Source organism: Azospirillum oleiclasticum, assembly GCF_013423485.1.
GTDB lineage: Bacteria > Pseudomonadota > Alphaproteobacteria > Azospirillales > Azospirillaceae > Azospirillum > Azospirillum oleiclasticum.
In genome coordinates, this window is sequence record NZ_JABFFR010000042.1 from 1 (window position 1) to 55712 (window position 55712).

56 protein-coding genes, 1 tRNA gene and 1 pseudogene (1 of these 58 running past the window's edge) are annotated in these 55712 nt (G+C 70.3%); 37 read left to right on the plus strand and 21 right to left on the minus strand.

Translation table 11 applies throughout. The annotated features are described in order from the left end of the window. Positions 1 to 255 (minus strand): annotated as a pseudogene (locus HL658_RS30815) (divergent polysaccharide deacetylase family protein); the annotation flags it as partial. Beyond that, the gene (cueR, locus tag HL658_RS30820; RefSeq protein ID WP_180286367.1) at positions 255 to 680 is read right to left on the minus strand and encodes a Cu(I)-responsive transcriptional regulator; all 426 of its coding nucleotides are present in this window, start codon (positions 678 to 680) and stop codon (positions 255 to 257) included. The gene cueR and the pseudogene HL658_RS30815, both read right to left, overlap by 1 nt. A gap of 214 nt (positions 681 to 894) precedes the next feature. On the opposite strand from cueR, the gene HL658_RS30825 reads away from it, so the two are divergent. The 7 genes from HL658_RS30825 to lexA all read left to right on the plus strand — a co-directional run bounded on the left by HL658_RS30825 (position 895) and on the right by lexA (position 6318). After that, positions 895 to 1485, plus strand: a complete 591-nt coding sequence (locus HL658_RS30825) for an anthranilate synthase component II (protein WP_180286366.1) — start codon at positions 895 to 897, stop codon at positions 1483 to 1485. After that, positions 1482 to 2531, plus strand: a complete 1050-nt coding sequence (gene trpD, locus HL658_RS30830; protein WP_180286365.1) for an anthranilate phosphoribosyltransferase — start codon at positions 1482 to 1484, stop codon at positions 2529 to 2531. Before HL658_RS30825 ends, trpD begins: the two co-directional genes overlap by 4 nt. After that, positions 2528 to 3325, plus strand: coding sequence for an indole-3-glycerol phosphate synthase TrpC (gene trpC, locus HL658_RS30835; protein ID WP_180286364.1), 798 nt, complete (start codon positions 2528 to 2530; stop codon positions 3323 to 3325). Before trpD ends, trpC begins: the two co-directional genes overlap by 4 nt. Beyond that, on the plus strand, positions 3322 to 3783 hold the full coding sequence (locus tag HL658_RS30840) for a GNAT family N-acetyltransferase (protein ID WP_180286363.1): 462 nt from the start codon (positions 3322 to 3324) through the stop codon (positions 3781 to 3783). Before trpC ends, HL658_RS30840 begins: the two co-directional genes overlap by 4 nt. Continuing rightward, entirely contained in the window at positions 3780 to 4265 is a 486-nt protein-coding gene (gene moaC / locus HL658_RS30845; RefSeq protein ID WP_180286362.1) for a cyclic pyranopterin monophosphate synthase MoaC, read from the plus strand. The genes HL658_RS30840 and moaC overlap by 4 nt, the downstream gene beginning before the upstream one ends. Further along, positions 4262 to 5488 (plus strand): molybdopterin molybdotransferase MoeA, encoded by a 1227-nt coding sequence (locus HL658_RS30850; RefSeq protein ID WP_180286361.1) that lies wholly within the window; start codon positions 4262 to 4264, stop codon positions 5486 to 5488. The genes moaC and HL658_RS30850 overlap by 4 nt, the downstream gene beginning before the upstream one ends. A 125-nt stretch (positions 5489 to 5613) precedes the next feature. Beyond that, positions 5614 to 6318 carry a transcriptional repressor LexA gene (gene lexA, locus HL658_RS30855; RefSeq protein WP_180286360.1) on the plus strand — a complete coding sequence of 235 codons (705 nt, stop codon included), beginning with the start codon at positions 5614 to 5616 and terminating at the stop codon, positions 6316 to 6318. 4 nt (positions 6319 to 6322) lie between these two features. On the opposite strand, the gene HL658_RS30860 is transcribed toward lexA, so the two are convergent. Beyond that, on the minus strand, positions 6323 to 8476 hold the full coding sequence (locus HL658_RS30860) for a ComEC/Rec2 family competence protein (protein WP_180286359.1): 2154 nt from the start codon (positions 8474 to 8476) through the stop codon (positions 6323 to 6325). Positions 8477 to 8577: 101 nt separating this feature from the next. On the opposite strand from HL658_RS30860, the gene gltX reads away from it, so the two are divergent. The 3 genes from gltX (at position 8578) to HL658_RS30875 (ending at position 11609) form a co-directional block, all read left to right on the plus strand. Next, positions 8578 to 9978: a glutamate--tRNA ligase gene (gene gltX / locus HL658_RS30865; protein ID WP_180286358.1), complete on the plus strand. Its 1401-nt coding sequence runs from the start codon at positions 8578 to 8580 to the stop codon at positions 9976 to 9978. Between the two features lie 109 nt (positions 9979 to 10087). Further along, entirely contained in the window at positions 10088 to 11407 is a 1320-nt protein-coding gene (gltA, locus tag HL658_RS30870) for a citrate synthase (protein WP_180286357.1), read from the plus strand. Beyond that, on the plus strand, positions 11400 to 11609 hold the full coding sequence (locus HL658_RS30875) for a hypothetical protein (protein WP_180286356.1): 210 nt from the start codon (positions 11400 to 11402) through the stop codon (positions 11607 to 11609). Before gltA ends, HL658_RS30875 begins: the two co-directional genes overlap by 8 nt. Here the strand turns inward: HL658_RS30875 and HL658_RS30880 are convergent. Continuing rightward, positions 11606 to 12214 (minus strand): glutathione S-transferase family protein, encoded by a 609-nt coding sequence (locus HL658_RS30880; RefSeq protein ID WP_180286355.1) that lies wholly within the window; start codon positions 12212 to 12214, stop codon positions 11606 to 11608. The genes HL658_RS30875 and HL658_RS30880 overlap by 4 nt on opposite strands. Before the next feature lie 218 nt (positions 12215 to 12432). Here HL658_RS30880 and HL658_RS30885 point away from each other — a divergent pair, with 218 nt between their 5' ends. Genes HL658_RS30885 through cysW form a run of 3 tightly spaced genes read left to right on the plus strand, consistent with a single transcriptional unit; the run spans position 12433 to position 15168 of the window. After that, entirely contained in the window at positions 12433 to 13449 is a 1017-nt protein-coding gene (locus HL658_RS30885; protein WP_211109897.1) for a sulfate ABC transporter substrate-binding protein, read from the plus strand. A gap of 46 nt (positions 13450 to 13495) precedes the next feature. Then, positions 13496 to 14308 (plus strand): sulfate ABC transporter permease subunit CysT, encoded by an 813-nt coding sequence (cysT, locus tag HL658_RS30890; protein WP_343055392.1) that lies wholly within the window; start codon positions 13496 to 13498, stop codon positions 14306 to 14308. After that, positions 14305 to 15168 carry a sulfate ABC transporter permease subunit CysW gene (cysW, locus tag HL658_RS30895; protein ID WP_180286354.1) on the plus strand — a complete coding sequence of 288 codons (864 nt, stop codon included), beginning with the start codon at positions 14305 to 14307 and terminating at the stop codon, positions 15166 to 15168. Before cysT ends, cysW begins: the two co-directional genes overlap by 4 nt. Before the next feature lie 64 nt (positions 15169 to 15232). On the opposite strand, the gene HL658_RS30900 is transcribed toward cysW, so the two are convergent. From HL658_RS30900 to HL658_RS30925, 6 genes are all read right to left on the minus strand, one after another. Further along, positions 15233 to 16315: a hypothetical protein gene (locus HL658_RS30900; protein WP_180286353.1), complete on the minus strand. Its 1083-nt coding sequence runs from the start codon at positions 16313 to 16315 to the stop codon at positions 15233 to 15235. 248 nt (positions 16316 to 16563) lie between these two features. Continuing rightward, a tRNA-Lys gene (locus HL658_RS30905) sits at positions 16564 to 16639 on the minus strand. A 96-nt stretch (positions 16640 to 16735) separates the two neighbouring features. Further along, positions 16736 to 17284, minus strand: a complete 549-nt coding sequence (gene coaD, locus HL658_RS30910) for a pantetheine-phosphate adenylyltransferase (RefSeq protein WP_180286352.1) — start codon at positions 17282 to 17284, stop codon at positions 16736 to 16738. Positions 17285 to 17340: 56 nt separating this feature from the next. Then, positions 17341 to 20127 (minus strand): DNA gyrase subunit A, encoded by a 2787-nt coding sequence (gene gyrA, locus HL658_RS30915; RefSeq protein WP_180286351.1) that lies wholly within the window; start codon positions 20125 to 20127, stop codon positions 17341 to 17343. A gap of 165 nt (positions 20128 to 20292) precedes the next feature. After that, positions 20293 to 21564, minus strand: a complete 1272-nt coding sequence (locus tag HL658_RS30920) for an MATE family efflux transporter (protein ID WP_343055393.1) — start codon at positions 21562 to 21564, stop codon at positions 20293 to 20295. Positions 21565 to 21830: 266 nt separating this feature from the next. After that, positions 21831 to 22118, minus strand: a complete 288-nt coding sequence (locus HL658_RS30925) for a ribbon-helix-helix domain-containing protein (RefSeq protein WP_180286349.1) — start codon at positions 22116 to 22118, stop codon at positions 21831 to 21833. Positions 22119 to 22334: 216 nt separating this feature from the next. Between HL658_RS30925 and HL658_RS30930 the strand changes: the two genes are divergently transcribed. From HL658_RS30930 to HL658_RS30965, 8 genes are all read left to right on the plus strand, one after another. Further along, positions 22335 to 22532, plus strand: coding sequence for a hypothetical protein (locus HL658_RS30930; RefSeq protein ID WP_180286348.1), 198 nt, complete (start codon positions 22335 to 22337; stop codon positions 22530 to 22532). A gap of 139 nt (positions 22533 to 22671) precedes the next feature. After that, on the plus strand, positions 22672 to 23943 hold the full coding sequence (locus HL658_RS30935; protein ID WP_180286347.1) for a YcaO-like family protein: 1272 nt from the start codon (positions 22672 to 22674) through the stop codon (positions 23941 to 23943). Then, positions 23940 to 24680: a TfuA-like protein gene (locus tag HL658_RS30940; protein WP_180286346.1), complete on the plus strand. Its 741-nt coding sequence runs from the start codon at positions 23940 to 23942 to the stop codon at positions 24678 to 24680. The genes HL658_RS30935 and HL658_RS30940 overlap by 4 nt, the downstream gene beginning before the upstream one ends. 116 nt (positions 24681 to 24796) lie before the next feature. Then, entirely contained in the window at positions 24797 to 25501 is a 705-nt protein-coding gene (locus HL658_RS30945) for a Crp/Fnr family transcriptional regulator (protein ID WP_180286345.1), read from the plus strand. Positions 25502 to 25669: 168 nt separating this feature from the next. Beyond that, positions 25670 to 26005 carry a ribbon-helix-helix domain-containing protein gene (locus HL658_RS30950; RefSeq protein WP_343055394.1) on the plus strand — a complete coding sequence of 112 codons (336 nt, stop codon included), beginning with the start codon at positions 25670 to 25672 and terminating at the stop codon, positions 26003 to 26005. Between the two features lie 224 nt (positions 26006 to 26229). Further along, positions 26230 to 26631, plus strand: coding sequence for a response regulator (locus HL658_RS30955; protein WP_246338083.1), 402 nt, complete (start codon positions 26230 to 26232; stop codon positions 26629 to 26631). A 448-nt stretch (positions 26632 to 27079) separates the two neighbouring features. After that, positions 27080 to 28633, plus strand: coding sequence for an adenylate/guanylate cyclase domain-containing protein (locus tag HL658_RS30960; protein ID WP_180286343.1), 1554 nt, complete (start codon positions 27080 to 27082; stop codon positions 28631 to 28633). A 59-nt stretch (positions 28634 to 28692) separates the two neighbouring features. Further along, positions 28693 to 29676, plus strand: coding sequence for a cation diffusion facilitator family transporter (locus HL658_RS30965; RefSeq protein WP_180286342.1), 984 nt, complete (start codon positions 28693 to 28695; stop codon positions 29674 to 29676). A 55-nt stretch (positions 29677 to 29731) separates the two neighbouring features. On the opposite strand, the gene HL658_RS30970 is transcribed toward HL658_RS30965, so the two are convergent. The 4 genes from HL658_RS30970 to HL658_RS30985 all read right to left on the minus strand — a co-directional run bounded on the left by HL658_RS30970 (position 29732) and on the right by HL658_RS30985 (position 34496). Beyond that, the gene (locus HL658_RS30970) at positions 29732 to 30760 is read right to left on the minus strand and encodes a BMP family ABC transporter substrate-binding protein (RefSeq protein ID WP_180286372.1); all 1029 of its coding nucleotides are present in this window, start codon (positions 30758 to 30760) and stop codon (positions 29732 to 29734) included. A 128-nt stretch (positions 30761 to 30888) separates the two neighbouring features. Beyond that, positions 30889 to 31821, minus strand: a complete 933-nt coding sequence (locus HL658_RS30975; RefSeq protein ID WP_180286341.1) for an ABC transporter permease — start codon at positions 31819 to 31821, stop codon at positions 30889 to 30891. Further along, the gene (locus HL658_RS30980; protein WP_180286340.1) at positions 31818 to 32924 is read right to left on the minus strand and encodes an ABC transporter permease; all 1107 of its coding nucleotides are present in this window, start codon (positions 32922 to 32924) and stop codon (positions 31818 to 31820) included. The genes HL658_RS30975 and HL658_RS30980 overlap by 4 nt, the downstream gene beginning before the upstream one ends. A gap of 21 nt (positions 32925 to 32945) precedes the next feature. Then, complete coding sequence (locus tag HL658_RS30985) at positions 32946 to 34496, minus strand: ABC transporter ATP-binding protein (RefSeq protein ID WP_343055395.1); 1551 nt, start codon at positions 34494 to 34496, stop codon at positions 32946 to 32948. Positions 34497 to 34750: 254 nt separating this feature from the next. Between HL658_RS30985 and ygfZ the strand changes: the two genes are divergently transcribed. Next, entirely contained in the window at positions 34751 to 35653 is a 903-nt protein-coding gene (ygfZ, locus tag HL658_RS30990) for a CAF17-like 4Fe-4S cluster assembly/insertion protein YgfZ (RefSeq protein ID WP_180286338.1), read from the plus strand. A 125-nt stretch (positions 35654 to 35778) separates the two neighbouring features. Beyond that, entirely contained in the window at positions 35779 to 36369 is a 591-nt protein-coding gene (locus HL658_RS30995) for a PRC-barrel domain-containing protein (RefSeq protein WP_180286337.1), read from the plus strand. A 93-nt stretch (positions 36370 to 36462) separates the two neighbouring features. Here the strand turns inward: HL658_RS30995 and HL658_RS31000 are convergent, their stop codons facing one another. Further along, on the minus strand, positions 36463 to 37440 hold the full coding sequence (locus HL658_RS31000; RefSeq protein WP_180286336.1) for a phosphoribosylaminoimidazolesuccinocarboxamide synthase: 978 nt from the start codon (positions 37438 to 37440) through the stop codon (positions 36463 to 36465). Between the two features lie 173 nt (positions 37441 to 37613). Between HL658_RS31000 and HL658_RS31005 the strand changes: the two genes are divergently transcribed. Continuing rightward, entirely contained in the window at positions 37614 to 37787 is a 174-nt protein-coding gene (locus tag HL658_RS31005; protein WP_180286335.1) for a hypothetical protein, read from the plus strand. Further along, on the plus strand, positions 37784 to 38149 hold the full coding sequence (locus HL658_RS31010; RefSeq protein WP_180286334.1) for a hypothetical protein: 366 nt from the start codon (positions 37784 to 37786) through the stop codon (positions 38147 to 38149). The genes HL658_RS31005 and HL658_RS31010 overlap by 4 nt, the downstream gene beginning before the upstream one ends. Positions 38150 to 38161: 12 nt before the next feature. On the opposite strand, the gene gabD is transcribed toward HL658_RS31010, so the two are convergent. Beyond that, the gene (gene gabD / locus HL658_RS31015) at positions 38162 to 39655 is read right to left on the minus strand and encodes an NADP-dependent succinate-semialdehyde dehydrogenase (protein ID WP_180286333.1); all 1494 of its coding nucleotides are present in this window, start codon (positions 39653 to 39655) and stop codon (positions 38162 to 38164) included. 140 nt (positions 39656 to 39795) lie between these two features. Continuing rightward, on the minus strand, positions 39796 to 40188 hold the full coding sequence (locus HL658_RS31020; RefSeq protein ID WP_180286332.1) for a RidA family protein: 393 nt from the start codon (positions 40186 to 40188) through the stop codon (positions 39796 to 39798). Positions 40189 to 40335: 147 nt separating this feature from the next. On the opposite strand from HL658_RS31020, the gene HL658_RS31025 reads away from it, so the two are divergent. Then, entirely contained in the window at positions 40336 to 40932 is a 597-nt protein-coding gene (locus HL658_RS31025; protein ID WP_180286331.1) for a TetR family transcriptional regulator, read from the plus strand. A 24-nt stretch (positions 40933 to 40956) separates the two neighbouring features. On the opposite strand, the gene panC is transcribed toward HL658_RS31025, so the two are convergent. Then, on the minus strand, positions 40957 to 41823 hold the full coding sequence (gene panC / locus HL658_RS31030; RefSeq protein ID WP_180286330.1) for a pantoate--beta-alanine ligase: 867 nt from the start codon (positions 41821 to 41823) through the stop codon (positions 40957 to 40959). Positions 41824 to 41927: 104 nt separating this feature from the next. Beyond that, positions 41928 to 42089: a sugar tyrosine-protein kinase gene (locus HL658_RS31035; protein WP_180286329.1), complete on the minus strand. Its 162-nt coding sequence runs from the start codon at positions 42087 to 42089 to the stop codon at positions 41928 to 41930. 227 nt (positions 42090 to 42316) lie between these two features. On the opposite strand from HL658_RS31035, the gene HL658_RS31040 reads away from it, so the two are divergent. The 7 genes from HL658_RS31040 (at position 42317) to HL658_RS31070 (ending at position 48236) form a co-directional block, all read left to right on the plus strand. Continuing rightward, entirely contained in the window at positions 42317 to 43321 is a 1005-nt protein-coding gene (locus HL658_RS31040) for a TRAP transporter substrate-binding protein (protein WP_180286328.1), read from the plus strand. Positions 43322 to 43470: 149 nt separating this feature from the next. Beyond that, positions 43471 to 43980 (plus strand): TRAP transporter small permease, encoded by a 510-nt coding sequence (locus HL658_RS31045; RefSeq protein WP_180286327.1) that lies wholly within the window; start codon positions 43471 to 43473, stop codon positions 43978 to 43980. 3 nt (positions 43981 to 43983) lie between these two features. Further along, a complete protein-coding gene (locus HL658_RS31050; RefSeq protein ID WP_180286326.1) occupies positions 43984 to 45285 on the plus strand; it encodes a TRAP transporter large permease in 1302 nt (433 codons plus the stop codon). After that, positions 45282 to 46034, plus strand: a complete 753-nt coding sequence (gene pxpB / locus HL658_RS31055) for a 5-oxoprolinase subunit PxpB (protein ID WP_343055396.1) — start codon at positions 45282 to 45284, stop codon at positions 46032 to 46034. The genes HL658_RS31050 and pxpB overlap by 4 nt, the downstream gene beginning before the upstream one ends. Next, complete coding sequence (locus tag HL658_RS31060; protein WP_180286325.1) at positions 46031 to 47119, plus strand: 5-oxoprolinase subunit C family protein; 1089 nt, start codon at positions 46031 to 46033, stop codon at positions 47117 to 47119. The genes pxpB and HL658_RS31060 overlap by 4 nt, the downstream gene beginning before the upstream one ends. Further along, positions 47116 to 47895, plus strand: coding sequence for a LamB/YcsF family protein (locus HL658_RS31065; RefSeq protein WP_180286324.1), 780 nt, complete (start codon positions 47116 to 47118; stop codon positions 47893 to 47895). The genes HL658_RS31060 and HL658_RS31065 overlap by 4 nt, the downstream gene beginning before the upstream one ends. Before the next feature lie 104 nt (positions 47896 to 47999). Beyond that, entirely contained in the window at positions 48000 to 48236 is a 237-nt protein-coding gene (locus HL658_RS31070; protein ID WP_180286323.1) for an antitoxin, read from the plus strand. A 67-nt stretch (positions 48237 to 48303) separates the two neighbouring features. Here the strand turns inward: HL658_RS31070 and HL658_RS31075 are convergent, their stop codons facing one another. Continuing rightward, a complete protein-coding gene (locus tag HL658_RS31075; RefSeq protein WP_180286322.1) occupies positions 48304 to 49227 on the minus strand; it encodes a XamI family restriction endonuclease in 924 nt (307 codons plus the stop codon). Then, positions 49196 to 50764 (minus strand): Eco57I restriction-modification methylase domain-containing protein, encoded by a 1569-nt coding sequence (locus tag HL658_RS31080; protein ID WP_180286321.1) that lies wholly within the window; start codon positions 50762 to 50764, stop codon positions 49196 to 49198. Before HL658_RS31080 ends, HL658_RS31075 begins: the two co-directional genes overlap by 32 nt. A 230-nt stretch (positions 50765 to 50994) precedes the next feature. On the opposite strand from HL658_RS31080, the gene HL658_RS31085 reads away from it, so the two are divergent. From HL658_RS31085 to HL658_RS31100, 4 genes are all read left to right on the plus strand, one after another. Beyond that, positions 50995 to 51810 carry a hypothetical protein gene (locus tag HL658_RS31085; protein WP_180286320.1) on the plus strand — a complete coding sequence of 272 codons (816 nt, stop codon included), beginning with the start codon at positions 50995 to 50997 and terminating at the stop codon, positions 51808 to 51810. Positions 51811 to 51886: 76 nt separating this feature from the next. Then, positions 51887 to 53386 (plus strand): leucyl aminopeptidase, encoded by a 1500-nt coding sequence (locus HL658_RS31090; protein WP_180286319.1) that lies wholly within the window; start codon positions 51887 to 51889, stop codon positions 53384 to 53386. A 25-nt stretch (positions 53387 to 53411) separates the two neighbouring features. Then, the gene (locus HL658_RS31095; protein ID WP_180286318.1) at positions 53412 to 53861 is read left to right on the plus strand and encodes a DNA polymerase III subunit chi; all 450 of its coding nucleotides are present in this window, start codon (positions 53412 to 53414) and stop codon (positions 53859 to 53861) included. A 63-nt stretch (positions 53862 to 53924) separates the two neighbouring features. After that, positions 53925 to 55712, plus strand: the 5' portion of a protein-coding gene (locus HL658_RS31100; protein ID WP_180286317.1) for a PAS domain-containing hybrid sensor histidine kinase/response regulator. The gene runs 243 nt beyond the window's last position; only the first 1788 of its 2031 coding nucleotides appear in the window; the start codon lies at positions 53925 to 53927; its stop codon lies off the right edge, out of view.

Consider the following 55712-nt stretch of genomic DNA (forward strand, 5'->3'; position numbering starts at 1 on the left):
GGCGGGCGGCGGCGGGGCCGGCGGCGGAACCGCTGCCGCTGCCGGAGCCGCCTCGCGCGCCGCCGGCTTCGGAGCAGGGGCCGCGGCGGGGGCCACCGGCACGCTGGCCGCGACCGGCGCCGGCTCCGCCGGTTCCCGCGACAGCGTCGACGCCACCCAGCCGATGCCGAAGGCCGCCATCACGGCGGCCAACGCCAGCAGGAAGGGGTTGGCGAGCAGGCGGCGCGGCGGCGGCGCCTTGGCGCGGCGCGCCATCAGGCGGTTCCCCCGCCGCAGCAGTCACCGCCGGTCGACGGATCGGCCAGCCCTTCGAGGATCGGGCAGTCGGGCCGGTCGTCGCCGTGGCAGCGCTCGACCAGCGTCGCCAGCGTCCGGCGGATGCTCTGCAACTCCGCGACTTTGGCGTCGATGGCGTGGATGTGGCCTTCCGCCAGGGCGCGCACGTCGGCGCTCGCGCGGTGCCGGTCGTTCCACAGCGCCAGCAGGCTGGCGACATCCTTCACCGGAAAGCCCAGCGAGCGTGCCCGGTGCACGAAGCGCAGCGTCTCCACGTCGCGCCGATCGTACACGCGGTAGCCGGCCGCCGTCCGCCCGGCCGACGGGATCAGCCCCACGCTCTCGTAATAGCGGATGGTCTTGGCGGCCACGCCCGAGCGCTTGGCCGCTTCCCCGATGTTCATCGCCCGCATCCCGCCCCAATGGCCCACCACACTGCCCCGCGCCGGAGCCTCGCACCGGCGCCCCCGGCTTGCAACGCATCATGCGCCACGACGTTGCACCTTCCCACCACGGGAAGGTCAAGCCCTTCGCTTGTCTCCGAAGCGCTGGCAATCCGCGGATCGGGCGGCTAGGGTACGGCTTTCGGAACGGGGCCGGAACGCGCCGGGTGACGCCATGATTCTGCTCATCGACAACTACGACAGCTTCACCTACAACCTCGTCCATTATCTGGGCGAGCTGGGCGCCGAGGTGTGGGTGCGCCGCAACGACGCTCTGACGGCGGAAGAGGCGCTGGCGCTGCGCCCCGACGGCATCGTGCTGTCCCCCGGCCCCTGCGATCCCGACAAGGCCGGCGTCTGCCTGCCCCTGATCGCCGCCGCCGCCAAGGCCTCCGTGCCGCTGCTCGGCGTCTGCCTCGGCCATCAGGCGATCGGCCAGTCCTTCGGCGGCCGCGTCATCCGCGCGCCGGAACCGATGCACGGCAAGGTGGACGCCATGCACCACGCCGGCCGCGGCCTGTTCCAGGGCGTGCCCAGCCCCCTCACCGCGACCCGCTACCACAGCCTGATCGTCGAACGCTCCACCCTGCCCGATTGCCTGGAGGTGACGGCGGAGACGGCGGACGGGCTGATCATGGCGATGCAGCACCGGACCCTGCCGATTCACGGCGTGCAGTTCCACCCCGAAAGCATCGCCAGCGAGCACGGTCACGACCTGCTGCGCAATTTCCTCGCCACCACCCGCCCGCTGGAGCACGCGGCATGAGCGCCACGGCTTCGGGCGACATCGGCGACATGAAGGCGATCATCGGCCGCGTCGCGGCCGGTGCCACGCTGACGGAGGCGCAGGCCTCCGCCGCCTTCGACATCATCATGTCCGGCAACGCCACCCCGTCGCAGATGGGCGGCTTCCTGATGGCGCTGCGCGTGCGCGGAGAGACGGTGGAGGAGATCGCCGGTGCCGCGCGCGTGATGCGCGCCAAGGCCGTGCCCATCGACTCGCCCCCCGGCACCATCGACACCTGCGGCACCGGCGGTGACGGGGCCGGCACCTTCAACATCTCCACCGCCGCGGCACTGGTGGCCGCCGCCTGCGGCGTGCCGGTCGCCAAGCACGGCAACCGCGCCATGTCGTCCAAGTCGGGTGCGGCGGACGTGCTGGCCGCACTCGGCGTCAACCTCGACTGCGACATGGCGCTGGTGCGCAAGGCGCTGTGGGAGGCCAGGATCGGCTTCCTGATGGCGCCGCGGCACCACCTCGCCATGCGCAACGTCGGCCCGACGCGGGTGGAGCTGGGCACCCGCACCATCTTCAACCTGCTGGGGCCGCTGTCCAACCCGGCCGGCGCGAAGCGCCAGCTCCTCGGCGTCTTCGACGCCAAATGGGTGGAGCCGCTGGCCCATGTGCTGAAGCGGCTGGGGTCGGAATCGGCCTGGGTCGTGCACGGCTCCGACGGGCTGGACGAGATCACCACCACCGGCCCCTCCACCGTCGCCCAGCTCCGCGACGGCGAGGTCACGGTGTTCGAGGTGACGCCGGAGGAGGCGGGGATCTTCCGCGCCCATCCCGAGCATCTGAAGGGCGGCGACGCCCACACCAACGCCGAGGCGATCCGCGCCCTGTTCGACGGCGCCCACGGGGCTTACCGCGACATCGTGGTGCTGAACGCCGCCGCCGCACTGGTCGTCGCCGGCACCGCCCGCGACTTGAAGGACGGCGCCGAGGCCGCCCGCCACGCGCTCGACGGCGGCGGCGCCCGCACCGTGCTGCGGGCGCTGGTGGACATCAGCAACGAGGGCACGCCGGCATGAGCGACGTCCTCACCCGCATCTGCGACGACACCCGCGCCGAGGTCGCCCGCCGGAAGGCGGTGCGGCCCTTCGCGGCGGTGGATGCCGACGCCCGGGCCGCCGGCCCGACCCGTGGCTTCGCCGCCGCACTCGCCGCCACCCACGCCGCCGGGCGCCACGCGCTGATTGCGGAGATCAAGAAAGCAAGCCCGTCCAAGGGCCTGATCCGGGCCGATTTCGACCCGCCGGAGCTGGCCCGCGCCTATCTGGCGGGCGGGGCGACCTGCCTGTCCGTGCTGACCGACCAGCCCTATTTCCAGGGCCGCGACGAGTATCTGCTGGCCGCCCGCGCCGCGGTGCCGCTTCCCGTGCTGCGCAAGGATTTCATGGTAGACCCTTGGCAGATCGCGGAATCCCGCGCGCTGGGGGCGGACTGCATCCTGATCATCATGGCCGCCGTCGATGACGCGCTGGCCGCCGAACTCGCCGCCGCCGCCCGCGACTACGGCATGGACGCGCTGGTCGAGGTGCACGACGCCGCGGAACTCGACCGGGGCCTGCGCGTCGACGCCCCGCTTATCGGCGTCAACAACCGCAATCTCAAGACCTTGGCCGTGGATCTTCGGACGACGGTGGAGCTGGCGCCGCGGGTCCCGTCCGACCGCCTCCTGGTCGCTGAAAGCGGCCTGAACAGCCCCGCCGACCTCGCCCGTATGACCGCGGTCGGCGCCCGCGCCTTCCTCATCGGCGAATCCCTGATGCGGCAAGCCGACGTGACCGCGGCGACGCGGGCGATCCTGGGAGTGCCTGCATGACGGGTGCAACCATCACCCTCGCAGACCCGCATCTTCCCGAAGCCGTGGCGCTGATCGAGGAACTCGATCGGTATCTGGACGGGTTGTACCCGGCGGAAGCCAACTTCCTGGCCGACATCGATGCCTTGGCCGGCACCAACATGCGATTCCTGCTGGCGCGGAAGGACGGCGAAGCCGTCGGTTGCGTGGCCCTTCGCGTCGACCCGGACGGCTATGGGGAGATCAAGCGGATGTATGTGCGGCCGGATCAGCGCGGCAACGGGCTTGGCCGGCACCTCCTGGCGCGGTTGGAGGCGGAGGCGCACGCAGCCGGGTTGCGCGCCATCAGGCTGGAGACGGGTCATCGGCAACCCGAGGCGGTGTCACTTTACCGGAGATACGGATTCACCGACCGCGGTCCGTTCGCCGACTACCCGGATATCCCGAGCAGCCTGTTTCTTGAAAAGGCGCTCCCATGACCACCGGCTTCACCCACTTCGATTCCGAAGGCCGCGCCGTGATGGTGGACGTCTCCGCCAAGGAGGCGACGGAGCGGACGGCGACCGCGCGCGGGTCCGTGCTCATGCGGCCGGAAACGGTGCGGCTGATCATCGACGGCGGAGTGAAGAAGGGCGACGTGCTGTCGGTGGCGCGGCTCGCCGGCATCATGGGGGCCAAGCGCACGCCGGACCTGATCCCGCTCTGCCACCCGCTGGCCCTCACCTCGGTGAAGGTCGACCTGTCGGTGGACGAGGCGCGCAACGCCGTGGACATCACCGCCACCTGCAAGCTGAAGGGCCGCACCGGCGTGGAGATGGAGGCGCTGACCGCCGTCGGGGTCGCGGCCCTCACCGTCTACGACATGTGCAAGGCGGTCGACCGCGGGATGACCATCACCGATATGCGGCTGGTCCACAAGGCCGGCGGCAAAAGCGGCGACTGGGGCGCCCCGGCGGAATGACCGTGGACGCCCTGCCGGTCGAGGAGGCGCTGGCGCGCATCCTGGACGGGCTGCGGCCCCTGCCGGCGGAGATCGTGCCCCTCACCGACGGGCTCGGCCGCGTCCTGGCCGAGCCGGTGGTCGCCCGCCTGACCCAGCCACCCTTCGCCAACGCCGCCATGGACGGCTGGGCGGTGCGATCCGCCGATCTTGCCAGCGCGTCTGAAGATCGCCCAGTAAGGCTGCGCCGCATCGGCGAGTCGGCCGCCGGCAACGCGTATGCCGGCACGGTCGGGCCGCAGGAGACCGTGCGCATCTTCACCGGCGCGCCGATGCCTGACGGCGCCGACGCGGTGGTGATGCAGGAGGACGCGCGCGACCTGGGCGACGCGGTCGAGCTGGTTCACCCGGTGCAGGCCGGGCGATTCGTGCGGCCGGCCGGGCTGGATTTCCAGGCGGGGACGGTCCTCCTCCCCGCCGGGCGGCGGCTGACGGCGCGCGATGTCGGGCTGGCGGCGGCGGCCGGCTGGCCCTGGCTCAGGGTGCGCCGCCGCCCGCGCGTCGCCATCCTGCCGACCGGCGACGAGGTGGCCCTGCCGGGGGAGCCGCTGGGGCCGCACCAGATCGTCAGCTCCAACGCCATCGCGCTGGCCGCCATGGTCGCCACCCAGGGCGGCATCGCGGTCAATCTGGGGATCGCGGCGGACGAGGCCGGCCGGCTGTCGGATCTCGCCGCCGGAGCCGCGGGGGCCGATCTGCTGGTGACCAGCGGCGGGGCCGCGGCCGGCGCGCACGACCATGTGCGCGGGCTGCTCGACGGGCCGCCCGTTGTGTCGCGCGTGGCGATGCGTCCCGGCGGGGGTCTGGTTTTTGGATGGACAGGAGGCGTGCCGCTGCTGGGGCTGCCCGGAAACCCGGTCTCCACCGGAATCGCCGCCGTGCTGTTCCTGATCCCGATCCTGCGCGCCTTGCAGGGGCTGCCGCCGGGACCCGTCGTCGGCACCGCGACCCTCGGCGCCCCGCTGCGCGCCAACCCCGGCCGGCGCGACCACATCCGCGCCCGGCTGGAGGTCGCCCTGTCCGGTTCCGCCGTCGCCACCCCGCTCGACCGCCAGGACAACGCCCAGATGTCCGGCTTCGCCGCCGCCGATGCGCTGATCGTCCGCCCCGCAGGCGCGCCCGCGGGCAAGGCCGGCGCGGTGGTGGAAATCATCGCCTTGTCCGGCGGCTGTCTGGACCTCTGACGTGTACTCCTTTATGGTTACGGACTGGTAATATCCTCTTGACGCCGCGGGTGAACCAAACTAGAACAGGTGCATAGGTTTATCCTTTGTTCCCGCTTTGGTGCGGTTATGGGCCGGAGGCGATGATGCTGACGCGCAAGCAACACGAGCTGTTGCTTTTCATCAATGAGCGCCTGGGCCAGGGCGGCGTCTCGCCGTCCTTCGACGAGATGAAGGACGCGCTGGGCCTGCGCTCCAAGTCCGGCATCCACCGTCTGATCACCGGGCTGGAGGAGCGCGGCTTCATCCGCCGCCTGCCCCACCGCGCCCGCGCGCTGGAGGTGGTGCGCCTGCCCGAGGGGCTGGAAGGCACCCGCCCCCGCCCGCCGCGCACCAAGTTCCAGCCCAACGTCATCAAGGGCGACTTCTCCGGCGCTCTGCCAGGCCGCGAGGTGGCGAACACGGCGGAGACGATCCAGCTCCCGCTGTACGGACGCATCGCCGCCGGCACGCCGATCGAGGCGTTGCGCGACCACTCCAACATGATCGACGTGCCGGCCAGCATGCTGTCGCCGGGCGACCACTACGCGCTCCAGGTGGCCGGTGATTCGATGGTCGAGGCCGGCATCCTCGACGGCGACACGGTGGTCATCCAGCGCTGCGAGACCGCCGACAACGGCAGCATCGTCGTGGCGCTGGTGGAGGACCACGAGGTGACCCTGAAGCGCCTGCGCCGCAAGGGCCACACCATCGCGCTGGAGCCGGCGAACGCCGCCTACGAGACCCGCATCTTCGGTGCCGACCGCGTGAAGGTGCAGGGCCGCCTCGTCGGGCTGATGCGGAAATACTGATCGGTCAGAACCCCGTCCAGGGCCGGTCGCCGCGCGTCGAGCGGACGGTGACCACCCGCAGCCCGTCCGCGGTCAGGTGCAGCGCGTGCGCCCCCTCCCGTCGCAAGGCGCGGGAGTCCACCACCACGGGGGCGCGGCAGCGCCGCACGGCGGTGGCGGCGATCACCGCCACCGCACCGGTGCAATCCTCTTCCATCGCCTGGGAGTCGCGCAGGATCGCCACGGTCCGGCCGTCCTTGCGGTAGAGGCAGCCGAGCGTGTCACAGGACAGCCGCCCGTCCGCCGACCGCCCCACCCGCGGCCAGGGCGGACCCGCCTCGCGCACCCCGTCCCGGCGCAGCCAGGTCTGCGCTGCGTGGCGCTCGGCGCGGGCCGACGACAGGGCGAGCGAGCCGTCGGCGGCGCGCACCGCCATCAGGTCACCGTCGTCGCTGACCAGCAGATCCGGCCGCTCCACCCACAGGGCGGACATCAGCCCGGCGGCGATCAGCGGCAGCCCGGCCAGCCGCCAGCGCTCCCGCCACAGGCACAGCCACAGGCCGCCGACGGTCACCAGCACCAGCCCCGCCACCGGCATCGCCGGCACCAGCGCGGTGGCGCCCGGCCAGCCGGCCGTGGTGCGCGCCACCCACAGGATGGCGGTGACGCCCCACCCCATGGCGACCAGCGCCGGCTCCTCCCAGCCCAGCGGCATCAGGGCGTAGGCGATCAGGCTCCACGGCATCACCCAGAAGGAGGTGACCGGCACCGCGGCCATGTTCGCCACCACGCCGTAGAAGGCGACGGTCTGGAAATGGAAGAGCGAGAAGGGCGTGGTCGCCAGGGTGGCGACCACGCTGGTCAGCGCCACCCCGCCCAGATACAGCGCCGCCCGCCCCGGCAGGTTCAGTCCGGCGCGCCAGCCGGCGATGCGCGGGCTCATCACCTCATAGGCGGCGATCAGCGCCACCACCGCCCCGAACGACATCTGGAAGCTGGGGCCGAGCATGGCGTCGGGGGCCACCAGGATCACCACGGCGGCGGCGAAGGCGACCAGCCGCATGCTGAAGGGGTCGCGGTCGACCAGCACCGCGATCAGCGCCAGCCCCGTCATCAGCACCGACCGCAGGGTCGGCACCGGCGCCCCCACCACCAGCGTGTAACCGACCGCGGCGAGAAGCCCGCAGACCGCGGCGATCTTCTTGATCGGCCAGCGCAGGGCCACCGGCTCGACCAGCGCCAGCAGCGCCCGCACCACCATGAACACGATCCCGGCGACCAGCCCGATGTGCAGCCCGGAGATCGACAGCAGATGCGCCAGCCCGCTGTCCCGCATCGCCTGCATGGCCGGTTCCGGAATCCCCGTCTGCTCGCCGTTGAGCAGCGCCGTGGTGATGCCGGCCTCGGCCGGGTCCGCCACCGCCTGCGCCACCCGCTCCGCGATGTGCCCCCGCAGCTGTTCCATGGTCGCGGAGACGGCCGTCCAGCCGGTCTTCGCCGGCGGCGCCACCGTGTCGGGCGGGCCCAGCGCGTAGCCGACCCCGCCGATCCCCTCGAAGAAGGCGTGGCGCTGGAAGTCGTAGGCGCCGGGGGCCGGCGGGCGCGGCGGCGGGTGCAGGATGGCGCGCAGGCGCACGGTCTCTCCCGGCACCGGCCGGCCATGCCGCGCCGCCAGCCGCACCCTTACCCGCTCCGGCGTCGCCGCCGCGGCCAGCCGTTCGATCACCGGTGCCGCCAGCACCAGCCGGACGCCGTCCTCCATCCTCTCGACCGCCGCCACCCGGCCGGTCACCATCACCGGCCCGACCTCGCGCGCCAGCATGGGGGCAGCGACCGACGCTGTGCGCGCCTGCCCCGCGGCGAAGCCCGCCGCCAGGAAGGTCGCGCCCAGCAGCAGCCAGAACGGCCCGGGCCTGTTCCGGACGACAACGGCGAGCAGCCCCAGCACCGCCGCCGCCGCGGCCCCGCTCCAGCCCGGCGGCTCCACCGGCAGCGCGAAATATGCGGCGTTCCCCGCCCCCATGACGACCGGCAGCCACAGCCCCCATCGCCCGCGCTCCGCCGCCAGCCGGTCCGCCAGCCAGCCAGCCAGCCGGGCAAGCGCCGCGCGCGGCCAGCCCGGCGGCGCGGGCGGGGCCGCCACCGTCGATTCGCCGTCGTCGAACAGGCTCTCCGTCACCGCATGGCCGCCCCGGCGATCCGGGCATTCGCACCCGATGCCCGGTTCGTGTTACATGAATGGTCCATCCTAGCAGCGCGCTCTTGGGAATTGTGCCACCGATGACCGTCGTCACCCGTTTCGCCCCCTCGCCCACCGGCTTCCTCCACATCGGCGGTGCGCGCACGGCCTTGTTCAACTGGCTGTACGCCCGCCGGCACGGTGGCACCTTCCTGCTGCGCATCGAGGACACCGACCGCCAGCGCTCCACCGACGCGGCGGTGGACGCGATCCTGGACGGCCTCTCCTGGCTGGGGCTTGAGTGGGACGGCGACGCGGTGTCGCAGTTTGCCCGCAAGGACCGCCACGCCGAGGTCGCCAACGAGATGCTGCGGCAGGGCCGCGCCTACCACTGCTACGCCTCGCCGGCGGAGCTGGAGGAGATGCGCGCGGCGCAGAAGGCCGCCGGCCAGCCGGTGCGCTACGACGGCCGCTGGCGCGACCGCGACCCGTCGGAGGCGCCGGCCGGCGTCGCCCCGGTGATCCGTCTGAAGGTCCCGCAGGAGGGGGAGACGCTCCTGCGCGATCACGTGCAGGGCGAGGTGCGCGTGCAGAACGCCCAGCTCGACGACCTGATCCTGCTGCGCGCCGACGGCACCCCCACCTATCTGCTGGCCGTGGTGGTGGACGACCACGACATGGGGGTGACGCACGTCATCCGCGGCGACGACCACCTGACCAACACCTTCCGCCAGATCCAGATCTACAACGCCATGGGCTGGTCGCTGCCGGAGTTCGCGCACATCCCGCTGATCCACGGGCCGGACGGGGCGAAGCTGTCGAAGCGGCACGGGGCGCTGGGCGTCGATGCCTACCGTGACATGGGCTACCTGCCGGAAGCGGTGCGCAACTACCTGCTGCGGCTGGGTTGGGCGCATGGCGACGACGAGATCATCAGCACCGATCAGGCCACCGAGTGGTTCAACCTGGAGGGCATCGGCCGCTCGCCCTCGCGATTCGACTTCGCCAAGCTGGAGAACCTGAACGGCCACTACATGCGCATGGCCGACGACGCCCGGCTGGTGGACCTGATCGTGCCGCGCCTCGAATCGGAGCTCGGCCGCAACCTGTCCGACGACGAGCGGGCCAGGCTGCTGCGGTCGATGAACGGGCTGAAGCAACGCGCCAAGACGGTGGTCGAGCTGGCCGCCAGCGCGCGTTTCCTGGTCGCCGCCCGCCCGCTGCCGCTGGACGCAAAGGCGGCGGCGCTGCTCGACGGCAACGGCCGCGCGCTGCTGGCCGACCTCGCCGCCCTGCTCGCGGAGACCGCGGACTTCACGGCATCCGCCATCGAGGGTGCGGTGCGACAATTCGCCGAAGGCCGGGGGGAGAAGCTGGGCAAGGCGGCACAGCCCCTGCGTGCGGCATTGACCGGCTCCACGGTCTCCCCCCCCATCTTCGAGGTGGCGGAAATCCTTGGCCGGACGGAGACTTTGGCGCGGATGCAGGATGCCCTGCGGTGACCGTCGGGGATAATTTCCCTGCGTTGCCAACGCTTGGCCTTGGAACTATGCTGCGCCGATTCGTAACGGGCGCAAAGCCCCAACCCTATAACGACAAGGACGTGCCGAGATGACCCAGACTGCGTCCAAGGCCACCGAGGATACCGTAACCCTCACCGACAACCGCACGGGCAAGCAGGTCACCATGCCCGTGCTGCACGGGTCCACGGGACCGAGCGTCATCGACATCCGCAAGCTCTATGCGGCCACGGGCAGCTTCACCTACGATCCCGGCTTCACCTCGACCGGAAGCTGTGAATCCAAGATCACCTTCATCGACGGCGACGAGGGCGTGCTGCTGCACCGCGGCTACGCCATCCAGGACCTCGCCGAGCATTGCGATTTCCCCGAGGTCTGCTTCCTTCTCCTGAACGGCCATCTGCCGGACGCGGCGGAGAAGGAGAATTTCGAGGGCATCATCCGCCGCCACACCATGGTGCACGAGCAGCTCACCCGCTTCTTCAGCGGGTTCCGACGCGACGCGCACCCGATGGCCATCATGTGCGGTGTGGTCGGCGCCCTGTCGGCCTTCTACCACGACAGCACCAACATCGATGATCCGAAGCAGCGGATGATCGCGTCGCACCGTCTGGTCGCCAAGATTCCGACGCTCGCCGCCATGGCCTACAAATACTCGGTCGGCCAGCCCTTCATGTACCCGCGGAACGATCTCAGCTATTCCGAGAACTTCCTGTACATGACCTTCGGCACGCCGTGCGAGCCGTACAAGGTGAACCCGATCCTGTCCCGCGCCATGGACAAGATCTTCATCCTGCACGCCGACCACGAGCAGAACGCTTCGACCTCCACCGTTCGTCTGGCCGGCTCCTCGGGCGCCAACCCCTTCGCCTGCATCGCCGCCGGCATCGCCTGCCTGTGGGGTCCCGCCCATGGTGGTGCCAACGAGGCCGTGCTGAAGATGCTGGAGGAGATCGGCTCCGTCGATCGCATCCCGGAGATCGTCCGCCGCGCCAAGGACAAGAACGACAACTTCCGCCTCATGGGCTTCGGCCACCGGGTCTACAAGAACTACGACCCGCGCGCCCAGGTCATGCGCGCGACGTGTCACGAGGTGCTGGGCGAACTCGGCATCAAGGACGAGCCGCTGCTCGACATCGCCATGGAGCTGGAGAAGATCGCGCTCGAGGACGAGTACTTCATCGAGAAGAAGCTCTACCCGAACGTCGATTTCTACTCCGGCATCATCCTGAAGGCGATGGGCTTCCCGACCAGCATGTTCACCGTGCTGTTCGCGCTGGCGCGCACCGTCGGCTGGATTTCGCAGTGGAAGGAAATGATCGAGGACAAGGACCAGAAGATCGGCCGCCCGCGGCAGCTCTACACCGGCGAGACCCGGCGGGACTTCGTCCCGCTGGCGCAGCGTGGCTGACCGGCCGACCGCGCAGAAGGGGACGGGAGGCTCCGGCGGAGCCTCCTGCAACCTCACGGATTATGTCGTTCCGGCGCGCCGGCTGCGGCTTCCGCACCCGCCCGCCAACGACAACCGGGTGCCCCTGCGCCGGAAGATCGTCCGGGCGGCGATCATCGGCGCTCTGCTCGCGGCCTCCGTGGCGGTGCTGGTCACGCTCTAGCCCTGCGTGATCGGGATGTGCGGCGTGTCGGCCGCAACACGATCGAGCCATGCCCGCAGCGCGGGATAGGCGGCGAGATCGAATCCGCCCTCGTCCGCCACATGGGTGTAGGCGTAGAGCGCGATGTCGGCGATGGTCAGCCGGTCCCCGACGAAGAACGCCCGATCCTTCAGATGCCCCTCCATGACGCCCAGCGCGTCATAGCCCTGCCGCCGCTTTCCCGGCTCGGCCATCCGGCGTTCCGCCGTCATCTCCACCTTGTGGGTGATCCAGTAGCGCAGCGTCGCGACGTTCGGCTCGTGGCTGTACTGCTCGAAGAACATCCATTGCAGCACCTGCGCCCGCTCCAGCCGGTCGGCGGGCAGAAAACGCGTGCCCTCCGCCAGATACCAGAGGATGGCGTTCGATTCGGGCAGGATGGTGCCGTCCTCCAGCGCCAGGGCCGGCACGCGGCCGTTCGGATTCTTGGCGAGGAAGTCCGGCGTGCGCGTCTCGCCGCGGTCGATGTCCATCTCGATCCGCTCGACCGGGATCGCCAGTTTGTGCAGCAGAAGCCGCACCTTGTACGCGTTGCCGGAGGACAGGTTGTCGTAGAGCCGCAGCATCGGGAATCCTCTGGGAAAACATCCGCACCCGGATGAGATCACGCGCCACGGCAAGCGGCCAAGGGGAAAATGCGCGCACCGCACCGCCCATATTTCACATGATAAAATTGTTTTTATATGTTTTTTCTGTTGAATTTCGCGCCAGCCGCATCCACCATCCTCCCGCCGGGGCGGCCGTTGCCCCGGATCAGCGCCTCGGGCGGTCGAAAGGTGAAGCGATGAAGACGATGTTCCGGGCGGCGGCGGTGGCCGCGGCGATCACGGTGGGCATGGCGGCCGGTGCTGTGCGGGCGGAGGCGCCCACCACGTTGCTGAACGTGTCCTACGACATCGCGCGCGAGCTGTACGTGCAGGTGAACGAGGCCTTCGGGAAGGCCTGGAAGGCCAAGACCGGCCAGACGGTGGAGATCAGCCAGTCGCATGGCGGCTCCTCGCGCCAGGCCCGCGCCATCATCGAGGGGCTGCAGGCCGATGTCGTCACCTTCAACCAGGTGCTGGACGTGCAGGCGCTGCACGACCGCGGCAAGCTGATCCCCGCGAACTGGCAGGCGCGCCTGCCCAACAACAGCTCCCCCTACTACTCCCTGCCCGCCTTCCTCGTGCGCAAGGGCAACCCCAAGGGCATCAAGGACTGGAACGACCTGATCCGCAGCGACGTCGAATCGGTCTTCCCGAACCCGAAGACCTCCGGCAACGCCCGCTACACCTATCTCGGCGCCTACGCCTACGCGCTCGACCGGAACAACAGCGATCAGGCCAAGGCGACGGAGTTCGTGAAGGCGCTGCTGGCCCGTGTGCCGGTCTTCGACACCGGGGGTCGCGCAGCCACGACGACCTTCGTCGAGCGGCAGATCGGCGACGTCCTCATCACCTTCGAGGCCGAGGTCTACGGCATCCGCCGCGAGTATGGGGAGGACAAGTTCGACATCGTCGTCCCGTCCCTGTCCATCCTGGCCGAGTTCCCGGTGTCCGTCGTCGACAAGGTGGTGGACAAGCGCGGCTCGCGCGAGCTGGCGACCGCCTATCTGAACTTTCTCTACGGGCCGGAGGGGCAGGATATCCTGGCCCGCAACTTCAACCGCATCCACGATCCCGAGGTCGCCAAGCGCTATGAGGCGCAGTTCCCCAAGCTGAGGCTGGTCACCATCGAGGAGGTGTTCGGCGGCTGGGAAAAGGCCAACAAGGATCACTTCGCGTCGGGTGGCATTCTTGACCGTGTCTTCGTCAACCGTTGAGCCCTTGGCCGGAACGCCGGCCGCGGCGCGGCGGCGTCCCCGCTCCGTGTTGCCCGGATTCGGCCTGACGCTCGGCTGCACCCTGCTGTTCCTCGCCCTGGTGGTGGCACTGCCGCTGGCGGCGCTGCTGATGAAGTCCGCCGCGCTGGGTTGGGCGGACTTCCTGGCCGTGGTGGGGTCGCCGCGGGCGCTCGCCACCTACCGGGTGACGGTCGGAGCGGCGCTGGCGGCCACGCTCTTCAACATGGCCTTCGGGCTGCTGATCGCCTGGATCCTCGTGCGCTACGAGTTTCCGGGGCGGCGGGCGCTCGACGCGCTGGTGGATCTGCCCTTCGCCCTGCCCACCGCGGTGGCCGGCATCGCGCTGACCGGGCTGTTCGCCGGCAACGGCTGGTTCGGCCAGTTCCTGGAACCGCTGGGCATCAAGGTGGCGCACAGCGTCACCGGCATCGCCGTCGCCATGGCCTTCACCAGCGTCCCCTTCGTGGTGCGCACGGTGCAGCCGGTGCTGGAGGACATGGACCCCGAGCTGGAGGAGGCTGCCCGCAGCCTGGGCGCCACCGAGCGGCAGGTGTTCGCCCGCGTCGTGTTTCCGGTGATCCTGCCGGCCTGGCTGGCCGGCGGCTCGCTGGCCTTCGCCCGCAGCCTGGGGGAGTTCGGGGCCATCATCTTCATCGCCGGCAACCTGCCCTTCCGCACCGAGATCACCGCGCTGCTGGCCTTCATCCGGCTGGAGGAGTTCGATTATTCCGGCGCCGCGGCGATCGCCACGGTGATGCTGCTCGCCGCCTTCCTGCTGCTGGTGCTGGTCAACCTGCTTCAGGCCTGGCAGCTCCGCTATCTGGACAAGACGCCATGAGCACCCGCCCCCTGCACCGCGTCCCCGTCACCGGCCGCCCGGCGGCGATGCTGCTGGTCGGAACCGGCATGCTGCTGGCGGCGCTGGTTCTGGTGGCCCCCATCCTCGCCATCGCCGTGAACGCCTTCGGCGCCGGGGTCGGCCACTACCTCGCCACCGTCACCCACCCCGACACGCTGCACGCCATCGGACTGACGGTGCTGACGGCCATCGTGGTGGTGCCGGTCAACATCGCCTTCGGAGTCTGCGCGGCCTGGGCCATCTGCCGCTTCCGCTTTCCCGGCCGCAAGCTGCTGATCGCGGTGATCGAGGTGCCCTTCTCCGTCTCGCCGGTGGTGGCCGGCGTCGCCTACCTGTTCGTCTATGGCGACCAGGGGCTGTTCGGCGACGCGCTGGCGGCCATGGACGTGCAGGTGATGTTCACGGTGTGGGCGATCTTCCTGGTCAGCCTGTTCGTCACCAGCCCCTATGTCGCCCGCGAGCTGATCCCGCTGATGCAGGTCCAGGGCAGCGAGGGGGAGGAGGCGGCGATCTCGCTGGGCGCCTCCGGCCTGCGCACCTTCCTGCACGTCACGCTGCCCAACATCAAATGGGGCCTGCTGTACGGCGCCATCCTCTGCAACGCGCGGGTGATGGGGGAGTTCGGCGCCGTGTCGGTGGTGTCCGGCAACATCCGCGGCCAGACCAACACGCTGCCGCTGCACATCGAGCTGCTCTACCACGATTACAACACGGCGGGCGCCTTCGCCGCGGCGACGACGCTGGCCGTTCTGGCCGTGCTGACGCTGGTCGTCAAAACCACCATCGAACGCCGCACCGCCGCCCTGCGGCGGGAGGCGATGGAGGACGGGGCGGCGTAAGGGGAGATACCGGAGCCAAGACGGAGCCGGGCGCCCGGCGGCGAGGACCGCCGGGCCCCGTCCATCAGCCCGCGGCCAAAGCCGCCCGCGAGAGTGGGCGCCCCTCACGGAAGCCGTAATAGACGTAATGGCTCGCCGCGTTGGCCGCCGTGAACCCGGCGCGCGCGACATCGGGGTTTGCGGCCAGATAGGCGGCGCCGTTGAAGCTCGTGGTCGTCCGCCCTTCCCCGCGACCAAAAGCGAGATAATGCTGGACCGCGGAGGAAAGGTTGGTGCCGAAGGCCCGCAGCAGGTCGCCATTGCTCGCCAGATAGCCGAGCGTGTTGAAGCTGGCCGAACGTCCCTCGCGCGCGCCGTTGGTCAGCCAGTGCGACAGGGCCGATCCCGCGTTGATTCCGAACGCGGCTTGAACGTCGCCGTTCGCCGCGAGGTACTGCATCGGGTCGAAACCGCTGGTCGACCGTCCCTCGGCGCGACCATAATTCATGTAGTGCCTGGCGGCGGCGACCGTGTTCGTTCCGAACGCCACGGCCAAATCCCGGTTGGCCGCTGAATAGGCAGTCGCGTCGAAAATCAGGCTGGAGAGCGTAGTAGCATAAAATGAATTGTAGTAAATCGATCCAACACTCTTCATTACTATTTCTCCGCCTTTTGTAATCAGGCGGTAAAATTCTCCTTCACGCAGAGCCACCATTTCAGGAGATGTATTGTTGTAGGTGTACCCATCGGAAATTTTGAGAACGTCCCCACCGCCTCCGCCATCTATATAATCACTTCCACCCCAATACTCGAAGCTATCGGTGTATCTGGTACCATAAATGATATCATTGCCGCCGAATATGGCGCGCTTCGCCGTCGTGGTCGCACCACTGTTTACCCAGCCGAGAAATGTCCCGGCATCTATGCTGATACCGCTCATGTCGTAGGCCGCGACCCCGCCCGTCACCTCGATCGCCCGGTTGAGGGTGCCAGCGATACCGCCGTTCGGGTAGGTGAAGCTGCCGTAAAAATCGACCCAGGCCGTTGACGACCACGACGCGCGGATCTGGTTGGCTGTCGATATGGTGATGGACGCGGAGGGGAGGTTGGACAGAGTCGCGGTGGTCATATTGATCGGTACGTTGCCAGTCGCGACGAGCGTCGTCATACGATTTCTCTCCGGTCTCCGATCATCGATCGCGCGCATCGCCACGCGGAAATTCTCTCGATAAGACTAGCAGACCGCCGAGCGAAAGCCCGCAACATTTTGCAACGAGAGAAGACCTTTCCTAACCCGCAGCGCAAACGACACGCCGTTCAGCCGGCCAGTCGCAGCATCGCGAAGATCGGGGAGCGTCGGGAATGAGCGGTTGGGGAGCGGGCCGTCCAGCCCCCGATCCGATGTCATCGACTGTATGGTGAGCGCGCTGGGATTCGAACCCAGGACCTACTGATTAAAAGTCAGTTGCTCTACCGACTGAGCTACGCGCTCGCTCACCCGTGGGTCGGGCGGAACATAGGGCGGGGGCCGGGGCGGGTCAACCGTGCTCGTGGGGGTGACCGGCCCGACCCGCGCTTTTTCCGACAGCTATTCCTTCAGGGTCTGGACGCGCTTGCTGTGGTCGCCGTTGCCGGCCTCCTGGGCGAAACGCTCGGTCAGTTGCTTGGCGACGCGGGGGCTGACGAAATGGGTGATGTCGCCGCCGAGACGGCCGATCTCCTTCACGAAGCGCGAGGAGATGAACTGGTGCTTCTCGGAGGCCATGAGGAACATGGTCTCGACCTTCGGGTTCAGGCGGGCGTTCATGCCGGCCATCTGGAACTCGTACTCGAAGTCCGACACCGCGCGCAGGCCACGGATGATCACGCCGGCCTGCATCTCCACCGCGAAATGCATCAGCAGATTGTCGAAGGGCCGCACCTCGATGACGGAGCCGTTGCGCTCCAGCACCGCCACATCCTCCTCCACCATGCGCACCCGCTCGTCGGTGGAGAAGAGCGGGCCCTTGCCGGCGTTGCGGGCGACGCCGACGATCAGCCGGTCGACCAAGCGGGAGGCGCGCTGGATGATGTCCAGGTGCCCGTTGGTGATTGGGTCGAAGGTGCCGGGATAGACACCGATGCGTTCCTTGCTCATGGGTGCGTCCTTAGATTCCTTCAACCCCGATCCCACCGGCCCCGATCCGCCACCGGTCACGTGGCGGCGTCCTCCGGACCGGTCACCGCCGGCCCCGCGTCCGGCCCGCCCTCTGGGCCCGTCTCCGGCGCCTCGGCGACGGTGGAACCGTTGCCGTCCTCCTCTTCCGCGATGGAGGCGACGGAGACGACGCGCTCCTCGGCGCCGACGCGGAACAGGGTGACGCCTTGGGTCTTGCGGCCGGCGACGCGCACGTCGTGGATGGGCATGCGGATCACCTGCCCGCCGTTGGTGACCATCATCACCTGGGTGTTGCCGGTGACCGGGAAGGTGGCGACCATCTGCCCGTTGCGCCCGCTCATCTCCATGTTCCAGATGCCGCTGCCGCCACGGCCGGTCACCCGGTATTCGTAGGACGAGGTGCGCTTGCCGAAGCCGCGGTCGGACACGGTGAGCACATACTGCTCCCGCCGCTTCAGCTCCTCGTAGCGCTCGGGCGCCAGGGTGATGGCAGGACCGCTGTCCTCGTCCTCGCCGTCGGGAGCCGGCTCGCCGACGATGTCCAGCCCCTTGGCCCGCTCCAGCCGGAAGAAGGCGTCGCGCTCGGCCGAGCTGCACTCCACATGCGCCAGCGTGGACAGCGAGATCACCTCGTCGCCGTCGGCCAGCCGGATGCCGCGCACGCCGGTCGAGGTGCGGCCGGAGAAGACGCGCACATCGGGCACCGCGAAGCGGATGCATTTCCCCTGGCGGGTCGCCAGCAGGATGTCATCGTCCTCCGAGCAGGTGCGCACGCCGACCAGCCGCTCGCCCTCCTCCTCCAGCTTCATGGCGATCAGGCCGTTGGAGCGGATGTTGGCGAAGTCGGACAGCCGGTTGCGCCGCACATTGCCGCGCGAGGTGGCGAACACCACGTGCAGGTCACCCCAGGTCGCCTCGTCCTCCGCCAGCGCCAGCACGGTGGAGATGGTCTCCCCCTCCTCCAGCGGCAGCAAATTGACGAAGGCCTTGCCGCGCGCCTGCGGGTTGCCCAGCGGCAGGCGCCAGACCTTCAGCGTGTAGACCAGTCCGCGGGAGGAGAACAGCAGCAGCGGCGTGTGGGTGTTGGCGACGAACAGGTCGCTGACCGCGTCCTCCGCCTTCATGGTCATGCCCGACCGGCCCTTGCCGCCCCGCTTCTGCGCGCGGTAGGTGGACAGCGGCACCCGCTTGACGTAGCCGGACTGGCTGACCGTCACCACCATGTCCTCGCGCTGGATCAGGTCCTCGATGTCGGACTCGAACTCCAGATCCTGGATCTCGGTGCGGCGCGGGGTGCCGAACCGCTCCTTCATCTCGACCAGCTCGTCGCGCAGGATGCCCATCAGCTTGGCGCGGTTGGCGAGCGTCTCCAGATAGTCGGCGATCTGGTCGGTGACATCCTTCAGCTCGGCCGCGATGCGCTCGCGCTCCAGCCCGGTCAGGCGGTGCAGGCGCAAATCCAGAATGGCGCGCGCCTGCGGCTCGGACAACCGGTAGGTGTTGTTCCCGCTGACGCGGTAGCCGGGTTCGTCGATCAGCTCGATCAGCGGGCCGACGTCCTGCACCGGCCACTCGCGCGCGATCATCGCCTCGCGCGCCTCGGCCGGGTCGGGCGAGCGGCGGATCAGGGCGATCATCTCGTCCAGGTTGGCGACGGCGATGGCGAGGCCGACCAGGGTGTGCGCCCGTTCCCGCGCCTTGCCCAGCAGATACTCGGTGCGCCGGGTGATCACCTGCTCGCGGAAGCGGATGAAGGCGACGATGATCGGCAGCAGCCCCATCATCTCCGGCCGCCCGCCGTTCAGCGCCAGCATGTTGACGCCGAAGGAGGTCTGCAGCTGGGTGTGGCGGAAGAGCTGGTTCAGCACCACGTCCGGCACCGCGTCGCGCTTCAGCTCGATCACCACGCGCACGCCGTCGCGGTCGGATTCGTCGCGCAGGTCGGCGATGCCCTCGACGATCTTCTCGTTGACGACCTCGCCGATGCGCTCCATCAGCCGGGCCTTGTTGACCTGGTAGGGCACTTCGCTGACGATGATCGCCAGGCGGTCCTTGCGGACCTCCTCGATCTCGGTGCGCGCCCGCATGATCACCGAGCCGCGGCCGGTGTGATAGGCGGAGCGGATGCCGGAGCGGCCGAGGATCAGGGCGCCCGTGGGGAAATCCGGGCCGGGGACCAGCTCGATCAGCTCTTCGGTGGTGATGTCGGGGTTGTCGATGTAGGCGCAGCAGGCGTCGATCACCTCGCCCAGATTGTGGGTCGGGATGTTGGTCGCCATGCCCACGGCGATGCCGCCGGCGCCGTTCACCAGCAGGTTCGGGAAGCGCGCCGGCAGCACCTGCGGCTCGCGCCCCGAATCGTCGTAGTTCGGGCCGAAATCGACCGTGTCCTTGTCGATGTCGTCGAGCAGCGATTCCGCCGATTTGGCCAGCCGCGCCTCGGTGTAGCGCATGGCCGCCGGCGGGTCGCCGTCCATCGAGCCGAAATTGCCCTGCCCGTCGATCAGCGGCAGGCGCATGGAAAAATCCTGCGCCATGCGGACCATGGCGTCGTAGATCGCGCTGTCGCCGTGCGGGTGGTATTTGCCCATCACGTCGCCGACGATGCGCGCCGACTTCTTGTAGGGCTTGGTGCTGTCGTAGCCGCCTTCCTTCATCGCGTAGAGGATGCGGCGGTGCACGGGCTTCAGCCCGTCGCGCACGTCCGGCAGCGCCCGGCTCACGATCACGCTCATCGCGTAATCGAGGTAGGAACGCCGCATCTCGTCTTCGATGGTGACGGGGGCGATGTCGGAGGCGGGAGGAAGCGGCGTGTTGCTCAAGGACAGGAACCTGTGACTGCGGACGGCTTGCGGGTTGCCGGGGCAGGCGCGGTCACCCGCGGACCCGGCTCACGGCGTCGTATCTGTCGAAAAATTAACAGATTCCGCACATGCAAACAACCGGAACGACCAGCCAACCGCCCGACCTGACGGCCGGCCACCGGGTCACCGCCGGCACAGCCAGGCGAAGCGGCCGGCCAGGATGGTGACGGAAACCAGGCTGGCCACCAGGATCCCCTCGACCAGCCCGCGCTCGCCGCGCTCCAGCCCCAGCGCCAGATAGGCGGAAACCGGGATCATCACCACCGCGTAGGACACGAAGTGCAGCGCCGTCGGCACCCATGAATCGTTGCGCCCGCGCAGCGCGTTGCCCATCACCGTCTGCCCGCCGTCGGCCACCAGAACCAGGGCGGAGAAGGCGACCAGCGGCGCCACCCGCTCGATCAGCGCCGGGTCGGCGCTGTAGATGCCGGCGATCGGCGCCGGGAACAGGGCGTAGGCCACGCCGACCAGCGCCAGGAAGGCGCTGGTGACGCCCAGCCCCGTCCATCCGGCCAGCGCCATCTCCGCGGAGTCGCGGCGCCCGTACCCCACCGCCACCCGCACCGCGGTGGCCGACGCGACGCCGACCGCCGCCATGAAGGGCAGCGCGATCAGGTTCAGCGTCACCGTGTAAGCGGCGACCGCCATCGGGTCGATCAGCCCGGCGATCAGCCCCAGCCCGCCGAAGGCGAGGCTTTCCACGGCGAGGCTGAGCCCGGCGGCGTAGCCGAACCGCCGCTGTGCGCCGCCCTCGCGCCACCAGCCGCCGAATCCACCCCGTACGTTCCAGCGCTCGCGGTCCCTCAGGTTCCACACGTACAGCAGCAGGGCGATCGCCATGAACCAGCGTACGGCCGTCGTCGCCCAGGCCGAGCCGACCGCCCCCATGGCCGGCACCGGCCCCCAGCCCCAGACCAGAGCCCAGGCCAGCCCCGCGTTCACGATGTTGCCGGCGATCATCACCAGCATGCCGGGGACCGGCCGCTTCAGCCCTTCCAGGAAGAAGCCGAGCGCCACGTACAGCGCCATGGCCGGCAAGCCGGCCCCCAGCACCGCCAGCACCGCGGCACCCCGCTCGGCCATGTCCGGCGCCTGCCCGGTGGCCAGGAACAGCGGCTGCCCGAACAGCGCCAGCACGGCCATGATCAGCCCGATCAGCAGGGCGTATGGCAGGGAGCGGCGCAGCACCTTCCCGCACTCCTCCGGCCGGCCGGCGCCGACCGCCTGCGCGGTCATGGCGACGGTGCCCAGCAGCAGCCCCACGCCGGTCTGCACCATGAAGCTGGCCGGAAGATGGCCCAGCCCGTAATAGGCCAGCTCGCGCGCGCCGTAGCGGCCGACGATGGCCGCGTCGACGGCCATCATCACCATCAGCCCGACGCGCGAGACGATCACCGGCGCCGCCAGCCGGACCAGCTCGGCGACGTGGATGCGGACATGGTCGGTCAGGGTGGGGGGCGGTCAGCGCTCTCGCGGTCATCTCGGTCTCTCGCCCGCGCGTCGCCGCGGGGAGGCCATGATGCCGAGCCGCTGCCCGCGGTCAAGGCATTTGCCCGTTTGGCAGGCATGCCGACGGGGCCGGCGGGCGAGGCGCGCCCGGTCCGGCCGTGGGTGCGGGAGAGGGAACCGTCAGGTCACGGGCCAGGCGGCCCGAAGCGGGCTCAGGCGCGCTCCAGCTCGCGGTAGTAGTTGATGGCGTACACCCGCAGCCCCGTCTCCAGCGACATCCCGCGCAGATAGGTGAGGTGCACCAGTGTGCACAGCTCGTCCAGCGTGGTGCCCTCCAACGCGGCGATCTCCTCGAGCCCGCGCCACACCTGTTCCTCCAGCTCGACCATCTCGGCCGCGCCGCCAATGCGCAGCAGCCGTGCCTCCAGCTCGGGATAGAGGGCCAGCGTGGCGAGCGCGTGCTTGAGGCTGCTTGGCCGGGCTTTGCTGTCGATCTGCATGGCGGGTCTCCCAAGGAATTCCGCCACCCTACCCACATACCCCGGTATCGGACTGTGAAGTTCTTCACAGCGGCGGGGGCACATACCCTGGCATGCTCCCTCTCACGTCGGCCCCACCGGCGGGCCGCGGCAGCCGCGGCTCGCCAACGGCGGATTACCGGGGGTCGCCAGCCGAGTCCGCAACCAAACACCAATCACGATCAGGAGCAACACACCATGAACACCAACATCAGCAACGCCTCCCTCATCCGTGGCGCCGATGGCCGTCTGTTCGCCGTGTCCGCCCAGGGCGTGACCGAGATCGCCGAGCCCGGCGCCAGCGCCGCCCGCTCGACCCTGCGCTCCGGCGACCGTCTGGGCTTCGACGCCGCCGACCACGAGGCCGGCCGGATGATCATCACCCCGGGCATGTGATCCAAGGGCGTTCATCGCACCTTGTGATCGTCGGGCCGCGGCGGCCGCCACACCACACGGTGGCCAGCCGCGGACCCGCCCGCCCCGCCTTCCCCGGCCGAAACCCCCCCGCCGGTGACCGCCTTCCGGAGACCGCTCCATGCCCTTCGATCTGATCGCCCGCGAGAACGGCGCCGGACCGGCCCTGAAGGTCCACACCGCCGGCACCCACCGCATCGTGGCGCCGGAGGAGACGCTGGCCCGCGTGTCGCCCTTCCTGCCGGTCATGGGGATCACGCGCGTCGCCAACGTCACCGGTCTCGACACCGTCGGCATCCCGGTGGTGATGGTCACCCGGCCGAACAGCCGTTCCGTCTCCGTCTCCCAGGGCAAGGGCGTGACGCTGGCGGCGGCCAAGGCGTCGGGCGTGATGGAGTCGATCGAGAGCTTCCACGCCGAACGCATCACCCTGCCCCTGAAATTCGCGAGCTACGAGGAGCTGCGCTGGACCCACCGCGTGGTGGATGTCGCGCGGCTGCCCCGGCTCGCCAGCTCCAGCTTCACCCCCCACACGCCGATGCTGTGGATCGAGGGGGTGGACCTGATGAGCGGTGCGGCGAAATGGGTGCCCTTCGACATGGTGCACCTCAACTACACGCTGCCGCTGCCCCCCGGTTCCGGCGCCTTCCTCGCCAGCTCCAACGGGCTCGCGTCCGGCAACCACCGTCTGGAGGCGGTGAGCCACGCGGTGACCGAGTTGGTGGAGCGCGATGCCGCCACGCTCTGGCACCTGTTGGACGAGGAGGCGCAGGACGCCACCCGTCTCGACCTCGATCGCGTGGACGACACGGTCTGCCGCTCCCTGCTGGGCCGCTTCGACACCGCCGGCGTGGATGTGGCGGCGTGGGAGATCACCAGCGACGTCGGCCTGCCCGCCTTCCTCGTCCGCATCGTCCCGCGCGAAGAGAGCCCGCAGCACACGGTGCGCCCGGCCACCGGCATGGGCTGCCACGTGGCGCGCGAGGTGGCGCTGTCCCGCGCCCTGACCGAGGCGGCGCAGAGCCGCCTGACCTTCATCTCCGGCGCCCGCGACGACATGCCGAGGGCGCAGTACCTCAAGCATCTCGACGGCGGGCTGATCGACCGCTGGCAGGCCCGCATCCGCGACGGCCAGGGCGCCCGCGCCTTCGCCGCCTGCCCCACCGCCACCGGCCGCACGGTCGAGGACGACCTGTCCCTGCAGATGGAGCGGCTGCGCGCCGCCGGCATCGAGGAGGCGGTCGCGGTCGACCTGACCAAGCCCGAGTTCGGCATTCCCGTCGTGCGCGTCATCATCCCCGGTCTGGAGGGGATCGACGAGTCGCCCGACTATCTCTACGGCCACCGCGCCCGCACGCTGCTCGGCGGCACCCATCCGGAGGGACACGCATGACCGTCTACGTCTTCCTCGGCCCCACCCTCCCCCGCGAGGACGCCGCGCGCGAGCTGGACGCCGTCTGGCTGCCCCCCGTCGCCCAGGGCGACGTCGCCCGCATCGCCGAGCGTCGGCCGACCGCCATCGGCATCATCGACGGCTTCTTCGAGAGCGTGCCCGCCGTCTGGCACAAGGAGATCCTGCACGCGCTGCGGCTGGGCATCCCGGTCTATGGTGCCTCCAGCATGGGGGCGTTGCGCGCCGCCGAGCTGCATCCCTTCGGCATGACCGGTGTCGGCGCCGTTTTCGAGGCCTACCGCGACGGCCGCATCGAGGACGACGACGAGGTGGCGGTGATCCACGGCCCGGCCGAGCTCGGCTACACCAGCCTGTCGGAGGCGATGGTCAACATCCGCCGCACCCTGTCCGACGCGGTGGCCGACGGTGTGGTCGATGCCGCGCTGGGCCGGCTCCTGGAGGGAATCGCCAAGGAGCTTCCCTACCGCGAGCGCGGCTACGGCCGCGTGCTGCGGCTGGCCGGGGAGGCCGGCGTCCCCGCGACCGACATCGCCCGCTTCCGCGCCTGGCTGCCGATGGGCCGAGTCGACCAGAAGCGCGAGGACGCCAAGGACATGCTGCGCCTGATGCGGCGCCGGCTTGGCCAGGGCATGCCGATCCCCGACGCCCGCTTCCACTTCGAGCACACGCTGCTGTGGGACCGTGTCCAGCGGGAGGCCGCCGCACGCCCCGTGTGACGCCGCACCGGATGATCCATCAAGGTTGTGGTAATTTTCGCGATTTTGCCTAAGGTTTCGGGAGAGGGGCCGCCGGGGTACCCTCTTCACGAGAGACGGCCGCGGGCCGGGGAGCAATGGCTGGATTTCCAGACGTCGCCACGGTGCTGCGGGGCAATCGACTCCTGAGGGAGCTGGACGACCGCCAGATGGCGGAGCTGGTCGAAATCGGCCGGCTCCAGAAACTGGCGGCGGATGCACCCGTGTTCAGCAAGGGTGATCCCGGCTCCTGCCTCTACGCCATCCTGCGCGGGCAGATCGCCATCCACACCTCCTCGGTGGATGGCAAGGTGATGCTGCTAAACATCCTCGACGCCGGCGACGTGCTGGGCGAGATCGCGCTGATCGACGGCAAGCCGCGCTCCGCCGGTGCCACCGCGATCCGCCCGACGGAGCTGTTCCGCGTCGACCGCAGCGACTTCATCCCGTTCCTGGAGCGCCACCCGCCGCTGTGCATCCGCATGATGGCGGTGCTGTGCGAACGGCTGCGCTGGGTCAGCGACAACATCGAGGACGCCATCTTCCACGACGTGCCGCGCCGCCTAGCCCGGCGCCTGCTCCTGCTCGCCGAAAGCTACGGCCAGCCCACCGCCGAGGGCGGCATCCGCATCACCCAGTCGGTGTCGCAGGAAGGGCTGGCCAACATGCTGGGCGTGACCCGCGAGATCGTGAACAAGAGCCTGAAGGCGCTCAGGAAGGCCGACGCCATCACCTACACCAAGGGCTTCATCGTGCTGACCGACGTGGAGCTGATCCGCCGGATGGCGGGCGACGACGGGTAGATACCGGCCATGCGCCATCCGTCGAAAAGTTTATTGACTCATGACACCCACAATCTCGCTATACTAGAGTGTCTTGCGCCATCGTGTGGCGTTTAGGGGTGGATGGAACGGATCATGTCTGGGATTGAATCGGGTAACGGACGCAAGGGACAACCGAGGGGCGCGAGCGTGCTGCTGGCGCGGGAGGTCTGGATCGACGGCAACTGCCAGCAGGTCCGGCTGGAGCCCTCCTACTGGGACGCTCTGGAGGAGATCTGCCGGCGCGAGGATGTGGCGGTCGACGATCTCTGCGCCGATCTGCAGCGCCGTATGGTGGAGCAGTCGCGGCGGCTGCGCGACCGCGATGCCGACCGGGCGTCGCTCGCCAACGCCATCCGGGTGTTCACCGTCGGCTACTTCCGGCAGGCGGCGACGGAAAGCGGGCACGACCGCGCCGGCCATGGCCGCGGCGATCCGTTCAGCCGTCCCACGATCACGGTCGAGGGATCGCCGCTCCGTCATTGAGCGGCAGCGGCCATCCGTCCACGGGCAGAACCCGGCCGGCACGGCGCTGCCGACCGGGCTTTCGCCGTTGCCCGGCCAGGGCCGACCCGCCGCGGCACCTTGCCCTGCCCCGCCTCGTCACCGAAGCCGCACCCGCGGGCCTTTTGTGATACAGTCGCCCGACGGGCGATCAGCGGCCAGGATGGCGCCGCTCCCGCGTGATTGTCGTGATGGAGGTCCCGGCCATGGCAAGGGTGTTGATCGTCGAGGATTCCGCCGCCGTCCGCATGGCGCTGGTCGAGGTGGTGGCCTCGCTGGGCCATGACGTGACCGACGCGGCGGACGGACGCGACGCCATCGCCCGGCTGCAGACCGAACTGTTCGACCTCGTGATCACCGATGTGCTCATGCCCGAGGCGGACGGGGTGGAGGTCATCAAGGCGCTCCGCACGCTCGACCGCGACACGCGGGTGCTGGCCGTCTCCGGCGGGGCGCCCGATCTGCCGGCGGGCTTCGCCCTGCGCATGACCGAGATGTTCAGCGCCGACGCCGTCCTCTACAAGCCCTTCCTCAATGACGAGCTGGAAGCGGTGATCGGTCGCCTGCTGGCCGCGAAGCCCGTCGATGCCGCGCCGCCGAAGGCGTGATCCCCCGCCTTTGGTCCACCCATTCGAGCACGCATCGCTTGACAGCCCCGCGGTCGTCGCGCTATCCGTTTGGTCACTAAACGGTGAGTGTACGACGCTATCAGCGGACGCCGCGGCCAGCCGATCTTTCGGTCGGCGTCCGGCGGAACACCGGGGCACGGGGAGGAAACGCCAGAAACAACAAGCCCCGGGTGATCCGTCCCGATCGCGGACAGACACCGCTGACCATCGTGAAACCGCGGTCCGGCCTCCGGATCGCGGTTTTGCCGTTATGGGCCACGCGCTCCTGGACTTCCGTGCGCTAGACTTCCGCGCGGTTGCATCCGCACCCCGGTCCGGCGCCCAATGCGGCGGTGACGCACGTCACAGCGCGCCGCGGGCGGCTACGGCAGGTTGCGGGCTCCGGCCCTGGGCGGCCGGAACTGGACCGGCACCGGAAAGGACAGCGATGGGCGCCGACGAACGGGTGACGCGGGTGCGCCGCTCCCATCTGCGGCAGGAACTGCTCGCTCCGGCGGCGGCGCTCGCGGGCTGGTCGGACCTGCTGTGCGACGAGGCGCGCGGCCGTGGCCGCGTGGATCTGCTGGACGACCTCGCGCGCATCCGTGACGCCGCCTGGTCGCTGCACGACTGGATCGCCGCCCTTCTGGAGGGGGACCGCGCCGACTCCACCTACCTGCCCGATGCCCGCCTGCGCCACGATCTGCGCACGCCGCTCAACGCCATCAAGGGCTTGGCCGAGCTGATGCTGGAGGAGGACGGCGGCCTGCGGGCCGGCAGCCTGCGCCCCGACATCCGTCACGTGCTGGCCGAGGCCGACCGCCTTCTGGCCGCCATCGACGCCATCGTCCGCTTCGGCGGAACCGACGACGCGTGCAGCGACCCGGCCATGCCCGACACCATCGCCGGCCTGTTCACCGCCATCGACGGTGCGTCCCGCAGCTGGCGGGAGTCCGGGCGCATCCTGGTGGTGGACGACAACGCCAGCAACCGCGACCTGATGGTCCGCCTGCTGGCGCGCGACGGCCACGCCGCATCGTCCGCCGCCAGCGGCGGCGAAGCGTTGCAGCGGCTGCGCGCCGGGCCGGTGGACCTGATCCTGCTCGACCTCGTGCTGCCGGACATCGACGGCTTCCGCATGCTGCGCCTGCTGAAGGAGGATTCCGGCCTGCGTGACATCCCCGTGCTGATCGTGTCGGGCATCGACGAGATCGGCAGCGCCATCCGCTGCATCGAGGCGGGGGCGGAGGATTACCTGCGCAAGCCGGTCAGCGCCACCCTGATGCGGGCGCGCATCGAGGCGTCGCTGGAGCGCAAGCGTTGGCGCGACCGCGAGCGCGACTACCTCGCCCGTCTGGAATCGGAGAAGAAGCGGGCCGAGGGCCTGCTGCACAACATCCTGCCCGTCGGCGTGGCCGATCGCCTCAACCGCGGCGAGACCGTCGTCGCCGACCGCATGGAGGCGGTGACCGTGCTGTTCGCCGACCTCGTCGGCTTCACCGCCCTGTCGGCCCGGCTGCCGGCGGGGGAGATGGTGGCGATGCTGAACCGCGTCTACACGGAGTTCGACGCGCTGACCCGCCGCTGCGGCGGCGAGAAGATCAAGACGCTGGGCGACGCCTACATGGCCGCCGCCGGCCTGCCCGACCCTTGCCCCGACCACGCCGACCGCATGGCCGATCTGGCGCTCGCCATGCTTCCGGCGGTGGAGCGGCTGGGGCGGGAGCTGGAATTGCCGCTCGGCCTGCGCATCGGCGTCAACAGCGGCCCGGCCATCGCCGGCATCATCGGCACGCACAAGTTCAGCTACGACTTGTGGGGCGACACCGTGAACGTCGCCGCCCGGCTGGAACAGCACGGCACCCCCGGCCGCATCCACGTCTCGGCCCCGACCGCCCGCCTGCTGGCCCCGCGCTACCGCCTCACCCCGCGCGGCCCGATCGCCATCAAGGGCCACGCGACCATCGACACCAGCTTCCTGGACGGCCGCCGGCTGGCGTGATGGCGACGGGCGGATCCCGTGTTAGACTTCCACCGTCCATCACCATCGAACGGCCCACCATGCCGCACGACCACGACCGCCATGATCACGATCACGACCATGATCAGGACCACAGCCATGGCCACGATCACAGCCACGATCACGGCCATTCCCACGTCCCCACGGTAACCGCCGACAGCGAACGGCGGGTGCGGCTGGCCATGGTGCTGACCGGCGGCTTCATGCTGGTCGAGGTGGTCGGGGGCGTGCTGTCGGGGTCGCTGGCTCTGCTCGCCGACGCCGGGCACATGCTGACCGATTTCGCGGCGCTGACGCTGTCCTGGTTCGCCTTCCGGCTCGGCCGGCGCCCGGCCGACGCGCTGCGAAGCTATGGCTGGCGGCGGTTCGAGGTGCTGGCCGCCTACACCAACGGGATCGCTCTCTTCGCCATCGCCGGCTGGATCGTGGTGGAGGCCGCCCGCCGCTTCTACGAGCCGGTGGAGGTGATGGCGACGGAGATGCTGGTGGTCGCGGTGCTGGGGCTGCTGGTCAACATCGCCTCCTTCCGCATCCTCAGCCAGGGCGGCGCCGGGCATGGCAATCTCAACGTGCGCAGCGCCGCCCTGCACGTGATGGGCGATCTGCTGGGCTCGGTCGCCGCGATCGCCGCGGCCGGCATCATCATGGCGACGGGCTGGATGCCCATCGACCCCATCCTGTCGGTGCTGGTGGCGGTGCTGATCCTGCGCAGCGCCTGGCGGATCGTCGCCGAGTCCGGCCACATCCTGCTGGAGGGCACGCCGCAGGGCATCGACCCCACCCAGGTCGGCAGCGCCGTGCGCGGGGTGGACGGCGTAACGGACGTCCACCACGTCCACACCTGGTCGCTCACCAGCGAACGGCCGCTGGTCACCCTGCACGCCGTCCTGACCGAGACCGCCGACCACACGGCCACCCTCTGCGACATCCAGGGCGTCCTGCTCGCCCGCTTCGGCATCGAGCACGCCACCGTGCAGATCGAGCGGGAGAGCTGCGGCGAGGCGCCGGCGCGCAAGTGCGGATAGGCAGCGGCTGACGACGGGTCGGCCATCGCGCACGACCCGTCGTCAGCCCTTCGCCTCACTTCGGCAGCTTGCCGACCACACCCTCGACGAACCAGTCCATCTTCAGGATCTGCTCGTCGGTGGCGTGCTTGCCGGCGGGGATCATCACCTTGCCGGACTGGTCCTTGATCGGGCCGGTGAAGGAATGGCGGGTACCGGCCATGATGTCGGCCTTCGCCTTCTCCGCCATCGCCACCACGTCGCCGGGGATGGCGGTGTTGTAGGGGGCCAGCCCGACCATGCCGCTCTTGATGCCGCCCCAGGTGTCGATCGGCTTCCAGGTGCCGTCCAGCGCGGCCTTCACCCGGTCCACATAGTAGAAGGTCCAGTCATCGACGATGGCGGTCAGGTGCGCCTTCGGCCCGAAGCGGGTCATGTCCGAGGCCTGGCCGAACACGTAGATGCCGCGCTCCTGCGCGGTCTGCACGGGGGCGGCGCTGTCGGTGTGCTGCACGATGATGTCGACGCCCTGGTCGATCAGCGCCTTGGCGGCGTCGGCCTCCTTGCCGGGGTCGTACCAGCTGTTCACCCACACCACGCGCACCTCGGCCTGCGGGTTGACCTCGCGCAGGGCCAGGGTGAAGGCGTTGATGCCGCTGACCACCTCCGGGATCGGCACCGAGCCGATGTAGCCGATGACGTTCTTCTTGGTCATCTTGCCGGCGATCAGCCCGATGACCGTGCGCCCCTCGTAGAAGCGGGCGGCGTAGGTGGCGAGGTTCTTGGAGCGCTTGTAGCCGGTGGCGTGCTCGAACATCACGTTCGGATGGCGCTGCGCGACCTTCAGCGTCGGGTTCATGTAACCGAACGAGGTCGTGAAGATCATCTTGTGGCCGGTGGAGGCGAGCTGGTCGATCACGCGCTCGGCGTCCGCACCCTCCGGCACATTCTCCACGAAGGTGGTGGTGACCTTGTCGCCCAGCGCCTTCTCGACCGCCAGACGGCCCTGGTCGTGCTGGTAGCTCCAGCCGAAATCGCTGACCGGGCCGACATAGACGAAGCCGACCTTCATCTTCTGCTGGGCCAGGGCGGTGCCGGCACCCATCCCCAACGTCACCGCCGCGGCACCGGCCAGCCCGAGCGCCGTCTTGCCGAACGTCCTTCTATCCACGTGAAGCTCCCTCTCGCTGAAGAGATTGGTTGTTTCTTGCTCGTCCGGGTCCCGGACCCGCGTCAGCCGCCGGGGTGGAAGATCTTCCCCAGGCAGGCCGGCGCGTTCAGGCGGATCCGCGCGACGTCCCGGGAGATCGCCACCAGGACGACGATCGTCGCAATATAGGGCAGCATCGACAGCAGTTGCGAGGGGACAGCGAAGCCCAACCCCTGAACGTGAAGCTGGGCGATGGTCACCCCGCCGAACAGCCAGGCGCCGACCAGCACCCGCTCCGGCCGCCAGGTGGCGAACACCACCAGCGCCAGCGCGATCCAGCCGCGCCCGGCGGTGATCCCCTCCGCCCACATCGGCGTGTAGGCGAGCGACATGTAACCACCGCCGACGCCGCTCATGGCGCCGCCGAACAGCACCGCCATGTAGCGGATGCGGATCACCTTGTAGCCCAGCGCGTGGGCCGCCGCGTGGTTCTCCCCCACCGCCCGCAGCACCAGACCGGCGCGGCTGCGCGTCAGGAACCACGCCAGCGCCGGCACCGCCAGAAGACCCAGATAGACCAGCGCGTCATGCTCGAAGACCCCCGGCCCGATCACCGGGATGTCCGACAGCAGCGGGATGGCGAAGGCCGGCGGCTTCGGCAGCGGGATGCCCACGAACCCCTGCCCGATCAGCGCCGACAGCCCGACGCCGAACAGCGTCAGCGCCAGCCCCGTCGCCACCTGGTTGGTCAGCAGCGACAGCGTCAGCACCCCGAACAGCAGCGCCATGCCCGCCCCCGCGGCCGCCGCGGCGATCACCCCCACCACCACGCTGCCGCTGCCCACGGTGGCGGCGAAGCCGCAGACCGCGCCCACCAGCATCATGCCCTCGACGCCCAGGTTCAGCACCCCGGACCTCTCGGTCACCACCTCGCCCAGCGCCGCGAACAGCAGCGGCGTCGCCGCCGTCAGCATGGCGGCGATGACGGACCCGACCACGACCAGATCCACGTTCATGCCGCCACTCCCTTGGCCGCGACGCCCTTGACCACCGGCCCCTTGGTCCCGAAGCGCAGGCGGTAGCGGATCAGCACGTCCGTCGCCAGCAGGAAGAACAGCAGCATGCCCTGGAACACGCCGGTGATGGCCTTGGGCAGGCCAAGCCCGATCTGCGCCGCCTCGCCGCCGATGAAGGACAGGGCCATCAGCAGCCCGGCCAACAGGATGCCCACCGGGTGCAGCCGCCCCAGGAAGGCGACGATGATCGCGGTGAAGCCGTAGCCGGGGGAGATGCTGGGCATGATCTGCCCGATCGGCCCCGCCACCTCGCACAGGCCGGCCAGCCCCGCCAGCCCGCCGGACAGCAGCAGCGTCAGCCAGATGATGCGCTTCTGGTCGAAACCGGCATAGCCGGCCGCCATCGGCGTCAACCCGATCACCTTGATCTGGAAGCCGACGAAGGTGCGCGCCATCAGCACCCAGCCGCCGGCCACCGCCAGCAGGGCGAACAGCGATCCCAGATGCACCCGCGTGCCCTCGATCAGGATCGGCATGACGGCCGCCTCCTCGAACAGGCGCGACTCGGGGAAGGAGTAGCCGTCGGGATCGCGGTAGGGGCCGTTCACCAGCAGGCTCAGCAGCAGCAGCGCCACATAGGTGAGCATCAGGCTGGTCAGGATCTCGCTGGCGTTGAAGCGGGTGCGCAGGAAGGCCGGGATGGCCGCCCAGGCCATGCCGCCAGCCGCCCCCGCCACCACCATCAGCGGCAGCAGCCACCAGCCGCCCTCGCCGTAGAAGGCCAGCGCCACGCCGCCGCCGGCGATGGCGCCCAGCGTGAACTGCCCCTCCGCCCCGATGTTCCAGACATTGGCGCGGAAGCCGATGGCCAGCCCGACCGCGCACAGCACCAGCGGCGTCGCCTTCACCGCCAGCTCGCCCAGCCCCCGCGTGGTGGTCAAGGGCTCGATGAAGAAGGCGTAGAGCGCCGCCACCGGGTCGAAGCCCAGCGCCGCGAACAGCAGGAAGCCCGCCGCCAGGGTCAGGACGACGGCCAGCACCGGCGTCAGGTACAGCATCGCCTGCGAGGCCTGGCCCCGCGGCTCCAGCCGGATCAGCGCCATGCGCGCCCCCACGTGGCTTGGTCAGACGGCATGCAGGGCCTCGTCCTCATCCTCGGTGGTGGCGTTGAACAGCCCGCCCATCAGCAGCCCGATCTCCTCGACCGTGGTGCGGTGGGTGGGCCGGCTTTCCGACAGGCGGCCGTGGAACAGCACGGCGATGCGGTCGCTCAGCACGAACAGCTCGTCCAGATCCTGGCTGACCACCAGCACCGCCGCACCGCCGCGGGCAAGGTCGATCAGCGCCTGGTGGATCGCCGCCGCCGCCCCGGCATCGACGCCCCAGGTCGGCTGCCCCACCACCAGCAGGTCGGGCTTCTGCAGGATCTCGCGACCGATGATGAATTTCTGCAGGTTGCCGCCGGACAGCGACCGCGCCTCCGCCCGGTGCCCGCGGGTGACCACGTTGAAGGAACGGATGATGGTCTCGGCGTAGCTCTTCGCCCGCCCGAACTGCACCATCCCGCCCTTGACCAGCGGTGCCCGGGCGTAGCCCGACAGCAGCGCGTTGTCGGACAGGCTAAGCTCCGGCACGGCACCCCGCCCCAGCCGTTCCTCCGGCACGAAGGCCAGCCCGATGGTGCGCCGCTCGCGGGGGCCGAGATGGCCGACCGGCCGGCCGTCGATCCGCACGCTGTCGGGATCCGCCACCTTGTCCTCGCCGCTCAGCGCGGCCAGCAGCTCGGCCTGCCCGTTGCCGGCCACACCGGCGATGCCCAGGATCTCCCCGCCCCGCACCTCCAGCGCCACGTCCTTCAGGCTGGTCGCGAACGGGTTGTCGGAGGTGGTGGAGAGGTGCCGCACCTCCAGCCGCGGCGCGCCGGACACCGCGGCGGGCAGCCGCTCGGGCGTCGACAGCTCGGTGCCGATCATCAGCTCGGCAAGGCTGCGGGCGGTCTGCGCCTTGGGATCGCAGGCCCCCACCACCCGGCCGCCGCGCAGCACCGTGGCGCGGTCGCACAGCGCCCGGATTTCCTCCAGCTTGTGCGAGATGTAGAGGATGGTGCAGCCCTCCGACGCCAGCCGCCGCAGCGTGTCGAACAGCTTGGTCGTCTCCTGCGGCGTCAGCACGGAGGTCGGCTCGTCCATGATCAGCAGCCGCGGATCCTGGAGCAGGCAGCGCACGATCTCCACCCGCTGGCGCTCGCCGACCGACAGGCTGTGCACATGCCGCTGCGGGTCGAGCGCCAGCCCGTAGCGTTCCGACACGGTGGCGATGCGCTGGGCCAGGGCCGCCATCGGGCCGGGCTTCTCCAGCCCCAGCGCGATGTTCTCGGTCACCGTCAGCGTGTCGAACAGCGAGAAATGCTGGAACACCATGCCGATGCCCAGCCGCCGCGCCTCGTTGGGGTCGGCCACCGTGACCGGCCGCCCCTCCCACAGCATGGTGCCGGAGTCGGGGTGCTGCACACCGTAGATCATCTTGACCAGCGTGCTCTTGCCGGCCCCGTTCTCACCCAACAGGGCGTGAATCTCGCCCGGCCGCAGCACCAGATCGACGCGGTCGTTGGCGAGGCAGCCCGGAAAGCTCTTGGTGATCTGACGCAGTTCGAGGCGGTGGGGCTGGTCGGTCACGGGGCCGGGGGTCCGCTGTCGGAGGGATGCCCACCGGTGCATCCGATCGGGCCGAAGCACTATGCCAGAGCCGTGCCACGCTGCCCACCGATTGACCGCGTGACCATGATGCCATCATCACCCCCGCCCGCCGCCGACACGCTGGGCATTTGCGCAAAATCTCGGCAGTTGCCCACCCACCTCTCCCGTTCCCTTGCGCCGCGCCCTGCGGCACCATAGGTGTCGTTGGGTGGACCGGTTGCGGGAGCGTGGTGATGGACAATGGTGCGGCCTTCCTGATCGCTGAGACGCGCGGGGTTCTGGCGGTGACGGGGGAGGACCGGGTGGCCTTCCTGCAAGGGCTGGTGTCGAACGACATCCGCAAGGCCGCCCCCGACCGGGCGCTCTACGCCCTGTTCCTGACGCCGCAGGGCAAGTTCCTGCACGATCTGTTCATCGCCGAAACCGGCGAGGCGCTGCTGCTGGACGCCGAGGCGGCGCGCCGCGACGATCTGCTGCGCCGGCTGCGACTCTACAAGTTGCGCTCCAGGATCGCGCTGGAGGACCGCACCCCGGGGCACGCCGTCGTCCTGCTCTACGGATCGGACGCGCTGAAGCGGCTGGGGCTGCCGGCCGAGCCGGGTGCGGCCCGGCCCTTCGCCGGCGGCGTCGCCTATGTGGACCCGCGCCTGCCCGTCCTCGGCGCCCGCGCCATGCTGCCGCGCGATGGCGGTGCCGACGCGCTCAGCGCCGCCGGCTTCGCGGAGGGCGATCCGGCCGCCTACGACCGCCTGCGGCTCCGCCACGGCGTGCCCGACGGCAGCCGTGATCTGGTGGTCGAGAAGGCCATCCCGCTGGAGAACAACCTGCACGACCTCAACGCCATCGCCTGGGACAAGGGCTGCTACATGGGGCAGGAACTGACGGCCCGCACCCATTACCGGGCCCTGATCCGCCGCCGCCTCTACCCGGTCGCGGTCGATGGCCCGCTGCCGGCACCCGGCACCCCGGTGATGCTCGGCGACCGCGAAGCGGGCGAGCTGCGCAGCGGCCTCGACGGCCACGCGCTGGCCCTCCTGCGCGGCGAGGATGTGGAGCGCGCCCGGGCCGACGGCACGCCCCTCACCTGCGGCGGCACCACGGTGATCCCCCGCCGCCCGGACTGGGCCAGCTTCTGAGGCACCCGCACCCTTTCGAAGGAGGATACCCCCAAAGAGAAACACCGCCGACGCGATGTTCCGGCCGCGCTCCTGTTTATCCGCTTGCCACAGGCAATGTCCGCAAGCACTCAGAGGAACGACAGATGCGCAAGGAACTGATCACCGCGGCCTCCGTCCTGGCCATGATGACTGGCGCCGCCTACGCCCAGGGTGCCGGCAACCAGCTCAACATGCAGCAGGACAACAAGAGCGCCGTGACGTCGCCGACCGCCCCCGGCACCGCCGCCCCGTCCAACTCCATGAGCCCCGGCAGCTCGTCCTCGACGGCGACCACCACCGCCCCGATGGGCTCGGTGAGCGCCGAGGAGCTTCTGGGCAAGACCGTCGTCGGCTCCGATGGCGAGGAGATCGGCGAGGTCGAGGACGTGATCATGGACGCCGCCTCCGGCAAGGCGCGCCAGCTCGTCATCTCCAGCGGCGGCTTCCTCGGGATCGGCGAGAAGCAGATCGCGGTCGACTTCTCCAACGCCCAGCCGGGCGCGGATGACGACGAGATCAAGCTGTCCAACCTGACCCGCGCTCAGGTCAAGGACATGGCCGAGTTCGAGTACAACGACAGCATGACCTCGCTGAACCGCAGCCGCGACACCAGCGGCGCGGGCCGCAGCACCACGCCGGCGGCGCCGGCCACCCCGGGCATGGGCACGGGCACGGGCACCACGACCGGCCAGTAACGCCGTTCGCATCGGTTTCGGGTGGAAGCCCCCGCGGCATGGCCGCGGGGGTTTTCGTGTGTGCGGTTGCTGCGTCGAGCCCCCACCCAACCCTCAGAAAAATCCCTTCAAATTCCCCCGGATGCGCTCCAGCACCGGCGTCACCTCGGCCGGCACCGTGAAGGGAAGGCCGGTGATGCGCTCGGACAAATCGATGTAGATGCGGCTCGCCTCCAGCACGATGTCGGCCGGGATCTCCGGCACATCCTCGGCATAGGGATCGCAGCGGGCGGACACCCAGGTGCGGATGAAATCCTTGTCGAAACTGTCGGGACGCCCGCCGGCCGCCAACCGCTCCGCGTAGCTGTCGGCGAACCAATAGCGGCTGCTGTCGGAGGTGTGGATCTCGTCGGCCAGCAGGATGTTGCCCTCGCCGTCCACCCCGAACTCGTATTTGGTGTCGGCCAGGATCAGCCCTTGCCCCGCCGCGATCTCGCGCCCGCGGGCGAACAGCGCCAGCGCGGTGGCGGACACCGTCTCCCACTGCTCCGCGGTCAACAGCCCGCGCTCCAGGATCTCGGCCGGGCTCACCGGCTCGTCATGGCCGCCGAAATCGGCCTTGGTGGTGGGGGTCAGGATGGTCCCGGGCAGCTTCTGGTGTTCGGTCAGCCCTTCCGGGAAGCGGTGCCCGTACATCTCCCGCCTGCCCGCCTTGTACATCGACCAGATCGAGGTCGAGGTGGTGCCGGTGATGTAATCGCGCACCACGAACTCCACCGGCAGGATGGTCAGCCGCTTGCAGACGACGACGTTGGGGTCGGGGTAGGCCAGCACATGGTTGGCGCAGAGATCGGCCGTCCGCTCGAACCAGAAGCGCGCGACCTGGGTCAGCACCTCCCCCTTGAAGGGCACGCAGGTGAGGATGCGGTCGAAGGCCGACAGCCGGTCGGTGGCGATGATGATGCGGCGTCCGTCCGGCAGGTCGTAATTGTCGCGCACCTTGCCGCGGTAATGGTTCGGCAGCTCCGGAATCGTCGCGTCCGCCAGGACGTTGCCCAGATGCGGTGCCAGCGCTGCGGTGTCGATGCCCATCGTCCCTGTCCGAAACCTGTGAGGGGAATGCCCGGCGCACGTTCCCCCGGCGGGCGGCGGATTGCAAGAGGGATGGCGGGGAACCGTCGGTGCCAATCGCCTTGAGCGTATGGACCGCCACCGCTATATCGGACGTGATTCAGAACGATGGGTGTTCCATGGGAGAAGATTGCGTGCCAGAGACCGATCCTGTCGAACCCTCCACGGCCGAGCGCCGTGCACGCATCCGTGCGCAGAGCGCCGCCGTCGCCGAGTACGTGCGGTCATCTCCGGATGCCCAAGCGTTCTACGAGGATTGGGGCACGCCGAACGCTGATTTCTCCGGTAAGCCGGGAACCACCCCATGAAAGAAACGCCCTTCCGCGTCGGCGACCGCGTCACCGTCCACACCAGCCAGGGCGGGCCGCAGGGCCTGACGGTGGTGGAGAAGTTCACCCAGGACGGGCGCTGCATGGTGCTGGCCGACGGCTCGCTGTGGCGGGCCGACGGCAAGCGGCAGTGGAGCTTCCGCGGCAGCTTCTACAAGGGTCCGTTCGTGGAAAAGGAGGCGCCCGGCGATGCCGACCACATCGCCAAGCGCCGCATCGTCGGCCGCATCCGCAAATTCGCCGACACCCTCACCATCGAAACGCCGCTGTCCGCCACCGCGCTGCGCCGCATCCTGGACGTCATCGAGGCGGAGGAGACGGCGGCTGGCGCGACGGGTTAGCGGGGCGGGGGATTACCCCCCGATCCCCCCCAGGCACAGGTACTTCATCTCCAGGTAATCCTCGATCCCGTACTTGGAGCCCTCGCGACCGACACCGCTCTCCTTCATGCCGCCGAAGGGGGCGACCTCGGTGGAGATGATGCCTTCATTGATGCCGACGATGCCGTATTCCAGCCCCTCGGCCACCCGCCAGACGCGGCCGATGTCGCGGCTGTAGAAATAGGCGGCCAGACCGAACTCGGTGGCGTTCGCCATGGCGACCGCCTCCGCCTCCGTCTTGAAGCGGAACAGCGGGGCCAGCGGGCCGAAGGTCTCCTCCCGCGCCACCTTCATGTCGGTGGTGACGTCGGCCAGGATGGTCGGCTGGAAGAAGCTGCCGCCGAGCTCGTGCCGCTTGCCGCCGGTGACCACGCGGGCCCCCTTGGCGAGCGCGTCGGCGATGTGCTCCTCCACCTTCTCCACCGCGGCCATGTCGATCAGCGGCCCCTGCTGCGCGCCCTCGGTGGTCAGTCCGGGGCCGATCTTCAGCGCCTCGACCGCCTCGGTCAGCTTGGCGGCGAAGGCGTCGTAGACGCCGTCCTGCACCAGCAGCCGGTTGGCGCACACGCAGGTCTGGCCGGTGTTGCGGTACTTCGACGCGATGGCGCCCTGCACCGCGGCGTCGAGGTCGGCGTCGTCGAAGACGATGAAGGGCGCGTTGCCGCCCAGCTCCATCGACACCTTCTTCACCGTGGCGGCGCATTGCGCCATGAGCTGCTTGCCGATCTCGGTGGAGCCGGTGAAGGACAGCTTGCGCACGATCGGGTTGCCGGTCATCTCGCCGCCGATGGCGCGGGCGGAGCCGGTGACCACCGACAGGATGCCGGCCGGCACCCCGGCCCGCTCGGCCAGCACCGCCATGGCGAAGGCGGAGAAGGGCGTGGCCGTCGCCGGCTTGATCACCATCGGGCAACCGGCGGCGAGCGCCGGCCCGGCCTTGCGGGTGATCATGGCGGCGGGGAAGTTCCACGGCGTGATGGCGGCGGTGACGCCCACCGGCTCCTTGGTCACCACGATGCGACGGCCGGGCAGATGCTGCGGGATGGTGTCGCCGTAGACGCGCTTGCCCTCCTCCGCGAACCACTCGATGAAGGAGGCGGCGTAGAGCACCTCGCCGCGCGCCTCGGCCAGCGGCTTGCCCTGCTCGGCCGTCATGATGCGCGCCAGATCCTCCTGGTTCACGACCATCAGGTCGTTCCAGGCGCGCAGGATCTTCGCCCGCTCCTTCGCCGTCTTCGCCCGCCAGGCCGGCCAGGCGCGGTTGGCCGCCTCGATGGCGCGGCGCGTCTCCGCCTCGCCCATGTTGGGGATGGTGCCCAGCACCGACCCGTCGGCGGGGTTGGTGACCTCGATGGTCTTCCCGCTGTCGGCATCGACCCACTTGCCGTCGATGTATCCCTGGAAGCGCAGCAGGTCGGCGTCCTTCAAACCAAGCCGGCGCGCGGTGTCGACGGAATCGTAGGGCATGGCGGTCTCACTCCCTGAGGCGTTGTGTCTCAAATCACTATAGGACGTGAGACCGCCGGCGGGAACCGCCCCGGAAGCGGGATGGCTATGCGGGCGGGTGGCGTGTCCCCGGTGCCGGAGGCGGTCACCCCCCGCACCGCTCACACGGGAATGCGGGCGATGACCTTGATCTCGAAGTCGAATCCGGCGAGCCATGTGACGCCGACCGCGGTCCAGTTCGGATAGGGCGCGTCCGGGAAGACCTCGCCTTTGACCGTCATGATCGTGTCGAACTGGTTTTCGGGATCGGTGTGGAAGGTCGTCACGTCGACGATGTCGTCGAGGGTGCAGCCCCCGGCCTGCAGGGTCGCCTTCAGGTTGGCGAAGGCCAGACGGACCTGCGCCTCGAAGTCGGGCTCGGGGGAGGCGTCGCTGCGGCTGCCGACCTGGCCGGATACGAACAGCAGATCGCCGGATCGGATCGCCGCGGAATAGCCGTGCTTCCTGTAGAGTTCATGCCGACCGGCGGGGAACACGGCGTCACGTTGGGCCATCGGAAATCTTCCTGTTGCGGGTCGCTGCGACGTCGCAGCGACCGGTCCGGCCCGTCGGGCCATTTCAGATACGTCGCGTATGTGAAATGGCCCTGCGCGTCCCGTGCGTCAAGCGGTATACGTCGCGTATCTGAAATGGAGTGGATCGTGGCACCACGGCGTCGCCTGGAAACGATGGAGGAAAACCGCGGCAAGCTCATCGCCGCGGGTCGGAAGGCGTTCGCGTCCGACGGGTTCGCCGCGGCCTCGATGGACGAGCTGACCGCCTCCGTCGGCCTGACGCGCGGCGCGCTCTATCACAATTTCGGCGACAAGACGGGGCTGCTTGCGGCCGTCGTGGCCCAGGTCGATGGCGAAATGGCGGCGCGGGCCCGGGCCGCCGGGGCCGACGCGGGGGATGAGTGGGAACAGCTCCTGGCCGAAGGTGCCGCCTACATCGCGATGGCGCTGGACCCCGAGGTGCGACGGATCGTGCTGCTCGACGGACCCGCCTTTCTCGGCGACCCCTCCCGCTGGCCCAGCCAGAACGCGTGTCTGCAGGCAACCAAGCAGACGGTCGGAAAACTGATGGCCGACGGGGTCATGAAGAGCGCCGACGTCGAGGCCGCCGCCCGCCTGCTCTGCGGGGCCGCGCTGAACGCGGCCTTGTGGGTGGCGGCCAGCGACGACCCGCCGTCCACCCTGCCCAAGGCCGTCGCTGCCTTCCGCCTCATGGCGGAGGGTTTCCGCTCCGGGAGACGGTGACGTCCTCAATCGAAAATCCCGCCATCATCCCACCACCGGCACGTTGTCGATCAGCCGCGCCTTGCCCATCCACGCCGCCGCCAGAAGCCGCGCCGGGCGGTCGGCGCGCTCCACCGGCACCAGCGTCTCGGCGTCGCGCAGCTCGACGTAATCGATGGTGCCGAATCCGGCGGCGGCGATGCGCGCCCGCACCCGCTCCAGCTCGGCGGCGGACGGCGCGCCCGCGGCGATGGCCGCGGCGGCCTCGGTCATGGCGCGGTACAGCTCCGGCGCCCGCGCCCGCTCCTCGGCGGTGAGATACTGGTTGCGCGAGGACATCGCCAGACCGTCCTCCTCCCGCACCGTCGGCAGCCCCTCGATGTGGATGGGGATGTCGAGATCGCGGGCCATGCGGCGGACGACCTGGAGCTGCTGGTAGTCCTTCTCGCCGAACACGGTGACGTCGGCCTGGGTCTGCAGGAACAGCTTGGCCACGACCAGCGCCACCCCGCCGAAGAAATGCGGGCGGGTGACGCTGCACAGCCCCTCCGACGGGCCGCCGACGCCGATCGCCGTGGCGAAGCCCTGCGGGTACATGACGTCCAGCGTCGGGGCGTAGAGCAGCTCGCAGCCGGCGGCGGCCAGCTTGGCGGCGTCGCCCGCCTCGTCGCGCGGGTATTTGGCGAAATCCTCGTGCGGGGCGAACTGGGTGGGGTTCACGAAGACGCTGGACAGCACATGGTCCGCCAGCTCCCGCGCCCGCGTCACCAACGCCATATGCCCGGCGTGCAGCGCGCCCAGCGTGGCGACCAGGGCGACCGTCTCTCCGGCCGCGTGCCAGGCGCGCACCCGCTCGCGCAGGTCGGCCACGGTGCGCACGACGGGAAGGGGTGCGGTGGTGTCGGGGGCCATGGCCGGTTCCTCGCGCTTATGAAAAATTGCGCGAGGGCATAGCTTGTCCGACGCATTCTGTCCAGCGGGGCGGGCGAATTTTCCGCCGCGCCCCGCGGCACCGGTCAGATCCGGCTGATCACCAGCAACCCGGCAAGGCCGGCCCAGGACAGCCCGACCGCAAGCATGCCGAGCGCGGCGGGGCTGGCGACCAGCGTTCCGATCAGCAGGCCCAGGACGACGACGAGCAGGACGACGGACTTCAGGGTGACGGACAGGTCTTCCATGACGGTGCTTTCATTGGTGTTCGAAGGGCGACTTCTCATAGCCCAATCCATCATGCTGCGCCGCAGCAATTGCACGCCGGCCCGCGTCGTGTGACCATATGACACAGCGCCGGCCTCATCGTCGGGCGGCCGCCGCATACCGGGCAAATCACGGTTTGACGGCACCGCCAATTGGTAAGACCCTATGGCCGTTCCGCACACAATCACCAGACAGGGAGACAAGCACCATGGAACGCAGCACCGTCAGCTTCGCCGGCACGTTGGGGGGCCGGATCGCCGCGGCCGTCGTCGGCATCGGGCTCGCCACGGCACCGGTCGCGGCACTGGCGGACAAGTGGGACATGCCGACCCCCTACCCCGACACCAACTTCCACACCCAGACGGTGCGGCAGTTCGCGGAGGAGGTGAAGCAGGCCACCGGCGGCAAGATCGACATCACCGTGCATTCCGGCGGCTCGCTGGTGAAGCATCCGGAGATCAAGCGCGCCGTGCAGTCCGGCCAGGCGCAGATCGGTGAGGTCCTGGTCAGCAGCTGGGCCAACGAGGACCCGCTCTACGGTCTCGATTCGGTGCCCTTCCTGGCGACCGACTTCCAGGCGGCGAAGAAGCTCTACAACGTCTCGCGCCCGTTCCTGGAGAAGAAGCTGGCGAGCCAGCGCCTGAAGCTCCTCTACTCCATCCCGTGGCCGCCGCAGGGCCTGTTCGTGAAGCAGGACATCGCCGCGGTGGAGGACCTGAAGGGCCAGAAGTTCCGCGTCTACAACCCGGCCACCGCCCGCATCGCCGAGCTGGCCGGCGCCACGCCGACCAAGATCGAGGCGGCGGAGGTGGCCCAGGCCTTCGGCACGGGCATCGTCACCTCGATGATCACGTCCGCCGCCACCGGCGTGGACACCAAGGCGTGGGACTTCGTGCGCAACTATTACGACCTGCAGGCCTGGCTGCCGCGCAACATCGTGTTCGTCAGCGAGAAGGTGTGGAAGGGCCTGGACGAGAAGACCCAGACCCAGATCCTCAACGCCGCCGCCAAGGCGGAGTCGGCGGGCTGGGCCGGCTGGGAGGCGAAGACCGCCGACCTGAACGCCACCATGGCGAAGAACGGCATGAACGTCATCACCCCCACCCCCGCGCTCAAGGCCGGCTTCGCCAAGATCGGCGCCACCATGACCGACGAATGGGTCAAGGCCGCCGGCGCCGACGGCGAGGCGATCATCAAGGCCTTCCGCCAGTAAGGGGCACCTGCGCCCGGCCCCCACCCCGACCCTCCCCCATCTCCGACGGGGGAGGGAGCAACAAAAGCCCTCCCCCGCGAAGTGGGGGAGGGTTCGGGTGGGGGCCCGACGCGACGATTACCACCCACCTTCCGCCGGAGGCCCGCTGCATGCGCGCTGGTCTGACCCTTCTCTACCGTGTGGCGGAGGGGCTGGGGGCGCTGTGCCTCGTGCTCATCGCCGTCCTGATCCTCGCCAACATCGCCGCCCGCAATCTCGGCTTCGTGGTGCGCGGCCTCGACGAGTTCGCCATGTATTTCATGGCGGCCAGCTACTTCCTGATGCTGGCCCCGGCGCTGCGGCGCGGCAGCCACATCCGCGTCGGCATCATCATCGACCGGCTGCGTGGGTCCGCGCGCCGCGCCTTCGAAATTCTCTGCCTGACCGCCGGCTCGGCGCTGACCGTTTATTTCGCCTTCTGGTGGGCGCAGATGACGTGGGATTCCTATGATTTCGGCGACCTGTCGCAAGGCGTCGTCCCCATCCCGCTGTGGATCCCGCAAGGGGTGATGGGGCTGGGGCTGGTGGCGCTGGCCGTGGCGCTGCTGGACGATCTGGCGGGGGTGCTGCGCGGCCGGCCCGCCTCCTACGAGACCGCCGACCTGCCGAGCGAGGGCTGACGCATGGACCAGGGTTTGGCCTCGGCGGTGGTGATCATCGCCATGTTCGCGATGCTGGCGGCGGGCGTCTGGGTGGCGCTGGCGCTGGCCGGCGTCGGCTTCGTCGCCATGCTGCTGTTCACCGAGCGACCGATCGGCATGGTGATGGCGACCAACGTGTGGGGGGCCACCGCGTCCTGGACGCTGACCGCCCTGCCGCTGTTCATCTGGATGGGCGACATCCTGTTCCGCACCCGCATCTCGTCGGACATGTTCCGCGGGCTGGCGCCGTGGCTCGGCTGGCTGCCGGGGCGGCTGATGCACGTCAACATCGTCGGTTGTTCGATCTTCGCCGCGGTGTCGGGCTCCTCGGCGGCGACCGCCGCCACCATCGGCAAGATGACCATCCCCGAGCTGACGCGCCGCGGCTACGACAGCCAGCTCATCGTCGGCTCGCTGGCGGGCGCCGGCACGCTGGGGCTGCTGATCCCGCCCTCGATCATCATGATCGTCTACGGGGTGGCGGCCGACGTCTCGATCGCCCGGCTGTTCATCGCCGGCGTGCTGCCGGGCATCCTGCTGACGGCGCTGTTCATGGCGGTCGTCGCCGGCTGGTCGATGCTGCACCCCGACCGCGTGCCGCCGCCCGAGCCGCCCACCAGCCTGATGACCAAGATCCGCGAGACCGGGCAGCTCATCCCGGTGATGCTGCTGATCGCCGGCGTGCTGGGCTCCATCTACGCCGGCATCGCCACCCCGACGGAGGCCGCGGCGGTCGGCGTCGCCGGGTCCCTGCTGCTCGCCGCGGTGACGGGCAGCCTGAGCTGGGCCACCTTCCGCGACAGTGTGATCGGCGCCGCCCACACCTCCTGCATGATCGGCTTCATCCTGGCGGGGGCCGCCTTCCTGACCGTGGCGATGGGCTACACCGGCATCCCGCGGGCGCTGGCCGACATGATCGCGCACTGGCAGCTCTCGACGGAGATGCTGCTGGTGGTGCTGACGCTGTTCTTCATCGTCATGGGCTGCTTCCTCGACGGCATCTCGATGGTGGTGCTGACCACCTCGGTGATCCTGCCGATGGTGCAGGCGGCGGGGATCGACCTGCTGTGGTTCGGCATCTACATCGTGATCGTGGTGGAGATGGCGCAGATCACGCCGCCGGTGGGCTTCAACCTGTTCGTGCTGCAATCCATGACCGGCAAGGACATCCTGACCATCGGCAAGGCCAGCCTGCCCTTCTTCCTCGCCATGTGCCTGATGGTGGCGTTGCTGTGGATCATGCCGGGGCTGGTCACCTGGCTGCCGTCGAAGATGATCGGGTGAACGGGGACGCCATGGCCGCGGTGCGTTTCACCAGCTCCGGCGACACGGCCTTCAACGTGGAGTTCGGGGAGACCATCGACCGGGCGACCAACGCCCGCGTCATGGACCTGCACGCCCGCCTGACCCGCGCCCGCGCCGACGGTGCGGCGCCGGGGCTGGTGGAGACGGTGCCGACCTTCCGGTCGCTGATGGTGGTCTACGACCCCGTCGCCACCACGCGGCGGGAACTGGAGGCGCTGGTCGGCTCCGTGATCGACGCTTCGGGCACCGCCGGGGCAACCGGCGCGCTCTGGCACCTCCCGGTTTGTTACGATACCGATCTGGCCCCCGATCTCGCGGAACTGGCGGCGGCCAGGGGTCTCACCCCGGAACAGGCGGCAGCGGTCCACGCCTCCGGGGAATACTTCGTCTACATGCTGGGCTTCATGCCCGGCTTCGCCTACATGGGCGGGCTGGACGCCGCATTGGAACAGCCCCGCCGGGCCGAGCCGCGGGTCAAGGTCCCCGCCGGCTCGGTCGCCGTCGCCGGCCGCCTCACCACCGTCTACCCGTGGGAGAGCCCCGGCGGCTGGCACCTGATCGGCGGCTGCCCGGTGCCGCTGTTCGACGCGGCCCGCGACCGGCCGGTGCTGCTCGCCGCCGGCGACCGCGTGCGCTTCACCACCATCGACCGCGCCCGCTACGAGACCTTGCGCGCCGACGCCGCCGCCGGCCGTTTCGATCCCGAAACACTGAGGGCGAAGGAATGACCGTTCCGGCCCTGAAAGCAATCCGCCCCGGCCTGTTCACCACGGTGCAGGATCTCGGCCGCTTCGGCTTCCAGGAGCTGGGCGTGCCGGTGGCCGGCATGCTCGACCCGCTGGCCCTGCGGCTGGCCAACGCGCTGGTCGGCAACCCGCCGGGCATGGCGGGGGTGGAGATCGCCTATCTCGGCCCCTCCCTGCGGGTGGAGGCCGACAGCGTCCGCATCGCCGCCGCCGGCCCGCTCGCCATGACTCTTGAGCGCCCCGGGGAACGGGAGGGCGAGGGCCGGCAGCCGCTCCTCCCCTGGCGCAGCCACAGCCTGCGCCGTGGCGACACGCTGCATCTGAACAGTGTCTCGGGCGCCGCCGTGGCCGTGCTGGCGGTGGCCGGCGGCTTCGCCCTGCCCGCCTTTCTCGGCAGCCTGTCCACCTACACCCGTGCCGGCCTCGGCCCCCTCGGCGGCCAGCCACTGCGCGAGGGCACCGCCCTGCCCCTGGCGGCCCCTGCCGCCCCCACCACAGCCGATGTCGAACTGCCGGAGGAGCCGGACTACGGCAGCGGCCCCGTACGCGTGGTGCTGGGCCCCCAGGACGACCGCTTCATGGAGGAGGCCGTACGCCTCTTCCTCACCTCATCGTACACACTGGGCAAGCAGTCCGACCGCATGGGCCTGCGGCTTGAGGGACCGGCGCTCACCCACCGGGCCGGGGCCGACATCCCGTCGGACGGGCTGGTCACCGGCTCCATCCAGGTGCCGGGCAACGGCCTGCCGATCCTGCTGCTCAACGACCACCAGACCATCGGCGGCTACGCCAAGATCGCCACCGTCATCTCCGCCGACCTGCCGCGCGTCGGCCGGCTGCGCGCCGGCGACCGCCTGTCCTTCGCCGCCGTCACGGTGGAGGAGGCGGAGGCCATCCGCCGCCGCCAGGAAAGCCACCTCGCCGCCCTGGTCCGCGGCATCCGCGCCGTACGCCCGCCGGGCGGGGTGGATCTGGACGCGCTGTACGCCTGCAACCTCGTCTCGGGCGTCGTCGACATCGTCAACGGCAACGGCGACATCCTGAGCCTGTTGGGGGAGGACCCATGACCGCCATCATCAACCTGAATTCCGACCTCGGCGAAGCCTTCGGCGCCTGGCCGATGGGCGACGACGAGGCGATGCTGGACATCGTCGCCTCGGCCAACATCGCCTGCGGCTACCACGCCGGCGACCCGCTGGTGATGACGCGCACCGTGCGCAGCGCGCTCGCGAAAGGCGTCAGCCTGGGCGCCCACCCCGCCTACCCCGACCTCCAGGGCTTCGGCCGCCGCCCCATGCGCCTGTCCGACGCGGAGGCGGAGGCCATGGTCGCCTACCAGATCGGCGCGCTCTGCGGCATCGCCGCCGCCAACGGCGGCACCGTCACCCACGTGAAGGCCCACGGCGCCCTCTACAACGCCGCCGCCACCGACGAATCCCTGGCGCTTGCCATCGGCCGCGCCATCCGGGGTGTCGACCGCAACCTGATCTATCTGGCGCTGGCCGGCTCGGTCATGGCGAAGGCCGGCCGCTCCCTCGGCCTCACGGTGGCGGAGGAGGCCTTCGCCGACCGCAACTACACCGACGACGGCACCCTGGTCCCCCGCACCCGCCCCGACGCCATGATCCACGTCCCGGATCAGGCCGCCGACAACGTGCTGCGCATGGTGCAAGACGGCGTCGTCGTCTCCACCACCGGCAAGCGCGTCCCCGTCACCGTCCACTCCGTCTGCGTCCACGGCGACGAACCCAGCGCCGTCGCCCTGGCGACAACGCTGCGCAAGCGGTTGGAAGCTGATAGAGTAAGGATCGTTACGCTGCCGGACATGATGAATGGCCGATGAGGACGGCCCCTCTCCCGCCTCCGGCGGGGGAGGGTCGGTCACCCGGCATCGCCAGACTTGCGCATGCCGTAGTACATTCAAGGAGGTGACAGGTGGAGTCGGCCATGGCGATCACGCGGGTGTTCAGGAACGGCAATTCCCAGGCGGTGCGCATCCCCGCCGACCTCGCCTTCGACCGCAACGACCTCGAGATCGAGCGCGTCGGCGACGAACTCCGCATCCGCCCGGTGCCCCGCCGCCTGGACGGCCTGCTCGGCAAGCTCGCCGCCTTCTCCGACGACTTCATGCGCGACGGGCGTGGCGAGCAGGATCAGGCGGAGCGCGACACCCGCTGTTCGTAAACGGTTTCTTCCGAGCCCGTTCTCTGGATTGCGTGTCGTACCCTCTCCCGCTCCCGGCGGGACAGGGTCACAGCGCCCGCGTCCCCTCCACGAACCCCCGCAGATCCTCCAGCCGGTGGCTCCACACCAGGTGCAACCCGGCGTCCTGGGCGCTGGCGAGGTTCTCGGGCTTGAACACGCCGCGCAGCACGGCCATGGCGACGAGCTGGCGCTTGCCGAACTGGGCGTTCCATTTGGCGGCCTTGCCGGCGGCCTCGTGGTTGACGCGCTTGAAGCTGTTGACCTCGCTGTTGGACACCTTGCACTCCACGGCCAGCGCGCGGCGGTCGAACAGGCCGATGACGAGGTCGGCGCGGGTGTCGCCCAGCCGGCTCTCGCCGCAGAACTCCCCGGCGGCCGGCGCGTCGGCCAGCATGGGGATGTCGCGTGGCGGGCGCTCCACGAAGCCCATCCCGCGCAGCAGCGCCTTCACCGCCTCCTCCTGCACCGCCTTGGCGTCACCGCGGCGGCTTGTCTGCACGCGCTGGGCGGCCACCAGCGCGGCCGACGCCACGACCGCGGCGTGCCGTTCCCCCGGGCGCGCCGGGCGGCCGGCGACGATCCAGGGGAAGCGGCGAGGATCGATGATCTGCCGGACCATGTCGCGCACGCGCCGCGCCGCGTCCGGATCGCCGGCCAGCTCCTTGCGGCTCAGCCGTGCGTCGGTCAGCGTCTTCAGGTCGTCCTCGCTGATCGGCGGTGCGGCGAGGTAGCGGAAGGCGGTGCCCGCCTGCCGGTCGGACACCACGTCCACGATCCGTTCCACCGGCGACGTCTCCGCGAACAGCGACTCCAGATGCAGCGTCAGCGTCTCGAACACCGGCACCATCTCGTCGAAGAAGGCGACGTAGAGGTCGCGCGGCTCCTCCAGCCGCTCGGCGCGGAAGCGGGCGCGGCCCTCGGCCGCGTCGGCGGCCAGCTCAGCCAGCGTCCAGGACCGCGGCTCGGCCATGCGGCAGATCCTCCAGGCGCGGGATGGCGATGCGCTCGACCTCGCGCGGCTCGAACTTGGTGAGGCCGCCGGCGTAGGCGCGGCCCGACTCCACCCGCACGTTGACGCGCAGCCACGCGATCAGCCGGTCGAGATCCTCGTCCGGCAGCGGCTCGCGGGGATATAGGCCGTGCGCGATGTTGAGCAGCCGCGCCCCGCACAGGTTGCGCACGAAGGCCGGCGGGCGGCGCGCCATGTAGGTGCAGACGATGGGCGCCGGCTCGCGCAGCCCCACCGCCCACCAGGCCCGCCGGTTGCGGGCAACGTAGCCGGCGTCGGCCCGGCAGGCGCGCGCCCAGTCCAGGAAGCGCTCGACCGCGGCGCGGTGCCGGGCCGGCACCTGCCCCAGATCGATGGGCAGATCGACCACCCGCTTCAGCGGCCCGGCGTCGTCCAGCGCCACCCCGGCGGCGATCAGCTCGCGGGCGCGGGTCACGGTGGGGGCCAGGAAGCGGTCGGGGATGCCGGCCGCCTGCGGGCCGGCGATCCACACGGCGTTGGCCCCGGTCACCTGCCCGCGGTGCACGCGGAACAGCTCGCCCAGCTCGATGTGCCCGGCGGGCGGGCGCGGGCCGGGGCGCACGATCACCGACCAGCGCGGGGCGGCCCGCATCGCCTCCCACGGCACCGGCCGGCCGGCGGTCAGCCCGTTCAGCTCGGCCCGGCTCCCCACCGCCCGCACGCGGAAGGCGGCCGGCCGCCGGCCGATGGCGAAGCAGGTGATGGCGGCGGTGGTGATGGCGTCGGGGAAGGCCGCCACCGCCGGGTCCAGCACATGCAGCGCCGTGCCGCCCAGCCGCTCCGCCAGCAGCCGGCGCAGCAGCGCGCCGTAATTCACGTCCAGCCATTCCGAGGAGGTGATGAAGGCACCGAAATCCCCCTCCCGCCCCAGCAGAAGCGTCTTCAGGAAGAAATGCACGTGCAGGCCCGCCAGCTTGCTGGCCCGCATCCCCTCCTTGGCCGCGGCCTCCGCGAACCAGCCCTTCCACGCCTCGCCCAGCTCGTGGTGGCGGACATAGGGCGGGTTGCCGAGGAACAGCGTCGGCCCCGCCGCCGACGGCAGCTCCAGCGCGCGGTAATCGCCCTGCACCACCGTCAGCCGCCCGGCAAAGCCGCCGACCGCGGCGTTGGCGCGCAGCATCAGCACGGCCAGCGGGTCGCTCTCCACCGCCACCAGCGCCGCCTCGGGAAAGCGCGCCGCGGCGGCGGTCACGAAGCGGCCGGACCCGGCCCCTGGATCGACCACCCGCACCGGCACCGTCCCCTGCCGGGCCGCCCAGTCGGCCATGGCGGCCACGATGTCGGGAGGCGTGTAGGTGGCGCCCTGCGCCCGCCGCTGCTCCGCCGCGCGCAGCCGCAGGAAGGCGTCGCCCAGCGGGTCCTCGCCGTCGCGGATGGCGGCGGCCAGCGCCCGCTCGGCCGCACGCCAGCGCCCCGCCGGCCCGGCCAGCGCGCGGGCGGCGGCCGTCAGCTCCGCTTCGGTTCGGATCGGCGTCATGCCCGCGGACGGCTCCCGCGGGCGCTGTCGGTGGGCGCGGTCATGGCGCGACTATCCGTCCCGCCCCGGACCAGCGTCAACGGCGTTTCGCCGATCGCCGGACGGAACAGGCCGTTCCGCCGGATGGGGATGGCGGCGTGGCTTTGGCCGTACCACCACGAAACCTCTGCGCGGTGCCCCGGTTGTCACGGAACTGCCATGTTCGACCCCCCGACGCCTGGAGCGAGACCATGCCACCCACCGCGAATCGGCTGGTGCGCCCACCCTGCGCACCGGCGTCCCCGCTCCTGGCCGACACGGCGCCCGCCCGCCCACCGGGCCCCGTCTGCGTGGTGCCCGTGGCGGGGGTCGTGCGATCGCTGGCGGTCGTGACCGCTGCGCTGGTCGCCGCCGCCTGGATCGGCTACCTGCTGGCCTATGGCTTTCCCGACCGCTCGGTGCCCGGCGGCTGGCGCTACTTCCGCATGTTCGACCTGGAGGGGGAGGCGAACGCCCCCGCCTGGTTCTCGTCGGCACTCCTGCTCGCCAGCGCGCTGCTGCTGGCGCTCCTGGCCGCGGCCGCGCAGCGGCGGCGTGGCGACGGTCTCGCCTGGCTGGGCCTGGCGCTCGGCTTCGCGGCCATGTCGCTGGACGAGGCGGCGATGGTGCACGAACAGCTCATCGAGCCCTTGCGCAACGCCTTCGGCCTCGGCGGGCTGCTCTGGCACGCCTGGGTCCCCGTCGGGGCGGCGGTGGCGCTGGTGGCGGGGGCCGCCTACGCCCGCTTCCTCTGGCGGCTGCCGCGGCGGACAGCGCTGCGCCTGGTGGTTGCGGGGGCGGTCTTCCTGTCGGGCGCCCTGGTGCTGGAGATGGCCGGCGGCGCCTTCATCGAGGCGGAAGGGCGGCGGAACCTCGCCTACGCGGCGCTCATGACGCTGGAGGAGGTGGCGGAGATGGCGGGCGTGATCCTCTTCCTCCGCGCCCTGCTGCTGCACCTGCGCGACGAGGTCGGGCCGGTGACCCTGCGGTGGGGCCGGGACGCCGCCGTTCGCCGCCCCCTCCCTTGACAGCGGTGCCCCCAGGGGCTTTATCGGGAAGGGCCGGCGCGCGCCTTGCGCCGGGCGACAGCCGAGAGGGTTATCGATGAAGTTCTCCTTCGCCAAGCCGGTCCTGCCGAAGGACGGCACCGTCGTCGTGACCGTACTGGCCGACCGCCGGCTCGGGGCCGCCGGGCAGGATCTGGACGGCACCACCGGCGGCGCCCTGACCCGCGCCATGAAGGCCAGCCGCTTCACCGGCAAGCGCGAGGAGACGCTGGCGATCCTGGCGCCCGCGGGCGTCGGGCTGGACCGCATCCTGCTGATCGGCCTCGGCAAGCCCGAGGATCTGGACGAATCGGCGCTCCAGGCGGCCGGCGGCACGGTGGTGGGCGCGCTCGCCTCCTCCGGCGAGACCGAGGCCGCGGTGCTGGTCGAGGTGCCGCCCGAGGCCGACCTGTCGCCGGCCTTCGTGGCGGCGCAGATGGCCTTCGGCGCCCGGCTGCGCTCCTACCGCTTCGACCGCTACCGCACGACCGAGAAGAAGGACGCGAAACCGTCGCTGAAGACGGTGCGCTTCCTCACCGACGACGCGGACGGCGCCAAGAAGGCCTTCGGGCCGCTGGCGGCGGTGGCCGACGGCGTGTTCTTCACCCGCGACGTGGTGTCGGAACCGGCCAACATCGTGCACCCCGAAAGCCTGGCCGAGCGCTGCAAGGATCTGGCCGAGCTCGGCGTCGAGGTCGATGTGCTCGACCTCAAGAAGCTGAAGAAGCTGGGCATGGGCGCCCTGATCGGCGTCGCCCAGGGCAGCGTCTACGAGCCGCGAGTCGTCGTCATGCGCTGGAACGGCAACCCGGACGCCGAGGACAAGGCGCCGGTGGCGCTGGTCGGCAAGGGCGTCACCTTCGACACCGGCGGAATCTCCATCAAGCCCGCGGGTGGCATGGAGGACATGAAGTGGGACATGAGCGGGGCCGGCGTGGTGATCGGCACCATGCACGCGCTGGCCGCCCGCAAGGCGAAGGCCAACGTGGTCGGCATCGTCGGCCTGGTGGAGAACATGCCGTCCGGCACCGCCCAGCGCCCCGGTGACGTGGTGACCTCGCTGTCCGGCCAGACCATCGAGGTGATCAACACCGACGCCGAGGGGCGCCTCGTGCTCGCCGACTGCCTGTGGTACGCGCAGGAGGAGTTCAAGCCGAAGCTGATGGTCGACCTCGCCACCCTCACGGGTGCGGTGATCGTGGCGCTCGGCACCGAATACGCCGGCCTGTTCGCCAACGACGACGAGCTGGCCGACAGCCTCGCCGCCGCCGGCCGCAAGGTGGGCGAGCCGCTGTGGCGCCTGCCGCTCGGCGACGCCTACGACAAGGAGATCAACTCCGACATCGCCGACATGAAGAACGTCTCGGCCGGGCGCAACGGCGGCAGCATCATCGGCGCCGTCTTCCTGCAGCGCTTCGTCAACAAGGTGCCGTGGGCGCATCTCGACATCGCCGGCGTCGCCTGGTCGAAGAAGGACACGGCGACCGTGCCGAAGGGCGGCACCGCCTTCGGCGTCCGCCTGCTCGACCGCTTCATCGCCGACCGCCACGAGGCGTGAGGCGGCGCCCGCCCACCGCCACGCCATGACCGAAGTCCGCTTCTACCACCTCCAGCGTCGGACGCTGGAACAGGCGCTGCCGAAGATCCTGGAGAAGGTCCTGGAGCGCGGCTGGCGGGCGGTGGTCATGGCCGGCTCGGCGGAGCGGGTGGACCAGCTCAACCAGCATCTCTGGACCTACGACCCGGCCTCCTTCCTGCCGCACGGGGCCGCGCGCGACGGCTTCGCCGACCAGCAGCCGGTCTTCCTCACCTGGAAGGACGAGAACCCCAACGGCGCCACGGTGCTGGTGCTGGCCGACGGGGTGGATTCGGAACGGCTCGGCGCCTACGAGCTGGTCTGCGACCTGTTCGACGGCAACGACAGCGAGGCGGTGGCCGACGCGCGCAAGCGCTACCGCCGCTGCAAGGACGTCGGCCACAGCCTGACCTATTGGCAGCAGAACGACCGCGGCGGCTGGGAGAAGAAGGCGTAACGCCGTCACCCCGATCCATCGTACTATGCCCAAGGTCCGATATGGGGAGAGGGGTGGCCCGCGATGTCCGGAGGGGATGCAGGAGGCGAGCCGGCCGCGCGTCCCGCGCTCGACCGGCCGCCGGCCGATACGGCTGCCTGCATGGTGGCCGGCCTGCCCCTGCCCGTCCTGCTGTTCGACCGCGACGGCCGGCTGCGCCACGCCAACCCCGCCGCCTGCGGCCTGTTCAGCGCCGCCTTCGACCGGCTGGCCGCGGGGGCCGCCGCCGCCGAGCTGCTCGACTCCATCGATAAGGCGCTCGCCGGTCCCGGTCCATCCGCTCTGCTGGCCGCCCTCGACGCCGCCCCGGCCGAGCTCACCTACGCCAGCACCGCGCGCGGCCCCTTCCAGGTACAGACGACGCGGGTCGGCGCCGATCGCATGATGATCTGGACACCGCTGCCCGCCGCCGCCCACACCGACGGGCCGCCCCCGGCCGCCGGCACGCTGCGCCGGGCGCTTGCCGGGCTGACCCGGCTGGAGGACGAGGAGACGCGCTTCGAGCGGCTGGCCGCCATCCTGCGCGCCGTGCTGGAAGGCATGGCGGAGGCGGTGGCGGCGGTCGATCTGGACGCCAACCTGATCGCCTGCAACCGCCGCTACATCGACCTGCTCGGCATCGACTGTTCGCGGCTGGTGGTCGGGCAGAGCCTGGATTTCGCGCTCGACGCGGCGCTGCCGCGCTTCACCGATTTCGCGCAGTTCACGGCGCTGGGCACCGCCATCGCCCGCAACCCGCGCCAGCCGGTGGAAGGGCGCATCGACTGGCACGACGGCCGCGTCTTCCAGGTGTCCGTCCACCCGCTGCTCATCGACAGCACGCCGGTGGGGCGGGTCTGGGGCTGGTACGACGTGACGGCGCGCGAGCGGGCGCTCGACACCGCCCACACCGCCGCGGCCGAGGCGCGCGAGGCCGACGCCGCCAAGGGCCGCTTCCTCGCCACCATGAGCCACGAGATCCGCACCCCGCTGAACGGCATCCTCGGCATGCTGGAGCTGCTGGACGGCACGCGGCTGGAGGAGCGCCAGCGCTCCTATCTGGACGCGGCGCGCGAATCGTCCGAAACGCTCCTGCGCATCGTGAACGACATCCTCGACTTCTCGAAGTTCGAGTCCGACGCGGCTGAGCTCGACCGCGTGCCCTTCTCCCCGCGCGCGGAGACGGACGCCGTCGCCGCCCTGCTCGGCCCGCAGGCGACGGAGAAGGGGCTGCTCCTCTCCGTCGCCGGGCCGGCCGATCATGGCCTGCGGGTGGTGGGCGACCCCACCCGCTTCCGTCAGATCCTCTTCAATCTGATGGGCAACGCCATCAAGTTCACACCGGCCGGCAGCGTCGCGGTGACGCTCACCCTGCTGCCGCTTCAAGACGGGCGGGGCGAGCTGACGGTGGCGGTCGCCGACACCGGCATCGGCATCGCGACGGAGGCGCGCGCCAAACTGTTCGAGCGCTTCACCCAGGCCGACAGCTCGACCACCCGGCGTTTCGGCGGCACCGGGCTGGGGCTGGCGATCTGCCGTCAGCTCACCCGCCTGATGGGCGGCAGCATCGCGGTCGACAGCACGCCCGGCCGCGGCTCGGTCTTCCGCGTGCGGCTGCCGCTGCCGGTGGTGGAGGTGCCACCCGTCCCCGCCCCGCCGCCGCCCGCCGCCTCGCCCCTGCCGGAGACCACCCGTCCGCTCCGCGTGCTGGTGGCGGAGGACAACGCCGTCAACCAGATCCTCATCAAGGCGATCCTAGCCAAGGCCGGCCATGGCGTCACCCTGGTGCAGAACGGGCGCGAGGCGGTGGAGGCCGTGCGTGGCGGCGGCTTC

Excerpts from the sequence above, each read along its gene's own strand:
- cueR (WP_180286367.1), bottom strand. The coding sequence starts at position 680 with ATGAACATCGGGGAAGCGGCCAAGCGCTCGGGCGTGGCCGCCAAGACC.
- HL658_RS30825 (WP_180286366.1), top strand. The coding sequence starts at position 895 with ATGATTCTGCTCATCGACAACTACGACAGCTTCACCTACAACCTCGTC.
- trpD (WP_180286365.1), top strand. The coding sequence starts at position 1,482 with ATGAGCGCCACGGCTTCGGGCGACATCGGCGACATGAAGGCGATCATC.
- trpC (WP_180286364.1), top strand. The coding sequence starts at position 2,528 with ATGAGCGACGTCCTCACCCGCATCTGCGACGACACCCGCGCCGAGGTC.
- HL658_RS30840 (WP_180286363.1), top strand. The coding sequence starts at position 3,322 with ATGACGGGTGCAACCATCACCCTCGCAGACCCGCATCTTCCCGAAGCC.
- moaC (WP_180286362.1), top strand. The coding sequence starts at position 3,780 with ATGACCACCGGCTTCACCCACTTCGATTCCGAAGGCCGCGCCGTGATG.
- HL658_RS30850 (WP_180286361.1), top strand. The coding sequence starts at position 4,262 with ATGACCGTGGACGCCCTGCCGGTCGAGGAGGCGCTGGCGCGCATCCTG.
- lexA (WP_180286360.1), top strand. The coding sequence starts at position 5,614 with ATGCTGACGCGCAAGCAACACGAGCTGTTGCTTTTCATCAATGAGCGC.
- gltX (WP_180286358.1), top strand. The coding sequence starts at position 8,578 with ATGACCGTCGTCACCCGTTTCGCCCCCTCGCCCACCGGCTTCCTCCAC.
- gltA (WP_180286357.1), top strand. The coding sequence starts at position 10,088 with ATGACCCAGACTGCGTCCAAGGCCACCGAGGATACCGTAACCCTCACC.
- HL658_RS30880 (WP_180286355.1), bottom strand. The coding sequence starts at position 12,214 with ATGCTGCGGCTCTACGACAACCTGTCCTCCGGCAACGCGTACAAGGTG.
- HL658_RS30885 (WP_211109897.1), top strand. The coding sequence starts at position 12,433 with ATGAAGACGATGTTCCGGGCGGCGGCGGTGGCCGCGGCGATCACGGTG.
- cysW (WP_180286354.1), top strand. The coding sequence starts at position 14,305 with ATGAGCACCCGCCCCCTGCACCGCGTCCCCGTCACCGGCCGCCCGGCG.
- HL658_RS30900 (WP_180286353.1), bottom strand. The coding sequence starts at position 16,315 with ATGACGACGCTCGTCGCGACTGGCAACGTACCGATCAATATGACCACC.
- coaD (WP_180286352.1), bottom strand. The coding sequence starts at position 17,284 with ATGAGCAAGGAACGCATCGGTGTCTATCCCGGCACCTTCGACCCAATC.
- HL658_RS30925 (WP_180286349.1), bottom strand. The coding sequence starts at position 22,118 with ATGCAGATCGACAGCAAAGCCCGGCCAAGCAGCCTCAAGCACGCGCTC.
- HL658_RS30930 (WP_180286348.1), top strand. The coding sequence starts at position 22,335 with ATGAACACCAACATCAGCAACGCCTCCCTCATCCGTGGCGCCGATGGC.
- HL658_RS30935 (WP_180286347.1), top strand. The coding sequence starts at position 22,672 with ATGCCCTTCGATCTGATCGCCCGCGAGAACGGCGCCGGACCGGCCCTG.
- HL658_RS30940 (WP_180286346.1), top strand. The coding sequence starts at position 23,940 with ATGACCGTCTACGTCTTCCTCGGCCCCACCCTCCCCCGCGAGGACGCC.
- HL658_RS30945 (WP_180286345.1), top strand. The coding sequence starts at position 24,797 with ATGGCTGGATTTCCAGACGTCGCCACGGTGCTGCGGGGCAATCGACTC.
- HL658_RS30955 (WP_246338083.1), top strand. The coding sequence starts at position 26,230 with ATGGCAAGGGTGTTGATCGTCGAGGATTCCGCCGCCGTCCGCATGGCG.
- HL658_RS30960 (WP_180286343.1), top strand. The coding sequence starts at position 27,080 with ATGGGCGCCGACGAACGGGTGACGCGGGTGCGCCGCTCCCATCTGCGG.
- HL658_RS30965 (WP_180286342.1), top strand. The coding sequence starts at position 28,693 with ATGCCGCACGACCACGACCGCCATGATCACGATCACGACCATGATCAG.
- HL658_RS30970 (WP_180286372.1), bottom strand. The coding sequence starts at position 30,760 with ATGGGTGCCGGCACCGCCCTGGCCCAGCAGAAGATGAAGGTCGGCTTC.
- HL658_RS30975 (WP_180286341.1), bottom strand. The coding sequence starts at position 31,821 with ATGAACGTGGATCTGGTCGTGGTCGGGTCCGTCATCGCCGCCATGCTG.
- HL658_RS30980 (WP_180286340.1), bottom strand. The coding sequence starts at position 32,924 with ATGGCGCTGATCCGGCTGGAGCCGCGGGGCCAGGCCTCGCAGGCGATG.
- ygfZ (WP_180286338.1), top strand. The coding sequence starts at position 34,751 with ATGGACAATGGTGCGGCCTTCCTGATCGCTGAGACGCGCGGGGTTCTG.
- HL658_RS30995 (WP_180286337.1), top strand. The coding sequence starts at position 35,779 with ATGCGCAAGGAACTGATCACCGCGGCCTCCGTCCTGGCCATGATGACT.
- HL658_RS31000 (WP_180286336.1), bottom strand. The coding sequence starts at position 37,440 with ATGGGCATCGACACCGCAGCGCTGGCACCGCATCTGGGCAACGTCCTG.
- HL658_RS31010 (WP_180286334.1), top strand. The coding sequence starts at position 37,784 with ATGAAAGAAACGCCCTTCCGCGTCGGCGACCGCGTCACCGTCCACACC.
- gabD (WP_180286333.1), bottom strand. The coding sequence starts at position 39,655 with ATGCCCTACGATTCCGTCGACACCGCGCGCCGGCTTGGTTTGAAGGAC.
- HL658_RS31020 (WP_180286332.1), bottom strand. The coding sequence starts at position 40,188 with ATGGCCCAACGTGACGCCGTGTTCCCCGCCGGTCGGCATGAACTCTAC.
- panC (WP_180286330.1), bottom strand. The coding sequence starts at position 41,823 with ATGGCCCCCGACACCACCGCACCCCTTCCCGTCGTGCGCACCGTGGCC.
- HL658_RS31035 (WP_180286329.1), bottom strand. The coding sequence starts at position 42,089 with ATGGAAGACCTGTCCGTCACCCTGAAGTCCGTCGTCCTGCTCGTCGTC.
- HL658_RS31040 (WP_180286328.1), top strand. The coding sequence starts at position 42,317 with ATGGAACGCAGCACCGTCAGCTTCGCCGGCACGTTGGGGGGCCGGATC.
- HL658_RS31045 (WP_180286327.1), top strand. The coding sequence starts at position 43,471 with ATGCGCGCTGGTCTGACCCTTCTCTACCGTGTGGCGGAGGGGCTGGGG.
- HL658_RS31050 (WP_180286326.1), top strand. The coding sequence starts at position 43,984 with ATGGACCAGGGTTTGGCCTCGGCGGTGGTGATCATCGCCATGTTCGCG.
- HL658_RS31060 (WP_180286325.1), top strand. The coding sequence starts at position 46,031 with ATGACCGTTCCGGCCCTGAAAGCAATCCGCCCCGGCCTGTTCACCACG.
- HL658_RS31065 (WP_180286324.1), top strand. The coding sequence starts at position 47,116 with ATGACCGCCATCATCAACCTGAATTCCGACCTCGGCGAAGCCTTCGGC.
- HL658_RS31070 (WP_180286323.1), top strand. The coding sequence starts at position 48,000 with ATGGCGATCACGCGGGTGTTCAGGAACGGCAATTCCCAGGCGGTGCGC.
- HL658_RS31075 (WP_180286322.1), bottom strand. The coding sequence starts at position 49,227 with ATGGCCGAGCCGCGGTCCTGGACGCTGGCTGAGCTGGCCGCCGACGCG.
- HL658_RS31080 (WP_180286321.1), bottom strand. The coding sequence starts at position 50,764 with ATGACGCCGATCCGAACCGAAGCGGAGCTGACGGCCGCCGCCCGCGCG.
- HL658_RS31085 (WP_180286320.1), top strand. The coding sequence starts at position 50,995 with ATGCCACCCACCGCGAATCGGCTGGTGCGCCCACCCTGCGCACCGGCG.
- HL658_RS31090 (WP_180286319.1), top strand. The coding sequence starts at position 51,887 with ATGAAGTTCTCCTTCGCCAAGCCGGTCCTGCCGAAGGACGGCACCGTC.
- HL658_RS31095 (WP_180286318.1), top strand. The coding sequence starts at position 53,412 with ATGACCGAAGTCCGCTTCTACCACCTCCAGCGTCGGACGCTGGAACAG.